Source organism: Nocardia jejuensis NBRC 103114 (genome assembly GCF_001613145.1).
GTDB classification, from domain to species: Bacteria; Actinomycetota; Actinomycetes; order Mycobacteriales; family Mycobacteriaceae; genus Nocardia; species Nocardia jejuensis.
The window spans coordinates 1-56,267 of record NZ_BDBU01000001.1; the positions used below are offsets into that span (position 1 = coordinate 1).

55 protein-coding genes, 1 pseudogene and 1 riboswitch (1 of these 57 running past the window's edge) are annotated in these 56,267 nt (G+C 68.1%); of the genes and pseudogenes, 35 read left to right on the forward strand and 21 right to left on the reverse strand.

Annotation, left to right across the window (positions count from 1 at the left end):
* The first annotated feature begins 272 nt into the window (after positions 1-272).
* From NJ1_RS00005 to NJ1_RS00040, 9 genes and pseudogenes are all read left to right on the forward strand, one after another.
* The gene (locus tag NJ1_RS00005; protein ID WP_067685673.1) at positions 273-1,109 is read left to right on the forward strand and encodes a nitrilase-related carbon-nitrogen hydrolase; all 837 of its coding nucleotides are present in this window, start codon (positions 273-275) and stop codon (positions 1,107-1,109) included.
* Between the two features lie 10 nt (positions 1,110-1,119).
* Complete coding sequence (gene hydA, locus NJ1_RS00010; RefSeq protein WP_067685675.1) at positions 1,120-2,541, forward strand: dihydropyrimidinase; 1,422 nt, start codon at positions 1,120-1,122, stop codon at positions 2,539-2,541.
* A 37-nt stretch (positions 2,542-2,578) separates the two neighbouring features.
* Positions 2,579-3,616: a TIGR03842 family LLM class F420-dependent oxidoreductase gene (locus NJ1_RS00015; protein ID WP_067685677.1), complete on the forward strand. Its 1,038-nt coding sequence runs from the start codon at positions 2,579-2,581 to the stop codon at positions 3,614-3,616.
* A gap of 160 nt (positions 3,617-3,776) precedes the next feature.
* Positions 3,777-4,724 carry an ABC transporter permease gene (locus NJ1_RS00020; RefSeq protein WP_245717147.1) on the forward strand — a complete coding sequence of 316 codons (948 nt, stop codon included), beginning with the start codon at positions 3,777-3,779 and terminating at the stop codon, positions 4,722-4,724.
* Positions 4,725-5,003: 279 nt separating this feature from the next.
* Positions 5,004-5,618: pseudogene (locus NJ1_RS00025) on the forward strand (ABC transporter ATP-binding protein); the annotation flags it as partial.
* A 63-nt stretch (positions 5,619-5,681) separates the two neighbouring features.
* On the forward strand, positions 5,682-5,813 hold the full coding sequence (locus tag NJ1_RS40790) for a hypothetical protein (protein ID WP_281202076.1): 132 nt from the start codon (positions 5,682-5,684) through the stop codon (positions 5,811-5,813).
* Entirely contained in the window at positions 5,810-6,583 is a 774-nt protein-coding gene (locus tag NJ1_RS00030) for an ABC transporter permease (RefSeq protein ID WP_067685679.1), read from the forward strand. The genes NJ1_RS40790 and NJ1_RS00030 overlap by 4 nt, the downstream gene beginning before the upstream one ends.
* Complete coding sequence (locus tag NJ1_RS00035) at positions 6,580-7,722, forward strand: ABC transporter substrate-binding protein (RefSeq protein ID WP_067685684.1); 1,143 nt, start codon at positions 6,580-6,582, stop codon at positions 7,720-7,722. Before NJ1_RS00030 ends, NJ1_RS00035 begins: the two co-directional genes overlap by 4 nt.
* Positions 7,723-7,798: 76 nt before the next feature.
* On the forward strand, positions 7,799-8,479 hold the full coding sequence (locus NJ1_RS00040) for a TIGR00266 family protein (RefSeq protein ID WP_067685686.1): 681 nt from the start codon (positions 7,799-7,801) through the stop codon (positions 8,477-8,479).
* 374 nt (positions 8,480-8,853) lie between these two features.
* Here NJ1_RS00040 and NJ1_RS00045 read toward each other — a convergent pair whose 3' ends face one another.
* Positions 8,854-9,372: an NUDIX hydrolase gene (locus NJ1_RS00045; RefSeq protein ID WP_067685688.1), complete on the reverse strand. Its 519-nt coding sequence runs from the start codon at positions 9,370-9,372 to the stop codon at positions 8,854-8,856.
* A 145-nt stretch (positions 9,373-9,517) separates the two neighbouring features.
* Here NJ1_RS00045 and NJ1_RS00050 point away from each other — a divergent pair, with 145 nt between their 5' ends.
* On the forward strand, positions 9,518-9,898 hold the full coding sequence (locus tag NJ1_RS00050) for a nitroreductase family deazaflavin-dependent oxidoreductase (RefSeq protein ID WP_067685690.1): 381 nt from the start codon (positions 9,518-9,520) through the stop codon (positions 9,896-9,898).
* A 213-nt stretch (positions 9,899-10,111) separates the two neighbouring features.
* The gene (locus NJ1_RS00055; RefSeq protein ID WP_084477582.1) at positions 10,112-11,638 is read left to right on the forward strand and encodes a glycosyltransferase family 39 protein; all 1,527 of its coding nucleotides are present in this window, start codon (positions 10,112-10,114) and stop codon (positions 11,636-11,638) included.
* On the opposite strand, the gene NJ1_RS00060 is transcribed toward NJ1_RS00055, so the two are convergent.
* The 6 genes from NJ1_RS00060 to NJ1_RS00080 form a co-directional block, all read right to left on the reverse strand.
* Complete coding sequence (locus NJ1_RS00060) at positions 11,635-13,113, reverse strand: ABC1 kinase family protein (RefSeq protein WP_067685695.1); 1,479 nt, start codon at positions 13,111-13,113, stop codon at positions 11,635-11,637. The two genes, NJ1_RS00055 and NJ1_RS00060, sit on opposite strands and share 4 nt — an antisense overlap.
* 202 nt (positions 13,114-13,315) lie before the next feature.
* Complete coding sequence (locus NJ1_RS40085) at positions 13,316-13,480, reverse strand: hypothetical protein (RefSeq protein ID WP_218025094.1); 165 nt, start codon at positions 13,478-13,480, stop codon at positions 13,316-13,318.
* 218 nt (positions 13,481-13,698) lie between these two features.
* Positions 13,699-15,747: a CocE/NonD family hydrolase gene (locus NJ1_RS00065; protein WP_067685697.1), complete on the reverse strand. Its 2,049-nt coding sequence runs from the start codon at positions 15,745-15,747 to the stop codon at positions 13,699-13,701.
* Positions 15,748-15,977: 230 nt separating this feature from the next.
* Positions 15,978-17,183 carry a PucR family transcriptional regulator gene (locus tag NJ1_RS00070; RefSeq protein ID WP_067685701.1) on the reverse strand — a complete coding sequence of 402 codons (1,206 nt, stop codon included), beginning with the start codon at positions 17,181-17,183 and terminating at the stop codon, positions 15,978-15,980.
* Positions 17,184-17,196: 13 nt separating this feature from the next.
* Positions 17,197-18,999: an AMP-dependent synthetase/ligase gene (locus NJ1_RS00075; protein ID WP_067685703.1), complete on the reverse strand. Its 1,803-nt coding sequence runs from the start codon at positions 18,997-18,999 to the stop codon at positions 17,197-17,199.
* Positions 19,000-19,238: 239 nt separating this feature from the next.
* Positions 19,239-19,514 (reverse strand): PLD nuclease N-terminal domain-containing protein, encoded by a 276-nt coding sequence (locus NJ1_RS00080; RefSeq protein ID WP_084477583.1) that lies wholly within the window; start codon positions 19,512-19,514, stop codon positions 19,239-19,241.
* A gap of 273 nt (positions 19,515-19,787) precedes the next feature.
* On the opposite strand from NJ1_RS00080, the gene NJ1_RS00085 reads away from it, so the two are divergent.
* Positions 19,788-20,660, forward strand: coding sequence for a patatin-like phospholipase family protein (locus NJ1_RS00085; RefSeq protein ID WP_084477584.1), 873 nt, complete (start codon positions 19,788-19,790; stop codon positions 20,658-20,660).
* 194 nt (positions 20,661-20,854) lie between these two features.
* Here NJ1_RS00085 and NJ1_RS00090 read toward each other — a convergent pair whose 3' ends face one another.
* From NJ1_RS00090 to NJ1_RS00105, 4 genes are all read right to left on the reverse strand, one after another.
* The gene (locus tag NJ1_RS00090) at positions 20,855-22,393 is read right to left on the reverse strand and encodes a DUF6585 family protein (protein WP_157573656.1); all 1,539 of its coding nucleotides are present in this window, start codon (positions 22,391-22,393) and stop codon (positions 20,855-20,857) included.
* A gap of 169 nt (positions 22,394-22,562) precedes the next feature.
* Positions 22,563-22,772, reverse strand: a complete 210-nt coding sequence (locus NJ1_RS00095; protein WP_067685708.1) for a hypothetical protein — start codon at positions 22,770-22,772, stop codon at positions 22,563-22,565.
* A 63-nt stretch (positions 22,773-22,835) separates the two neighbouring features.
* Positions 22,836-23,150: a DMT family transporter gene (locus tag NJ1_RS00100; protein WP_067685710.1), complete on the reverse strand. Its 315-nt coding sequence runs from the start codon at positions 23,148-23,150 to the stop codon at positions 22,836-22,838.
* Positions 23,151-23,165: 15 nt separating this feature from the next.
* Positions 23,166-23,232, reverse strand: a riboswitch (guanidine-III (ykkC-III) riboswitch).
* A 115-nt stretch (positions 23,233-23,347) separates the two neighbouring features.
* A complete protein-coding gene (locus NJ1_RS00105; RefSeq protein ID WP_067685712.1) occupies positions 23,348-23,944 on the reverse strand; it encodes a DUF4126 domain-containing protein in 597 nt (198 codons plus the stop codon).
* Between the two features lie 105 nt (positions 23,945-24,049).
* Here NJ1_RS00105 and NJ1_RS00110 point away from each other — a divergent pair, with 105 nt between their 5' ends.
* The 4 genes from NJ1_RS00110 to NJ1_RS00125 all read left to right on the forward strand — a co-directional run bounded on the left by NJ1_RS00110 (position 24,050) and on the right by NJ1_RS00125 (position 27,705).
* Positions 24,050-25,369, forward strand: a complete 1,320-nt coding sequence (locus NJ1_RS00110) for a hypothetical protein (RefSeq protein WP_067685714.1) — start codon at positions 24,050-24,052, stop codon at positions 25,367-25,369.
* 64 nt (positions 25,370-25,433) lie between these two features.
* On the forward strand, positions 25,434-25,793 hold the full coding sequence (locus NJ1_RS00115) for a nuclear transport factor 2 family protein (RefSeq protein ID WP_067685716.1): 360 nt from the start codon (positions 25,434-25,436) through the stop codon (positions 25,791-25,793).
* Between the two features lie 176 nt (positions 25,794-25,969).
* Positions 25,970-27,322, forward strand: a complete 1,353-nt coding sequence (locus NJ1_RS00120; protein WP_067685718.1) for a hypothetical protein — start codon at positions 25,970-25,972, stop codon at positions 27,320-27,322.
* Positions 27,323-27,336: 14 nt separating this feature from the next.
* Complete coding sequence (locus NJ1_RS00125) at positions 27,337-27,705, forward strand: arsenate reductase family protein (RefSeq protein WP_174557031.1); 369 nt, start codon at positions 27,337-27,339, stop codon at positions 27,703-27,705.
* A gap of 188 nt (positions 27,706-27,893) precedes the next feature.
* On the opposite strand, the gene NJ1_RS00130 is transcribed toward NJ1_RS00125, so the two are convergent.
* The gene (locus NJ1_RS00130; RefSeq protein WP_067685723.1) at positions 27,894-28,349 is read right to left on the reverse strand and encodes a nitroreductase/quinone reductase family protein; all 456 of its coding nucleotides are present in this window, start codon (positions 28,347-28,349) and stop codon (positions 27,894-27,896) included.
* 129 nt (positions 28,350-28,478) lie between these two features.
* Here NJ1_RS00130 and NJ1_RS00135 point away from each other — a divergent pair, with 129 nt between their 5' ends.
* Entirely contained in the window at positions 28,479-29,192 is a 714-nt protein-coding gene (locus tag NJ1_RS00135; RefSeq protein WP_067685725.1) for a TetR/AcrR family transcriptional regulator, read from the forward strand.
* 143 nt (positions 29,193-29,335) lie between these two features.
* Here NJ1_RS00135 and NJ1_RS00140 read toward each other — a convergent pair whose 3' ends face one another.
* Both NJ1_RS00140 and NJ1_RS00145 read right to left on the reverse strand, forming a co-directional pair.
* Positions 29,336-29,683 (reverse strand): DUF4873 domain-containing protein, encoded by a 348-nt coding sequence (locus NJ1_RS00140; protein ID WP_245717149.1) that lies wholly within the window; start codon positions 29,681-29,683, stop codon positions 29,336-29,338.
* Positions 29,680-30,588 (reverse strand): AurF N-oxygenase family protein, encoded by a 909-nt coding sequence (locus NJ1_RS00145; protein ID WP_067685727.1) that lies wholly within the window; start codon positions 30,586-30,588, stop codon positions 29,680-29,682. Before NJ1_RS00145 ends, NJ1_RS00140 begins: the two co-directional genes overlap by 4 nt.
* A 94-nt stretch (positions 30,589-30,682) precedes the next feature.
* Between NJ1_RS00145 and NJ1_RS00150 the strand changes: the two genes are divergently transcribed.
* Positions 30,683-31,399: a TetR/AcrR family transcriptional regulator gene (locus NJ1_RS00150; RefSeq protein WP_245717150.1), complete on the forward strand. Its 717-nt coding sequence runs from the start codon at positions 30,683-30,685 to the stop codon at positions 31,397-31,399.
* A 7-nt stretch (positions 31,400-31,406) separates the two neighbouring features.
* Here the strand turns inward: NJ1_RS00150 and NJ1_RS00155 are convergent, their stop codons facing one another.
* A complete protein-coding gene (locus NJ1_RS00155; RefSeq protein ID WP_067685799.1) occupies positions 31,407-32,585 on the reverse strand; it encodes a DUF418 domain-containing protein in 1,179 nt (392 codons plus the stop codon).
* Between the two features lie 241 nt (positions 32,586-32,826).
* Here NJ1_RS00155 and dop point away from each other — a divergent pair, with 241 nt between their 5' ends.
* From dop to NJ1_RS00220, 13 genes are all read left to right on the forward strand, one after another.
* Positions 32,827-34,326, forward strand: a complete 1,500-nt coding sequence (gene dop / locus NJ1_RS00160; protein WP_067685728.1) for a depupylase/deamidase Dop — start codon at positions 32,827-32,829, stop codon at positions 34,324-34,326.
* 216 nt (positions 34,327-34,542) lie between these two features.
* Positions 34,543-34,737 carry a ubiquitin-like protein Pup gene (locus NJ1_RS00165; protein WP_067685730.1) on the forward strand — a complete coding sequence of 65 codons (195 nt, stop codon included), beginning with the start codon at positions 34,543-34,545 and terminating at the stop codon, positions 34,735-34,737.
* Positions 34,734-35,585, forward strand: a complete 852-nt coding sequence (gene prcB / locus NJ1_RS00170; RefSeq protein WP_067685732.1) for a proteasome subunit beta — start codon at positions 34,734-34,736, stop codon at positions 35,583-35,585. The genes NJ1_RS00165 and prcB overlap by 4 nt, the downstream gene beginning before the upstream one ends.
* Entirely contained in the window at positions 35,582-36,355 is a 774-nt protein-coding gene (prcA, locus tag NJ1_RS00175) for a proteasome subunit alpha (protein WP_067685734.1), read from the forward strand. The genes prcB and prcA overlap by 4 nt, the downstream gene beginning before the upstream one ends.
* A gap of 251 nt (positions 36,356-36,606) precedes the next feature.
* Positions 36,607-37,965 carry a Pup--protein ligase gene (gene pafA / locus NJ1_RS00180; protein WP_218025095.1) on the forward strand — a complete coding sequence of 453 codons (1,359 nt, stop codon included), beginning with the start codon at positions 36,607-36,609 and terminating at the stop codon, positions 37,963-37,965.
* Between the two features lie 126 nt (positions 37,966-38,091).
* Positions 38,092-39,084: a helix-turn-helix transcriptional regulator gene (locus NJ1_RS00185; protein ID WP_174557032.1), complete on the forward strand. Its 993-nt coding sequence runs from the start codon at positions 38,092-38,094 to the stop codon at positions 39,082-39,084.
* A 149-nt stretch (positions 39,085-39,233) separates the two neighbouring features.
* The gene (locus tag NJ1_RS00190; RefSeq protein ID WP_067685803.1) at positions 39,234-40,199 is read left to right on the forward strand and encodes a helix-turn-helix transcriptional regulator; all 966 of its coding nucleotides are present in this window, start codon (positions 39,234-39,236) and stop codon (positions 40,197-40,199) included.
* Positions 40,200-40,228: 29 nt separating this feature from the next.
* Positions 40,229-41,224 (forward strand): 2-dehydropantoate 2-reductase, encoded by a 996-nt coding sequence (locus NJ1_RS00195; protein WP_067685741.1) that lies wholly within the window; start codon positions 40,229-40,231, stop codon positions 41,222-41,224.
* Between the two features lie 31 nt (positions 41,225-41,255).
* Positions 41,256-41,531, forward strand: coding sequence for a Sec-independent protein translocase subunit TatA (tatA, locus tag NJ1_RS00200; RefSeq protein ID WP_067685745.1), 276 nt, complete (start codon positions 41,256-41,258; stop codon positions 41,529-41,531).
* Between the two features lie 92 nt (positions 41,532-41,623).
* Positions 41,624-42,613: a twin-arginine translocase subunit TatC gene (gene tatC, locus NJ1_RS00205; protein ID WP_067685746.1), complete on the forward strand. Its 990-nt coding sequence runs from the start codon at positions 41,624-41,626 to the stop codon at positions 42,611-42,613.
* A 3-nt stretch (positions 42,614-42,616) separates the two neighbouring features.
* The gene (locus tag NJ1_RS00210) at positions 42,617-45,307 is read left to right on the forward strand and encodes a DEAD/DEAH box helicase (RefSeq protein ID WP_067685747.1); all 2,691 of its coding nucleotides are present in this window, start codon (positions 42,617-42,619) and stop codon (positions 45,305-45,307) included.
* Positions 45,308-45,436: 129 nt separating this feature from the next.
* A complete protein-coding gene (locus tag NJ1_RS00215) occupies positions 45,437-46,198 on the forward strand; it encodes a DUF4333 domain-containing protein (protein WP_067685749.1) in 762 nt (253 codons plus the stop codon).
* Positions 46,199-46,274: 76 nt separating this feature from the next.
* Positions 46,275-46,724, forward strand: coding sequence for a hypothetical protein (locus NJ1_RS00220; protein WP_067685751.1), 450 nt, complete (start codon positions 46,275-46,277; stop codon positions 46,722-46,724).
* A 6-nt stretch (positions 46,725-46,730) separates the two neighbouring features.
* On the opposite strand, the gene NJ1_RS00225 is transcribed toward NJ1_RS00220, so the two are convergent.
* On the reverse strand, positions 46,731-47,717 hold the full coding sequence (locus NJ1_RS00225) for a 5'-3' exonuclease (protein ID WP_067685753.1): 987 nt from the start codon (positions 47,715-47,717) through the stop codon (positions 46,731-46,733).
* Between the two features lie 124 nt (positions 47,718-47,841).
* Here NJ1_RS00225 and NJ1_RS00230 point away from each other — a divergent pair, with 124 nt between their 5' ends.
* On the forward strand, positions 47,842-48,969 hold the full coding sequence (locus NJ1_RS00230) for a M24 family metallopeptidase (RefSeq protein ID WP_067685755.1): 1,128 nt from the start codon (positions 47,842-47,844) through the stop codon (positions 48,967-48,969).
* A 76-nt stretch (positions 48,970-49,045) separates the two neighbouring features.
* On the opposite strand, the gene NJ1_RS00235 is transcribed toward NJ1_RS00230, so the two are convergent.
* From NJ1_RS00235 to NJ1_RS00250, 4 genes are all read right to left on the reverse strand, one after another.
* Positions 49,046-50,200, reverse strand: a complete 1,155-nt coding sequence (locus NJ1_RS00235; RefSeq protein ID WP_067685757.1) for a serine hydrolase domain-containing protein — start codon at positions 50,198-50,200, stop codon at positions 49,046-49,048.
* Positions 50,201-50,338: 138 nt separating this feature from the next.
* Entirely contained in the window at positions 50,339-50,686 is a 348-nt protein-coding gene (locus tag NJ1_RS00240) for a hypothetical protein (protein WP_067685759.1), read from the reverse strand.
* On the reverse strand, positions 50,683-50,961 hold the full coding sequence (locus NJ1_RS00245; protein WP_067685761.1) for a hypothetical protein: 279 nt from the start codon (positions 50,959-50,961) through the stop codon (positions 50,683-50,685). Before NJ1_RS00245 ends, NJ1_RS00240 begins: the two co-directional genes overlap by 4 nt.
* Positions 50,962-51,025: 64 nt before the next feature.
* Positions 51,026-51,448: a PPOX class F420-dependent oxidoreductase gene (locus tag NJ1_RS00250; RefSeq protein ID WP_067685763.1), complete on the reverse strand. Its 423-nt coding sequence runs from the start codon at positions 51,446-51,448 to the stop codon at positions 51,026-51,028.
* 44 nt (positions 51,449-51,492) lie between these two features.
* Between NJ1_RS00250 and dprE2 the strand changes: the two genes are divergently transcribed.
* The 3 genes from dprE2 to NJ1_RS00265 all read left to right on the forward strand — a co-directional run bounded on the left by dprE2 (position 51,493) and on the right by NJ1_RS00265 (position 56,104).
* Entirely contained in the window at positions 51,493-52,254 is a 762-nt protein-coding gene (gene dprE2 / locus NJ1_RS00255) for a decaprenylphospho-beta-D-erythro-pentofuranosid-2-ulose 2-reductase (RefSeq protein WP_067685765.1), read from the forward strand.
* Positions 52,255-52,462: 208 nt separating this feature from the next.
* The gene (locus NJ1_RS00260; RefSeq protein ID WP_067685805.1) at positions 52,463-53,716 is read left to right on the forward strand and encodes a bifunctional cobalt-precorrin-7 (C(5))-methyltransferase/cobalt-precorrin-6B (C(15))-methyltransferase; all 1,254 of its coding nucleotides are present in this window, start codon (positions 52,463-52,465) and stop codon (positions 53,714-53,716) included.
* A 318-nt stretch (positions 53,717-54,034) separates the two neighbouring features.
* Positions 54,035-56,104 carry a neutral/alkaline ceramidase gene (locus tag NJ1_RS00265; protein WP_157573657.1) on the forward strand — a complete coding sequence of 690 codons (2,070 nt, stop codon included), beginning with the start codon at positions 54,035-54,037 and terminating at the stop codon, positions 56,102-56,104.
* Positions 56,105-56,117: 13 nt separating this feature from the next.
* On the opposite strand, the gene NJ1_RS00270 is transcribed toward NJ1_RS00265, so the two are convergent.
* Positions 56,118-56,267 carry the final stretch of a cholesterol oxidase substrate-binding domain-containing protein gene (locus NJ1_RS00270; protein WP_218025096.1) on the reverse strand. Its footprint extends 1,587 nt past the window's final position, so only the last 150 of its 1,737 coding nucleotides appear in the window; its start codon lies off the right edge, out of view; it ends in the stop codon at positions 56,118-56,120.

A 56,267-nucleotide genomic window follows, 5' to 3' on the forward strand; every position in this document is an offset into this window, starting at 1 on the left:
CGCGGCGGTGCGATCGTGGACCTCGGCCGCCAGCGCGGCCGCACCCGGGTCCCGGACCGCGACGCCACCGGCGGTATCGCGACCGGCGCGGAGCCCGGCCCCTGCCGCGTCGGGCGAGGTCGGGTCGGGAGGGCCGAGTTCGGTTGTCACCGTTCGATTCTGCGATGGCCGCTGGAGCGCAACCAGCATCGCCCCCAGGATTTACGATTGCGAAACTGTTTCCGCCGATTTGTAACACAAGGTGATGCGTATCGGGTGCAGTATTACAAAGCATGGCAATCGTTCGAGCTGCGCTGGTCCAGACGAACTGGACCGGCGACAAAGAGTCCATGATCACAGCGCACGAGGACTACGCCCGGCAGGCCGCCGCGGCGGGCGCCAAGGTGATCTGCTTCCAGGAGTTGTTCTACGGGCCGTACTTCTGCCAGGTGCAGGACGCCGCGTTCTACGACTACGCCGAATCGGTGCCCGGCCCCACCGTCGACCGGTTCGCGGCGCTGGCTCGGGAACTCGGCCTGGTGATGGTGCTGCCGGTCTACGAGCAGGAAATGCCCGGCATGCTCTACAACACCGCCGCGGTCATCGATGCAGACGGCACCTACCTCGGCAAGTACCGCAAACACCACATCCCGCACATCAACGGCTTCTGGGAGAAGTTCTACTTCCGGCCGGGCAATCTGGGCTGGCCGGTGTTCGACACCGCGGTCGGGCGGATCGGCGTGTACATCTGCTACGACCGGCACTTCCCCGAGGGCTGGCGGGCGCTGGGCCTGGCCGGCGCGGAGATCGTGTTCAACCCCTCGGCGACCTCGCGCGGATTGTCCAACTATCTGTGGAAGCTCGAACAGCCCGCCTCCGCGGTGGCCAACGAGTACTACGTCGGTGCGATCAACCGGGTCGGCATCGAGGAGTACGGCGACGACGATTTCTACGGCACCAGCTACTTCGTCGATCCGGAGGGCAAGTTCGTCGGCGAGGTCGCCTCGGACACCGGTCCGGAACTCGTCGTGCGCGATCTGGACATGGACCTGATCAAGGTGGTGCGCGACCGCTGGGCGTTCTATCGAGACCGCCGTCCGGACGCGTACGGCCCGCTGGTGAACCCGTGAGGACGCGGTCATGACTCGTACCTTCATCCATGGCGGAACCGTGGTGTCCGCCACCGGTTCTCAACTTCTGGACGTGCTCATCGACGGGGAGACCATCGCCGCGGTGTTGCGGCCGGGCACCACCGCGCTGGGCTCGGACCTGGCCGCGACGGCGGACGTCGTCATCGACGCCACCGGGCGATACGTGATTCCCGGCGGTGTGGATCCGCACACCCACATGCAGATGCCCTTCGGCGGCACCGAGGCCTCGGACACCTTCGAGACCGGCACCCGCGCCGCGGCCTGGGGCGGCACGACGACCATCGTCGACTTCGCCATCCAGAAGCCGGGGGAGCGGGTGCAGGACACCCAGGCGCTGTGGCATGCCAAGGCACAGGGCAAGTGCGCGATCGACTACGGATTCCACCAGATCGTCGGCGACGTCAACGACGAATCCCTGAAGGGGATGGCGGAATCGGTGTCGGAGGGCGTCACCAGTTTCAAGTTGTTCATGGCGTATCCCGGCGTCTTCTACTCCGACGACGGGCAGATCCTGCGCGCCATGCAGCGAGCCGGTGATCTCGGTGCGCTGCTGATGATGCACGCGGAGAACGGCATCGCCATCGACGTGCTGGTGGAGCAGTCGATCGCTCGCGGGGACACCGCGCCCTACTTCCACGGCACTTCTCGCCCATGGCAATTGGAGGAGGAGGCCACCCACCGCGCCATCATGCTGGCGCAGGTGACGGGAGCGCCGCTGTACGTGGTGCACGTCTCGGCCAAGCAGGCCCTGGAGCAGATCGCCACCGCGCGCGGACGGGGACAGAACGTCTTCGGCGAGACCTGCCCGCAGTACCTGTACCTCTCGCTCGAAGAACAGTTGGGCGCACCGGGTTTCGAGGGCGCCAAGTGGGTGTGCTCGACCCCGCTGCGATCCCGGGAGGAAGGCCATCAGGACGAGCTGTGGCGGTACATCCGCACCGGCGACGTCACCAGCGTCGCGACGGACCACTGCCCCTTCTGTATGAAGGGCCAGAAGGACATGGGCGTCGGGGATTTCAGCAAGATCCCCAACGGCATCGGCGGGGTCGAGCACCGCATGGACCTGATGTTCCAGGGTGTCGTGGACGGCCGCATCTCGCTCGAGAAATGGGTCGAGGTCTGCTGCACCGCCCCCGCCCGGATGTTCGGCATGTACCCGCGCAAGGGCGTGATCAGCCCCGGTGCGGACGCGGACGTGGTGATCTACGACCCCCGCGGGCACACCAGCATCGGGTTGGGCAAGACGCATCACATGAACATGGACTACTCGGCGTACGAGGGGTTCGAGATCGGCGGGCACGTGGACACCGTGCTCTCGCGCGGCCGGGTGATCGTGAACGACGGGCAGTACCTCGGCAACGCCGGGCACGGCCGATTCATTCGCCGCGCCCTGTCGCAGAACCTGATCTGATCCCGCCCGACCCCTCTAGCGAAACGGAGAGTGCCGCATGGATATCGGCGTGGTGCTGCAATGCACGCCTCCCGCATCACGCGTGGTCGAACTGGCGAGACTGGCCGAGACACACGGGTTTTCGCATGTGTGGACGTTCGACTCGCACCTGCTGTGGCAGGAGCCGTACGTCATCTACAGCCAGATCCTTTCCACGACCCGCAGAGTCGTGGTCGGGCCGATGGTCACCAACCCCTCCACTCGCGACTGGACGGTGACCGCGTCGACCTTCGCCACCCTCAACGACATGTTCGGCAACCGCACCATCTGCGGTATCGGCCGGGGTGATTCGGCCGTGCGCACCCTGGGCGGGCGGCCCGCGAATCTGGCGACGCTGCGCGAATCCGTCGGCGTCATCCGGGAACTGGGCAACGGGCGCAGTGCGAGGGTCGGGGACACGACGGTGCGGTTTCCCTGGGCGTCGGCGTCCCGGCTGCCGGTGTGGGTGGCCGGATACGGTCCACGCGCACTGGATCTCACCGGTGAGGTGGCCGACGGTTTCATCCTGCAACTGGCCGATCCCGATATCGCCGCGTGGACCATCGCCCGGGTCCGGGCCGCTGCCGAACGGGCCGGGCGCGATCCGAAGGACGTGACCATCTGTGTCGCGGCCCCGGCCTACATCACCGACGGCACGGACGCCGGGTTGACGCACGCCCGCGAACAGTGCCGGTGGTTCGGCGGCATGGTCGGCAACCACGTCGCGGACATCGTCGCCAAATACGGTGCCGACAGCGATGTTCCGCCGGCCTTGACCGAGTACATCGCGGGCCGTCAGGGCTACGACTACAACCAGCACGGACGCGCCGGGAACACGCACGCGGATTTCGTGCCCGACGCCATCGTGGACCGCTTCTGCCTGCTCGGCACGCCGCAGGAGCACCTGGCCCGGCTGCACGAACTCGAAGCGCTCGGCGTCGACCAGTTCGCGGTCTACCTGCAACACGACGCCAAGACCTCCACCCTCGAGGCCTACGGCGAATCGGTGCTCCCGCACCTGGGCCGACCGGTCACGGCCACGGAGAGTGCGTCGTGAGAGCACATGTGGCGAACCGGGGCGCCGTCCTCGCGCGCGAGCGGATCGTGCACGCGAGAACCGTTCCGGCCCAGCCTGTCGGGACGAACGTCCCGGCGGCCGAGCGGACCTCGCGTCGAACCGGCGAGTGGCAAGCGGTGAGATCGGGGACGAGAGCACGATGACAGCAGATCTGGCGCGCCCGGCTCCGATCCAGGAGCCGGGCGCGAATTCTCCGTTGCGCGAACCGGATTCGATGCTCGCCCGGGCCTTCGACTTCGGCCTGCGCGGGCGGTCGATGCTCTATCCGATGGCGGCCTTCGGGCTGGTGCTGCTGGCGTGGGAGCTGGTGAAGTGGCTGGTGCCCGCGAACGGGGTGAGCATCGGCGAGCAGCGAATCCTGCCGCGCACCACCGACGGTGCGCTCCCGCACGTCTGGGCGGTGATCGCCGTGCTCGGGGACAAGGACGGCAAGACGACCGTCGGCGCGACCCTGGTGCGCACCGCCGGATTCACGCTCGGATCGGCCTTGCTCGCACTGGTTCTCGGGACCGTGGTCGGCATCGGGCTCGCCGTGCTCATGCAGCGGTTCGCCTGGGTGGAGCGGGGCCTGCTGCCGTATGTGATCGTGTCGCAGACGATTCCGCTCATCGCGCTCGCCCCGCTGGTCGCGGGCTGGGGCGGGAAGATCCATATCGCCGGGCAGCCGTGGCGGCCGTGGATGAGCATCGTGGTGATCGCGGCGTACCTGGTGTTCTTCCCGGTCGCGATCGGCATGCTGCGCGGGCTGCAGTCACCGGCCGAGGCGTCGGTGGAACTGCTGCACAGCTGTGCCGCCGGGTGGTGGGCGACGCTGGTGCATCTGAGGCTGCCCGCCTCGGTGCCCCATCTGCTGCCCGCGCTGCGCCTGGGTGCGGCCGCGGCGGTGATCGGGTCGGTGGTCGCCGAGATCTCCACGGGCACAGCCGGTGGCATCGGCCGCCAGATCATCGTGTTCTCCCAGCAGTCCACCGGCAATGCCGCGCGTCTCTACGCGGCGGTGCTCGCGGCGGCCCTGCTCGGCGTGGTGCTGACCACCCTGGTCGGCCTGGTCGAGTTCGCCCTGCGCCGCTACAACCGTCAGTCCTGAAGGAGATACCCGTTGAGCGTCGAGAGACCCACCACCGACGACCCCGCGAAGGCGCATGACGCGGCCCGTCCCGGCGACACGGGCGAGGTCGGCTCCGGCGACCCGACCCCTCTCGGCGACGCCGGCACGGCAAGGATGAGCTCCTCCGATACAGCGCGGGTCGACGCCGGCGACCCGCCCGCGGCCCGGCTCGGTGACGAGGCGAAATCACACGATGGGGCTACGGCAGCGGCGTCCGGTGATGCTGGGACGCACGCTGATTCGGTTCCGGCTGTCGAACTGCGACAGGTCGGCAAGATCTATGCGTCCGGGGCGGTGACCGCGCTCGAGGACATCACGCTCACCGTCGGGGCCGGGGAGTTCGTATCGCTCATCGGTCCGTCCGGGTGCGGCAAGTCCACCTTGCTGCGCGTGATCGCGGATCTGGCGGAGCCCACCTCGGGAACCGTTGTGGTGCAGGGCAAGACCGCACGCCGGGCGCGGCTGGACCAGGACTACGGGATCGCGTTCCAGCAGGCCGGACTGCTGGACTGGCGCACGGTGCAGGAGAACGTGGAACTACCGCTGCAACTGCACGGCGTGGGCAAGCGCGAACGGCGGGCGCGCAGTGCGGAACTGCTCGGGATGACCGGGCTCACCGATTTCGCGCTCCGCTATCCGGCGGAACTGTCCGGGGGCATGCAGCAGCGCGTCGCCATCGCCCGCGCGCTCGCCCGCAAACCACCGCTGCTGCTCATGGACGAGCCGTTCGGCGCCCTGGACGAGATGACCCGCGAGCGCATGCAGGGCGAGCTGTTGCGCATCGCCGAGGAGACCGGCGCCGCAGTGGTTTTCGTGACCCACTCGATTCCCGAGGCGGTGTTCCTGTCCGACCGCGTGGTGGTCATGTCCCCGTGACCCGGCCGGATCACCGCCATCCTGGCCACCGGCGACTGGGGCCGCGACCTCGACGGTGACGTGCGTTCCAGTGACGCGTTCTTCGCCGCGGTCGCGGCAGTGCGCGCGGCCCTGCACGACGGGCATTACGGCAGTGGCGCGGAATCGACCGGTGCGTCCGCCCAGCGCACCGGCGGACGGGATATGCGATGACGCGGGTGCTCACAACCTGGTTGCCGCCCATGGTTTTCGGCGTCGTGCTGCTGGGCCTGTGGCAGGTGCTGACGGTCGCGGCGGGTGTTCCCGCGTTCCTGCTGCCGTCACCGTCGGCGATCGCGGACGCGTTCGCGACGAACCTGGACGCGATCGTCAAGGCGGCCACGGCGACCGGCGTCAACGCCCTCGTCGGTCTGCTCTGCGGCGCGATCCTCGGCATCGCCGCCGCCGTGCTCGCCGTGCGCTTCCGGGTGGCGGACGGGCTGTTGGGCGCGCTGGCGGCCGGTGCGGCGGCGGTGCCCATCGTCGCGCTCGCCCCGCTGCTGAATTCCATGTACTCCACCACCACCGACACCCCGCGCCGGCTGGTCGCCACCATCGTGGTGTTCTTCCCCGTATTCGTCAGCACCGCGAAGGGTTTGCGTCAGGTACCGCAGGTGCAGGCCGACCTCATGACCGCCTACGCCGCCACCGGCTGGCAGGTCACCCGCACCGTCCGCCTGCCCGCCGCGCTGCCGTACCTGTTCACCGGCCTGCGCATCGCGGCTCCCGGCGCGGTGATCGCGGCCATCATCGCCGAGTACTTCGGCGGCCTGCAACACGGTCTGGGCAGCCGGATCACCTCCGCGGCAGCCAATACCGCCTATCCGCGCGCGTGGGCCTTCGTCACCGCCGCCATGATCCTCGGCCTGCTCTTCCTGGCCGCCGTGCTGTTCCTCGAACAGCTGACCCGACGACCCCGCATCACCCTCTGGAGATCGAAATGAGAAGTACCGCACACAAATACCGATTCCGCGCCTGTCTCGCGGTGGCAGCACTGGGCCTGGCCGCGCTGACCGGGTGCAGCACCTCCGACAGCACCACCACCGCCGACGGCCTGACCAAGGTGAAGTTGCAGCTGCAGTGGTTCAAGCAGGGCCAGTTCGCCGGATACCTCGCGGCCGTCGATCAGGGCTTCTACAAGGAGCAGGGCCTGGACGTCGAAATCCTGGACGGCGGAACCGATATCGTGCCGCAGACGGTCTTGGCTCAGGGTCAGGCCGACTACGCCATCGCCTGGGTGCCCAAGGCGCTCGCGTCGCGGGAGGCCGGGGCCGGTATCACCGACGTGGCGCAGATCTTCGCGCGGTCGGGTACCAAGCAGGTGGCGTTCAAGTCCGCCGGGATCAACGGTCCCGCAGATCTGCGCGGCAAGAAGGTCGGGAACTGGGGATACGGCAATGAATTCGAACTCTTCGCGGGCATGGGCAAGGTCGGCATCGATCCGGCCAGGGATGTGAAACTCGTTCAGCAGCAGTTCGATATGAACGCGTTCCTGGCCCACGATATCGACGCCGCACAGGCCATGTCCTACAACGAGTACGCGCAGCTGCTCGAGACCCGGAATCCGGCGACGGGAAAGCTCTACACCGCAGACGATTTCACCACCATCGACTGGAACGACCAGAACGTGGCGATGCTCCAGGACGCGATCTGGGCCAATACCTCGAAACTGAAGGATTCCGGCTACGCCGACCGGACGGTGAAGTTCATCGCCGCCTCGCTCAAAGGCTGGGCGTTCTGCCGCGACAATGTCGACAAGTGCCGCGATATCACCGTCGCCGCGGGCTCCACTCTCGGAGCGAGTCACCAGCAATGGCAGATCACCGAGGTGAACAAGCTGATCTGGCCCTCGCCCAACGGAATCGGGCTGATGGACGGAGCGGCGTGGGATCGCACCGTCGCCATCGCCAAGACCACCAAGAACGCCGACGGCGCGACCGTGCTCACCAAGGATCCGGACGCGGAGGCGTACACCACCGAATACGCCGCCAAGGCGCTGGATCTGCTGAAATCCCAGGGCGTCGATGTCACCGGAACCGGCTATGCGCCAGTGCCGGTCACGCTTTCCGAGGGCGGAAAGTAGTCGCGCAGCCGAGCGCCGGGTAAACGCTTGCACACCTTCGGCCCGGCGCCGCGTCGGCGCTGTTAGGGTCGCGTTTATGAAGGTAGAGCTGCGGCACAACCCCTCGTCGACCATTGCCCGCTGCTTTCTCGCCGGCGGTGAGCCGATGCGCGTGGAGAGCGGTGCCATGGTCGCCCATTCGGCGGGAGTCACCCTGGCGGCCAAAGCCGAAGGCGGCATCATCGCCGGACTGAAGCGTTCGATGCTGGCGGGCGAATCGTTCTTCGTGTCCACGTTCACCGCTCCCGCGCAGGGCGGTTGGGTGGATGTGGCCCCCGCCCTCCCCGGCGACATGCTGTCCCTGCCGATCTCGCCGGATCGGCCGTACTTCATCAGTCGCGGCGGCTGGATCGCCAATTCGCACGCGGTGACGGTCGAGGCGAAATGGGGTGGCCTGTCGAATCTGTTCGGCGGCGAGGGCGGATTCGGCCTGCGCGCGCACGGGGACGGCGATGTGGTGCTGGGCGTCTTCGGCGCGATCGACGTGATCGACCTGGCTCCGGGCGAGCCGGTGACCATCGATACCGGACACGTGGTCGCATACGACCTGGCTATGAATTTCACGATCCGCCGGGCGGTTTCGGGTCGTTCGCTGCAATCGCTCAAGTCGGGCGAGGGTTTCGTGTTCGACTTCACCGGACCAGGCCGGGTGCTGCTGCAGACTCGTAATCCGGGGGCTTTCGCCGCGTGGGCCGGTTCGGTAGCCTCCTCGGGATAGTGCGTGACATGGAACACAGTCCCGGTCAGTGGGCATAACCACAGTTGGAACACGTTCTATCCGGGATTCTGTGTCGGCCCGGTGGAAACTTTTTCTCCGAAAAGCGCCCCCGCGCGAATGTGAGTCGTGCATGCTTCACATGAACGACATGTCGTTGAACGATGAGGAGAAGTACATGTCCGGATCCGCAGCAGATTTGATCTCTGAAATCCTGATCAAGACCATTCAGGGCTTGTTCACCGGCACCGCCGGCGGTCAGTAAGAGTTTCGAAGACCGGCAGCCCCTCGATCGCGCGGGATCGAGGGGCTGTTCTGTGTCTCGGGCAAGACGGTCTCGGGCAGGGCGGTCTCGCTCGGGAAAACCACCGCACGGCTCAGCGCAGCATGTCCGGAACCAGTTCGCGGGTGTCGGGCACGAAAGGCCACTCCGGATCCGCCAGGTGGGCGCGCAGTTCGTCGTCGGTCCACCACCAACCGTCGGCGATCTCCTCGGGCTGATGCCGGATCGGGCCGTCATAGCGCAATTCGTAGGCGAACAGATGGCAGCGCATCGGGCGCCCCTCCCACTCTCCGTCCCAGGACGCACCCGCCAGCGGAAGCGGACCGTCCTGCCCGGGCGCGATCTCGATGCCGAGCTCCTCGGCCAGTTCGCGGGTGGCCGCCTCGGCCGGATCCTCGCCGGGGGCGAGCACGCCGCCCGCCAGGCAATCGTGCATACCGGCGAACACCGCCTTGGTATCGGTGCGCCTGTGCACGTAGAGGCGAGAGGCGTCACGCGAGCGCACCAGCACTCCCGCCGCCGCGTGCCAGATGCCCCGCGCGTACACCACCGCGCGTTCCTCCGCGCCGATCTGCCGACCGGACCGGTCGTACACCGCGATCAACTCCGACATGCGCTGCGCTCCTTCTCGCGCCGCCACGCGACCCGGCGGACCTTGTCTGCACCCTAGGCGATGGCCCACACGGGTTGCGGGGTCGGCGTAGCCTCACAGGGACGCAATCGCTTTCACACAGCAACGCCGTCGAAGAGGACGAACCATGCCGCTGCCGCAGACGCTGGCCAGGATCAACCGCCGGATCACCAATCCGGCTCTCGGCGTAATGGCCCGGGTCGCACCGGGATTCGGCATCGTGGTGCACGCCGGGCGCAAGTCCGGGCGGGTCTACCGCTCCCCGGTCATGGTGTTCGAACGCGACGGCGGCTACCGCATCGCCCTGACCTACGGCCCGGACGTGGACTGGCTGAAGAACATTCGCGCCGCGGGCACCTTCGCCTTCGAGCACCGCGGCCGCACCATCACCCTCACCGAACCGGTGGTGACACGGGACTCCACGGCCGCCTGGGCTCCGATCGGGGTTCGGCAGGTGCTGAACGGATTGTCGGTGGAGTACTACGTGCAGGCCCGCGAGGCCGTCTGAGCCCCGAGGGCACTCGGCTCGGCACACTCACATCGGGTGCCGGGTGAATCCCACATCCGCGGCGGGGCCTCCCGTCGGCGGTGGTGCCGGCTTGCGCGGTGGTGTTTCGGTTGACGGCGTGGCTTGCGGGACGCTGTAGATTCGCCAGTGTCCGGAGCATTACCCGCCCCCGTGCAGGAGCGCGCGTTGACCGATGTGAGGGATCTATCGGGTATGCCCCGTCCGACGGGGCGTCATGCCAAGGTCGAGGAACGTCCGGCCATGTCGTGGCGGGCCGTGGCGGCGGTCGCGATTCCGGCTGCTGTGGTGTTGCTGCTCTCGGCAACGCGCTACGGATACTTCGGTGACGAGCTGTATTTCCTGGCGGCCGGTCGGCGCCCGTCGTGGGGTTACGCCGATCAGGGGCCGGTGCTGCCGCTGCTGTCGCGGCTGATGGACACCCTCGCCCCCGGGTCGTTCTTCGTCCTGCGGCTGCCCTCGGTGATCCTGACGGTGCTCGCGATCGTGTTGTGCGCCATGCTCGCTCACGAATTCGGCGGCGGGCGCTGGGCCCAGGCGCTGGCGGCGGTGGGCTACGCGACGTCGCCGTTCCTGCTGCTGCAGGGCACCATGCTCACCACCAACGCCGTCGACACCGCGCTGTGGGTGATCATCACCTGGCTGGTGGTGCGCTGGGTGCGGGTGCGGGAGGATCGGCTGCTGCTGGCCGCGGCGCTGGTCACCGCCCTCGACATGCAGGTGAAATGGCTGATCCCGTTCTTCTGGATCGCGGTCGTGATCAGCACGCTCGCGTTCGGGCCCCGTGAGCTGGTGCGGCGTCCGCTGCTGTGGCTGGGTGGGGCGATCGTGGTGGTCGCGACCGTGCCGGAACTGATCTGGCAGGCCCACCACGACTGGCCGCAGCTGGAGATGGGCCGGGTCATCGGCGCGGAGCAGGACATCCTGGGCGGACGGCTGCAATTCGTGCCGATGTCCATCAGCCTCGCCGGATTCCTGGGCGCACTGCTGCTGATGTGGGGGCTGTGGTCGCTGCTGGTGTGGGATGTGTTGCGGCCCTACCGTTTTCTCGGGCTGACGCTGATCCTGCTGTACGCGGCGTTCCTGATCACCGGCGGGCGGATCTACTACGCCGCGGGGATGTACGCGGTCATGATCGCGGCCGGTGCGGTGGGAGTGGTGAGCACGGCCGAACGGCTGATGCCGGGATGGCGGCGGGCGCTGATCGGGTGCACGGTGGCGCTGGCCCTGGCCGCGGCGGTGTTCGTCCTGTTCTCCACGCCGTGGCGCTCGGCCGAGGACATCCACCCGCCCGCGGACGACGCCGAGGCCGCCATCAATATCGGTGTGTACGGGTCGATGGGCTGGCACGAGCTCGCCGACGAGGTGACGCGCGCCTACGACGCGCTCACCCCGCAGGAGCGCGAGCACGCGGTGATCATCACCGATACCTATTGGCAGGCAAGCGCTCTGGACCAGCTCGGCCGCGACCGGCTACCGCCGCTCTACAGCCCGAGTCGCGGTTTCGGATACTTCGGCACTCCGCCCGACGACGCGTCGGTGGTGCTGGCCGTCGGCGGATACGAGGCGGTGCTGCGCACCCAGTTCGAGCACGTGGATCCGGTCGGCAAGATCGACACCCGGCTCGGCTTCCCGGGCAATACCCAGGACGTCGTGATCTGGAAGTGCACCGGACTCCGGAAGCCGTGGGCGCAGGTCTGGCCGAACTGGATGCACCTCTAGCGACGTCGCAGGGGAGTGACCGTCGCGAATCCAGGAGTGGCGGTCGCGAACGGCTCGGCCTCGGCGCGCACCGCGCCCGCGAGCCCCTCGCCGAGGTGGAACCGCTGCACGGCCGCCGCGAGTTCGGGCTGGTGCACCAGCAATTCGTCGCGCACCGCGCCCTGGGTGCCGAGCTGGCACAGCACCCCGGCCGCGGCCAGAATGGTCCGCCCGATCGGGGTGTACTCGGGCCGGGTGGTGAGCTGACGGCTGACATTCGTCAGCCGCGGCGCGGTCACTCGCAGCACCTGCTTGCGCAGCCACGGGGTGGTCAGGTGGAAGGTGTGCTGGGTGAACAGCGTGCGGATCGGCTCGATCAGGGCATCGAAGGCCTCGATGTCGAAATCCCGGTCCGAGTGGACGAATTCGTGTTTGCGCAGAGCCGCTTCGAGTTGGTCGCGGTCGCCGTTGAGTCCCGCGTCGCCGAGATCGCCGGCCACGGTGGTGAAGCCCGCCGGGACCGGTGAGCACGCGCCGTAGTCGACGATGCCGAGCCGTCCGTCGCGCATGATCCGGATGTTTCCGGGGTGCGGATCGGTGTAGAGCAGGCCGGTGCGGTCGAAGCTCGACATCAGGAATCGAATCAGCAGCAGACCGACCCGGCTGCGCTCGGCCGGATCGCCGGAATCGATGACGCGCTGCAGCGGAATCCCGTCGAGCCACTCGCTCACCAGGACATCGCCCTGCTGGTGCACCACGGCCGGGACCACGAAATCCGGGTCGTCGGCGTACGCGACGGCGAAGGCGCGCTGGGTCTCGGCCTCTTTTTCGTAGTCGAGCTCGTCGTCGATGAGATTCGCGAACGCCTCGGCGACCGCGCGCGCGTCGGCGTCGGGCATGAACACCGTCGCCAGCGGGGCGAGGCGGCGGATCTGGGCGAGATCGGATCGGACCGATTCGCGAGCGCCCGGATACATGAGCTTGACCGCGACCGATCGCCCGTCGGCCCATCGCGCCCGGTGCACCTGACCGACCGAGGCGGCGGCGGTGGCACGCGGATCGAAATCGAGGAACAGTTCGCGCCAGTCCGGTCCCAGGCTCGCGGCCATCGCCTTGTCGACGGCGGCCGGAAGCATGGCGGGCGTCGAATCCTGGAGTTGGCTCAGCGCGGCCTGGTACGGCGCGCCGAGCTCCGGCGGCAGCGCGAGCTCGTACAGCGCGAGCATCTGGCCGATCTTGGTGGCGCAGCCTTTGAGCTCACCGAGCACCTCGAACATGTGCTGCGCGGTGCGCGCCTGGATATCGAGCTCCACCTGCCGCGCCGGCTGCCCCATCGCCCGCCTGCGGACTCCACCGGCACGCCGGGCCGCGTAGGCGACGGGCAGCGCCGCGATCTTGGCATTTCGCAGCGTCGTGCTGGTGGGCGGCTGGCCATCCATGGCGGGCGTGGCCCGGCGGCGCAGTCGTCGGAATCCACCCTGGCGCGGTTCGGGCATAGGGACCTCCGAGAATCGAGTGTCTCAGTTTGTCATGTAGTCGATCTCCATGGATAGCCGCGAATGCACAGGATTCGGACGATGGGGAAGTGTAAAGGACCAACCGGGGGCGACTACCGGGCGAGCGGGCCCCTGGACCACAGATTGTCTGAGGCAAACTTCGACCCTGCGCCGAGTCGCACGCCCGGCCGGGTCGGGGCGGTCAGCGGGCCAGGCTCGTTCTGGCGGCGGCGAAGCGCAGGAGGCTGGGTGGGGTGAGGCGGGTGGCGTAGTAGGCGGCCCAGGCTTCGGGGGTGACCGGGACGACGGCTCGATTGTGTTGCACCGCATGCAGGACGGGGTCCTGGGAATCGGTTCGCGGCGACACTGCTGCTGACCTCCATGCGTCGTTCCGAGTGCCCGGCGATACTCGCCGGAGACGTTCGGACCACTCGGTGCCTCCAGCGTGGTCCGCGCGAGAGCCGCTGGCAACGAGTTGTCTGAGACAATAAATCGCGTCGGGTCAACCCGGAACTCCGCGGACGTGAAAAGAGGGAGGCTGGCGGCGGCGACCGGCCATGCTCCCTCTCGTCCCGGCCCCCCGGGTCAGTGGGTGTACGCGCCGGCGGGCGCCAGCGGAACCACCAGGCTCGACGGCCAGGTCGCATTGCGCTGGAGCTGCTGGGAGGTGCCGATCAGCTTCGGCAGATCCGTGGGAATCGGGATCGTGGAGGGGAAGGTGCCGGTGGTGATCCGCAGCCGCAGCGCGTGGCCGGGCTCGAGCCGGTAGAACGTCGGGCGCAGCTTGATCTCCATCTTCACGACGTCACCGGGGGTCAGCGGCTGCTCGGTCTCCTTGCTGACGATGTGCTCGGGCCCGTAGACCGTGCCGTCCGCCGACCGCCAGGTCTTGTCCTCGTCGAGGGTGCGCTGACTCGCCAATTGCGAACCGCCCGTGATGTTCACGACCGAGCCGTCGGGCGCGACATCGTCCAGCCACGCCTGGAACGCCGCGTCGGTGCCGGTCGAGGAGGCGTACAGGCTGACGCTGGAGGGCCCGGCCAGCACGGTCGGCTCACTCACCGGATCCATCGTGTATTTCTGCCCGGCGGTCGGTTCCTGCACCCATTCGGTGCACGGGTTGTAGGCGTTGAACACCCGGAACACGAAGTCCAGCAGACCGCCGGTGTACTGCGCGAGCGTCTGACGGTTGCAGATGTTGTCGATGCCGGTGTAGTCGAGCCGATCCGAGCCCTCGGTCGCGGCCGGCTTCCGCGCGACCAGCCGGTCGCCGTCGAACCAGCGTTCGGTGATGCCCGCGCGATCGAACGGGTATCGCGTCGTATCGGCCGCGTGATTGTTCGCGTCGATGACGTGCAGGGTGGAGTCGGTGTTCTCCACACCGTTCCGAATGTCCTTGAGCCACCGGTCGAACCACGCGAGAATGATCTGATCGGTATCGAGGCGCGAGCCGGGCCCCACCCCGATGCCCACGTGATACCAAGGGCCCATGAGCAATTGGTAGCGCCCGTCGCCCTTCTGATCCGCCGCCATCGGCGCGAACTGATCACGCCCGGCCGAAAGGTTCTGCAGCTGCGAGTAATTGCGCAGCGGCCCCTCCTGATACAGATCCCACAGGCCGCCGACCTGGTACATGGCGATGCCCTTGTCGACCAGGTTCTTCATATCGGTCTCGAAGCGCCGGTCCTGCCACCAGGCGCTGTCGTACGCCAGCGGGCCACCGGCGTAGCCCTCGAGCAGCAGTTTGACCGGGCTGTCGTCGGCGATCACGGCCTGGAGGTGATCCACCAGCGAGGTCACGAAGGTCTGCGGCGACACCACCGCGGTCAGGAACGGTCCCATCAGGCTCAGATACGGGACCAGGAAGCAGATGGCGGTGAGCAGCAGTGGGCTCATCAGGCCGTCGTGATTGAGCACCTCGTTGAAGATGTTGTTCGGCATCGCGATCGGCACGATCGCCTTCAGCGGTGAATCCGGCCCGACCGCCTCGGCGGTGCGCATGGCGTCCAGCGCCGGGAACGAATACCCGAACATGCCGACTTTGCCGTTGGAGCCCGGCAGTTTCGCGGCCCAGTCCACCAGTTCGACGCCGTCCGCACCGTCCTGTGTGGACGCGGGATTCCACGCCCCCGTGGACCCTCCGGTGCCGCGCACGTCCGCGATCACCTCGATGTAGCCGTGCCGCACCAGCATGTCCTGCGCGCTGGTGGCCTGATTGATCACGCGCCGAACATCTTTGAGCTGATCGGGCAGCTGGATGTGCAGATCGTCGATCACGCCGGTGATGGCCGCGGTCAGCGCGCTGGTGACCGCGCCGTAGGTGGTGAAATTGACGACCACCGGGAAGTCGCCGGCCGCCCGCTGACCGGTCGCCGGATCGGTCGGGTATCTGACCTCGGCCTGCAACTGCGTGCCGTCCGAGAGCGGAACCACATGTCCCAGTTCGTAACCGATGCCGTACTGCGCGGGCGTCGGCTGATAGTCGGCGGGCAGGCCGAAGTTCGCCGGAGCGCTCGGCACCGGCCCGGCGGACGGCACGGCGCCGGCGGGGGAGACGCTCGACAGGGCCAGTGCCACGACGGTCAGGCCCGCGGTGGCGAGCGGCGCGAGACGGCAACGGCTCGGCCTGGACATGATTCTCAACGATCTACCTCTGCGGATGGTGGGAAGGCCGCACACGGATGACCGCCGCGCGACCTCATCGTCGATGATCAGCACACCGCACCGTCGCGGGACGCCGCTACCGGCAATCGCCTAGACAATGCGGGTGCTCGATTGTGCACGTGACCAAACCGCGGTCGGTGGCATGCGCTGTGGCCGCTCGCGTTCACGGGTGGGTGTTCGGATCGCGGGTGCGATGCGGATCAGGGTGCGAAGGAAGCGTTTTCGAGACGCCGGGCGATCCGGGCGGCCGAGAGCGTCATGGCATCGGTGGGGCGATGCGGATCGAGTCCGGTCAACTCGTGTACCCGCGCCAGTCGATAGGTGACCGTATTGCGGTGGATGTTCAGCAGGCGCGCGGTCGCCAGTTGATTGAAACCGGTGTCCACGAACACTTCCAAGGTTTCCCCCAGCAGCGGCTGCGCGTCCAGGGGAGCCAGGACCGCGGCCAGTCCGGTGCGTGCGGAACCACCGGCCGCGACCGTGTACTCGAACATCAGGTCCGAGCGGCGGCAGACCAGGTGCGGGCGATCGAGGCAGCGGCCCAGTTCGGCCAGCATCCGGGCCTCGGCGAACACGTCCGGAACCTCCCCGCGCGTGGCCGCGATCGAGACGCCGACCCAGAACGGCGCGGGTGCGGGCGTGCGCTGGGCTGCCGGTTGTGCAGGTTGCCCGGGCAGGCGTGCGGCGAGCGCGGCGATGGTCGCGGTTCCGTCGTCGCCCGCGTGCAGCGGTAGCAGCGCGGTCCAGCCGCCGCTGTCCAGCCGCAGGAAGACTCCCGGAATCGCCTCGATCCGATGGCGCAGTTCGCTGGTGTCCGTGCCCGGGCGGGTGGCGCCGGTGCCGAGCCGGAACACCGCGATGAGGAAGGCGTGCGGCACCGCGATGGCCGGTTCGTCGGCCCATTCGATCGGATCTCCGCCGGTGAGCAGCGCGTCCGCGATGGCCCGGCGGCGCTCGAGCAGTTCCCAGCGTGGATCGTGAATGCGCTGCACGCAGGCCGTCGCGATCCGTGTGGTCAGCAGGGTCACATACTGCAGCAGGGGCAGCGCCGCGTCGGTGAGCAGCGCCCGTTCGGCCTCACCGGCTGCGTCCCGGATATGACACCAGATGTATTCGGCCCCGCTCCGGTAGCGCTCGAGCACCCCTTCGAGCGACTCCCCGTCGCGAACCCGGCCCACCGCGATCTCGACCACCTCGCGGGTGTCGTCCTCGGTGGGAATCGTTCCACTGCGCAGGAAATCGAAGAACAGGTCCACGTTGATCTTGGATCCGCGTTCGAATCCGCCGATCACCAGTGGTTGCGGAAGGTTCCGATAGGGCGGCAGCGTGGCCGGGAATTCCTCCCGCGCCACCACCGCGCGCCGATACAGCTCCTCCAGCGCACGATCCCGGGTTCGCGGTTGCATGGGTGCTCTCCTACTACGCGTACAGCGAGTCGATAGTAGCCGCGTAGGCGGTAGCTATCGGTTTGCGCCTCAGTTTTCCGGTCGCGGTGAGGCACTCGCTGCCCGGCGTCCACACATCCGGCAGCACGATGAACTTCTTGATCTGCTCGACGCGGGAGAGCTTGGCATTGGCCGCGTCGATGCCCTCCTGAACGTTCGCCAGCACCGCCGGATCCTTGGCCAGCGCGGCGATGCTCCGGTCCGAGAGCTGGTGGCGCTCGGCGAAGGCGGCGACCAGATCGGGATCCAGGCAGATCAGGGCGGTGTTGTAGGACTTGGCCTCACCGATCGCCACCACGATGCCCGCGAGCGGGGTGCACTCGGTGATGGTGTTCTCGATATTGGTGGGCGACATGTTCTTTCCCGCCGCGTTGATGATGAGTTCCTTCTTGCGATCCACGATCTTCAAGAAGCCCTCGGCGTCGATCTCGCCGACATCGCCGGTGTGCAACCAGCCGTCGGGATCCACGGTCTCGGCGGTCTTGTCGGGGGCATTGCGGTAGCCGCGCATGACCATCTTGCCGCGCACCAGCACCTCACCGTCCTCGGCGATACGGATCTCCGCGCCGGGCAGCACAGTGCCGACGGTGCCGATCTTCACCCGGCCCGGGCGGCCGACGGTCGCGCCCGCGGTGCACTCGGTCATGCCGTAGCCCTCGCACAGCGGCAGCCCCAGGCCCAGGAAGAACTCGTGGGTGTCGCGCGGGATGGGCGCTGCTCCGGACACGGCGACCCGGACCTTGTCCAGGCCGAGACGTTCCCGGATCGTCCGCAGGACAAGGCGATCGGCCAGCCGGTGCTGGATCGAATCCGCCACGCTCAGCGCCCGGCCGTCGGATTCGGCGCGGGCGCGCTTGCGGCCCACCCGGATCGCCCAATCGACCAGGGCACGGCGCGCGGCGCTCGGCTCGGCGGCGAAGCGCTCGTCCAGTGCCGCTTTGACTTTCACCCATACGCGCGGAACGCCGAGGAACACCGTCGGATGCACCTCGGCCAGGGCCTGCGCCACGATCTTCAGATCCGAGACGGTGGTGATCTGCGCGCCCGTGATCATGGACAGGTAGTGCGCGAACCAGCGATTGGCCGCGTGCGCGTCCGGCAGGTACGAGACCACCTTGTCCTCGGGGCCGCTGCTGCCGAATTCCTCGATGACCCGGGCATTCTCGATGAAATTGGTGTGCGTGAGCTCCACGCCCTTGGGCGGTCCGGTGGTGCCGGAGGTGTACACGATGGTCAGCAGGTTCTCGGGATCCACTGCGCGCCAGGCGGTGTCGAAATCGAAATCCGGATTCGGCGCGGCCTCGACGGACGCCAGCGTGCGCGTCCCCTCGGGTCCGTCGTCGACGCAGATCACGTGATCGACCGTGACGCCCTGGGCCGCGGCCTTCTCCACCGCGGCCAATACCTGCGGAGCGAACTGACTCTCACAGATCATCACCTTGTTACCGGCATTGCCGAACTGATAGGCCAGCAGGTCCACCGGATTGGTGTTGTACACCGAGAACGGCGTCGCGCCGGTGTGCAGGACGGCGGTGTCGCAGAGGTGGAACTCGGGCCGGTTGGTCATCATCAGCGCCACCGTGTCGCCGGGCCCCACGCCCAGCGCGGACAACCCCGCGGCGATCGACCGGACCCGGTCGCCGTACTCGCGCCAGGTGATCGCGACGGACCCGCCGAGCGTGCGCAGCGCGACCTCGTGGGGATACCGCGCCACATTGGCCTGGAACGCCTCGCACAGCGTACGGGGGGCCGCCCCCGCTACCGATGATGAACTCACGACCTACCTCTGGCTCGCTGATGTCGAGACCACCATGGGCCCCGTGTTCCATACAGCAGACCGCACAAAGACGGTTCGAGACCATTGGCAATAACGAAGACCTGAGCAGATCGGTTTGTGCAAAGTGCCTAAAGGGGTGTCGCGCCGGACGAGCGCACGGTCCACATCCTGTGGCAGGACTCGGCACGGTGTCAACGCGCACGCGGATCCCGAGTGGAGTAGTCCACCACCGGCGAGGCCTAGCCCGCGCTCGGCGGATTCGACATCGTGGACTTTCGTCCCCAGACGAACCAGGCCAGCGGCCCCACGAGCGGAAACGCCAACATGGCCAGAACCCATACGGCCTTTCCGCCGGATGCGTAGTTTCCGGAGCGAAGCACGCTCACCACGCCCGCTAAGAACAGCACGGCTCCCGCCAGCGCGAACGCGAGGGCGATCACCACGACAACCACGCTCCCGGTCGTGTCACCCGTGTCGGCCAGCGTCGAACCGGAGGCGAGAGTCAAGGTCGTCATGTCTCGACAGTAGGCGCACCCCGGTGTTTCCTCGGCGAGCAACAGCCCTCGATCGGCGCCATCGCGTCGAGGTCATGAATTCGCCTGGTCCGGTACTGCTGCCCCCTCGGGGTCTGGATCTGTGCGGACTTGCCGAACCGCTGACAACCCGGCACGAAATATGTTCACTTCTATCGTCACCGACTTCTGTTGCCTACCTGTGCATTTCGGGGTGCCCGGGCATGGTTCGAGCGATGCCACGCGGTGCGGTCGCTGAGCCCTTATGATCGCGACATGGGGAGTCCGAGTGTTGGTCGAAGCTCTGGGGGTGCGGTGCGGCGGTCGGTGGTCCTGGGTGGGGGCGGTGTCATCGGCGGGGCGTGGATGGTGGGGTTGGCCGCGCAATTGCGCCGTCGTGGAATCGATTTGGGCGCGGCCGACTCGATGGTGGGAACATCGGCCGGAGCGGTTGTCGGTGCGTCGCTACTGGTCGGTCGGGATCTGGACTCGTTCGCCGACAGTCCCGCACCCCCGGGTAGCCCGGAACCGCCGCCGGTGGTCGTGAGGCGCGAACTGATCGGCGTGGCGTTCGGGGCACTGTTCGATCGGACGGCGGATCGTGACGTGGCGGCCCGCAAGGTGGGTCGCTTCACGGTGACCGAGGAGCCCGCGTGTCCCGCGCACATCGCACCGATGGTGTGGTTGGTCGGCAACGACTGGCCGGGCACCGGGCTGCGGATCGTCGCGGTGGACGCGGTCAGCGGTCAGCGCCAGGTCTGGGACCGCGACGCCGGTGTGCCCTTGGCGACCGCCGTGACCGCGAGCCGTTCCTTCCCGGGCGCGTTCCCACCGGTCGTCGTCGCGGACCGCCATTACATCGACGGCGGCTTCTGGTCGCCGACCAACGCCGACCTCGTCCCGGACTCGGACTTCGTTCTGGTCATCGAACCGATGGCGAACAGATTTCCGGCCGAGCAGGTCGATGCCGAACTCGCCACCGTCGCGACCGATACCGTCGTGCGATTCGGCCCCGACCCCGCCACGATCGACGTCTTCAAGACGTTCGCCACGGATCCGGACGTGCTCACGCACTGGCCGAGAGCGTTCCAAGCGGGTATTCGCCAGGCAGACGACCTGGCGCGGCAATTGATCGACGCGGGCTGGTAGTCGCGGAAGCTCCGCTGCCGACCCGATTCCGGCGACCGAGATCCAGCTTTGGACCGGTACGGCTCGACCGTGGCCGACGGCTCTTCGACGAACTCCCCGCCGACCACATCGAACTCGAACCGATCCGCGCGCTCGAGGCGGCCGAACCGCCGGGAATGGTGACGTTCCGCTGTCTGCCCCGGTACGGATGCATGTCAGGGTGCGGTGAGCTCCGCGAGGGCGAACTGGGCGTACGCGCCGTCCACATCGAGAGTTCCGCCACCGAATACATCCTCGAGGTGGGCTCGCGTGACCGATTGTTCGGCGGCGGCCGACAGCAGCCGCGAGACCGCTTGTCGGACAAGGTCACCGGGTCGATGGTCGACGAGACCGGTGACGACCTCGGAGACGGTGGCGTCGGTCCAGACGCCGGGGATCGCGTTCGCCAGCAGCGGGGCGTCCAGAGACCGACTGCGATACCAGTGGCCGCCGTCCCACCAATAGCAGAAGTTCAGGCGACCGTCGTGGGTTCGGGTGTTCAGGACGGAATTCGTAATCCAATCCGGGACACCGGTCAATGCTTCGGTCGGCCCGTGATCGACTGTGCCACCGGAGAATACGACGCGCTCGCGCGGTAGTCGCCGCAGCGTGGATCCGCTTCCGGTCGCACCTTCGAAGGTCGCGGTGGTGCCGGACGCGATGCGCGGGCCGACCTCCGAGCGAACGGCGACCAATGTCGCTGCGAGCGTTGCCCATCGAGACCACACCACCGGCGGGGCGGGAAACTCGCCGTCAGCGAGTACGGGCTGCGCGGGAGTGACAGGCGCGGGAGTGACAGGCACGGGCGGCGCGGGTATCTGGGGAGCGACGGGCGCGGGCCGCGCGGAGGTTCGGGACGCGACCGGCGTGGGCGCCGCCGAGGTCTGAGCAGTGACAGGCACGAGCGGCGCGGATACCGGGGGAGCGGCCGGTGCGGGAGGAGGAGTCGGCGGCGCAGTGCTGACGGGAGCCGGAACGGGCGCGCGGTCCGATGTGCCACCCGCCGAGGCACTTTCGGGATTCCGCACCGGTGCGGCGACTCGGCCTTGTTTGAGAGCCCTTGCGACAGTGAGGAACAGCGTGGATTCCGGTACCTTCGCGACCGGCACCATCGCGTACGGCCACAGTCGCCGTCCCTTGTTGACCACGATGTATCCGTCGCTCACTTCGAGCTCCCCGACCTCGGGCCACCGCAACGTGCCTTTCGGCGTGTGGATCGCACGGGCGTCGAGGCGAATGGGCCCGAACGTCAACACATCTCCACGCGCAATCGCGCGCAGCGACGATTCGATCTGCCGATGCCAGATGGGTTGGATGCTTTCCCGCAGATACATCGCGTAGCGGGTGTCGTTGTGCTGAGCGTCGGCGAAACTGTGTGCGGGATCGCGGTAGCGATCCTCGAACGAGACGAAACCCCCGTGCTGATTGCGCAGAACTATCCGGAAGGTCGTGCCGTTGTATGCCCGGTTGGTGCTGTGATTCACCCACGTCTGCTCGACCGTGTCGAACTGTTCCCAGCGCATCGCGAACAGCGGCTGCCCGACCATCTTTCGCACCAGCCCGTGCTCGTAGGCATATACGCGATTCCCCACATCGCTGGTCTTGATCAGGCCTTGCTTACGGGCGACGATGAACATGTCGTTCAGCAGCCCCAAGCGGTGCTCTTGGGCCGCCTGCGCTACCTCGGACGGCACAGGCTCGGACAGACGCGACAAAGGGTCCCCTCCCTCGATGATGCGTCCGATTGTAGGGACACGGATCGTTCGCGCCGTTCCGAGTGCACCGAGAGAGCCGAGCGATAGGGGTGGGCGAATTCATGCCCTTCGCGGCAGCCCTGGCCTCTGGCTCGCTGATGCCGAGGCCCCCATGGGTCCGGATCCGGGTCTAGCCGCCGGCCTTGCGGTTGGACCAGATGCGCTGGGCCTGCTCGTTGCTGGTCCGGTTGCTCACCTTCGGGTTGCCGAAACTGTGCTGCTTGGCCTTGCCTTTGCCCTTGGCGGCCCGGCGTTCGGCGCGGTTGGCGAACTGTGGCTCGTCGGTCGAGGCCTCGGCCTGGTCGTCGGCGGGAGTGGACGACTCGGTGGTATCGGACATTGCCGAACGCTAGCACGCGCCGCGCCCCAGCTCGGCGAGCTGGGGCGCGGGCGACGCGCAGATCTAGTGTGCGAGTTTCAATCCGACGACCGCGCCGATCAATACGACGATCAGCCCGAGACGCAGCGGAGAGGCCGCCTCGGTTCCGGTGACCATCGCGTAGAGAACGGTCAGCGCCGCGCCGATCCCCACCCACACCGCGTAGGCCGTGCCCGTGGGCAGGGTGCGCATGGCGTAGGCGAGACCGGCCATCGACGCGAACAACGCGAGCCCGAAGACCACCGTGGCGGGGAGTTTGGTGAAACCTTCCGAACGGCCCAGTGCCGTCGCCCAGACCGCTTCCATGATTCCGGAGAGAACCAATACCAACCAAGCCATGACGAGATACCTCTTTCGGTACCGTCTTGTCGCTGTCCGGGTACGGTTTCGATCGTCCGGCGGGCCGATGTGTCGGCTGCTCTCCCAGGATAGCAAATCTTCAGCATTCGGTCTGCCGTGGGTCGGGGTGCCGTTGTTCACCCCGAGGGACGTCGCCACCGGGTGCACCCGGAGCAGATCCGAGCGCGGCAGGTCGATCAGGAGACTCGTTCGAGCTTGCGCTGCCGGCGCAGCCGTCGCCGCAGGATGTATCGGCGGATACGGCTCGCGAGGAAGTAGACCAGTAGCAGTCCCGAGATCAGAAGTGTTGCGGCACACACGGATGCGAGCACCGGATGGAAGATCGCGAGCGTGACGATGCCCGCCACCGCGCCGTCCTCCGCCAGACTCATGACGATATTGCTCGCGGGCTCGGGTGAGGTGTTGATCGCCATGCGCGTGCCCGCCTTCACCAGATGGCTTGCCAGCGCGGTGGTTCCGCCCACCGCGCCCGCCGCCAGTTGGGGGAGCGAGCCGTCCTGATCGGCCAGCAGCGCCGCCACCACCGCGCCCGAGGCGGGCCGCACCACGGTGTGCATCGCGTCCCAGAACGAGTCGAGATACGGAATCTTGTCCGCCACCGCCTCGATCAGGAACAGCACCGCCGCGGCGATCAGCACATCGGTGCGTTGCAGGGCCGGGGGGACGTCATCGGAAATACCGGTCACACCGAACAGGCCGAGAAGCAGAACAACCGCGTACGCATTGACCCCGCTCGCCCAGCCCGCCGTGAAGATCAGGGGCAGTGCAGTCACGCCGACATCGTATGTGGCGGTACCGACGTGGTTCTCCGCTCGCGCTTGGCGGGGTCGTCGAGTTCTGCCCTAGGATCGGCCATTCGAGCCTTGGGAGGGGACACGATGAGTAGCGATGAGTTCGTCGCGGTGATGCAGGACTCGACTCGATTGCTGCAGAACGGGCGTGCGGGGGAGGCGCTGGCACTGTTGAGCGCGTACGACGACGCGCTGCTCACCCAACCGGAGCCGCGCGACTACGGCTGGATCGTGTTCTACCGCTTCCGGGCCGCGTTCCTGTCCGGGGATTTCGCACAGGCGCTGCGGCTGGCCGAGAACGGTCCCGCGCGCTTCGAAGCCGATGTTCCGGCCGAGAACGCCGGCCACATGTTCTCCATGGCCATCGAGGCGGCCACCGAATCGAACCGCGCGGATTCGGCGGTGCGGATGGCGAATCGATGCCTGGAACTGCGCCGGGCACAAGGACAGCAGGGCGAGACGCTGATGGCGGCCATGACCGCCGGAACCCTGCTCGGGCGGATCGGCAGATTCGATCTCGCGCGCCCCTTCACCCGGATACTGATCGAGGAGTCCGCGGCCTCACCCGCCTTCGACCGATTCCGGGCCTTCGGATATCGCCAACTGTGCGAGGCGGTGTCGGATCGTCCCGACCCGGAACTGCTGGACACCCTGCTCGCGGGCCGAGAGTGGTTGCGCGCCAGCGATGATGACGATGCCCGCGTGGCCCTGGCCTTCATCGAGAGCTCACCGGCACTGCGGGAGCGGGCCGAACGGATCGATACACCCGGCGTGCGGTTCGCCGCCGGAGCCGACCCGAAAGCCGTTGCGGCGCCGGCGCATCCGCCGAGCGAACAGTGCGCGTCCGGTGAGCGGGCCGATGAACTGCTGGCCGCGGGACAGGCCGCGCAGGCGGTGGCCGCCTACGAGGCACTGATCGAGCAGACGGGGCGCACGGGCCGTCCGGACCTGTTCGTCCTCGGCAAATCGGTACTGGGACTGCTGCACGCGCTGCTCTTCGCGGGCCGGACCCGGGACGCGCACGCGGTGTGGACCGGCGAGGGCGGACTGCCCGGCCTCGGCATACTCGCGATCGAGCAGGGACAGCTCTCGCTGCACGATCTGATCGGATACCGCCTGTTCGAGGCCTACATGCACGGAATGTCCACCGGCGACCGGGAATCCGCGGTCGCGGCCGTGGACAAGATCATGGGCAGTTGCCTCGACTACGCGTTCCAGCACGAACCGCAGGTCGCGGCCGCCATGGTGAACAACTGGCGGCGGCATCTGACCGAGGTGTTCGACGACGCCCCGCCCCCGCACGTGTTCGCGGGCGTGCAGGCCGCGGAGCAGCGGCTCGGCCACCCCGTGCCATCGGGTCCGCTGTACTGGTCCAGGCCCTCGCGCTGGGTCATCGACTGGCTGTAACCCCTCGCGGGGCATTACCCGACGCGTAATCGACTCTGCGCACCTGCTCGAACATGCTTGGTGCATGAGCGAATACGAGAACATCGCACAGCGATACATCGACACCTGGAACGAGCAGGACGCGGGCAAGCGCAAGGCGCTGATCGACGAGTTGTACACCGCCCAGGTCTCGTTCACCGATCCACTGGTGCAGCTGACCGGACCCGAGGCCGTCGATCAGATGGTCGCCGGCGCGCAGGAACAGTTCGCCGGACTGCGATTCGGGCTCGGTCCGGTGGACGGTCACCACGACGTCGCCAGGTTCACCTGGACCCTCGGCGCACCCGGTGCGGACGAGCCGCTGGTGATCGGTTTCGACGTGATCACCCTCCAAGACAATCGCATCAGCCGAGTTCAGGGCTTTTTGGACAAGGTCCCGGGCTGATCCGAGTTGCGGGCGGCTGCCTTGTTGCTGTCGAATAAGATTGCGGCGCAAGGTGGTCGGCCGTGCGGGGTGGGTCATAGGGCGGGATTTCAAACTATGACGTTGCCCTCACTGCGCCCGCGACTCGTGCGGTGCGCCATACGATCCGGGCTGATTTTGCGGGAAGGCGAAAAGCCATGGATCGAAATGCGTTCGTCGAAGTGATGAACGAGGCGAGCGGGATGTTGGAGGCCGGCCAGGCGGACGACGCCCTGGCCCGGTTGACGGCGTTCGACGATGGGCTACTCGAGGCGCCTGATCCGAAGGACTACGGCTGGGTGGTGTCCTATCGCTTCCGGGCCGCTTTCGCCGCCGGTGATTTCGAACAGGCTCTGCACATCGCCGAGCGCGGGCCCGCCCGCTTTCCCGCCGACATCCCACCCGGCACGCTCTCGACGATGTACTCCATGGGCGTGGAGGCGGCCACCCAGCTCGACCGCGCCGAGAGTGCGGTCACCATGGCCGATCGCTGCATCGAACTGCGGCGCGGGCACGGCGATCACGGCGAGGTGCTGATGGCCGCCATGACCGCGGCCACCCTGCTCGGGGACATCGATCGGCACGATCTGGCCAGCCGGTACGCCCAACTGCTGGTGGTCGAGGGGGAGGGGCACGACGAGTACCGGGGCTACGGCTATTACGCGCTGTGCGCCGCCATCGAGAACGGCGTCGGTGACCATCTGATCGACACGCTGCGGGCGGGCCGGGAGTGGCTGGTCGCGCACGACAACGAATTCGCTCGCGTCGCACTGGAGTATCTCGACGATTCCCCCGCCGTCGGGAATCCGGCCGCCTCACCGGTACTGGCGGTCTCGGCCGGAGCGGCGACCGAATTGCTGCGGATCGGCGATCCGATCCCCGTCCCCGCGCCCGCTCCCGCGCCCGATCTGCCCGGGCCGCAGCAGCCGCCCGCCGAACAGATCGCCGGGGGTGAGACCGCGGACGCCCTGCTGGACGCCCAGCGTCCCGGGATCGCGGCCGCCGCCTATCGCGCGCTCGCCGAGGACGCCGTCGCCACCGGCAAACCCGATCCGCTGATCATGGGCAAATCCGTGCTCGGACTGCTCATGGCGCTCATCTTCGACAACCGTGTGGGCGAAGCGCATTCGGTGTGGATCGACGAGCAGGGACCCACCTATCTCGGCATCTGGTCACTGGAGAACGGTCAGACCTCGGTCCACGACGCCATCGCCTACAACCTGGTCGCGGCCTTCCTGCACTCGCTCAGCACCGGCGACCGCAACGCCTCCAATCACGCCGTCGATTCCCTGATGGGCCGCAGCCTGGACTGGGCCTACGAGCACGACCCCCAGGCCGTCCCGCCCATGCTCAACACCTGGCGGCGCCACCTGCACGAGATCCACGAGGGCGACCCCACCCCCGAATACCTCTGGAACTTCGAACAGGCCGCCCAACGCTGGAACGGCCCCATCCCCGACGGCGGCCTCTACTGGATGCGCCCCTACCGCTGGGTCGTGGACTGGCTCTGATTTAGGCTGCGGCCATGGTATCGGAACCGATCGAGATCTGGCACAACCCCAAGTGCTCGAAGAGCCGTACGGCCAAATCGGTGCTGGACGAGGGCGGCGCCGACTACGTCGAACGCCGCTACCTCGACAACCCGCCGTCCGTGGCCGAAATCCGGGCCGCGCTGGGCAAACTCGGGCTGGAGCCGTGGGATATCACCCGGACCACGGAGGCCGAGGCGAAGGAACTGGGTGTGGCGGCGTGGGGTCGCACCGCCGCCGAGCGTGATCGCTGGATCGAGGCGCTCGCGACCCATCCGCGACTCATCCAGCGGCCCATCGTGTTCACCGCCGACGGTCGCGCGTTCGTGGCCCGCAGCGATGACGCGCTCGACGAACTGCGCTGAGCGGAACACACATCGTGTGATGCCGCTGGTCTCGGTGAGATCGTCGCCCGGTGCCCGGTGTGACAGAGCAGCGGACCCGGTGACCACCGTTGTTCTGGCTGAGCCGCGAAAGCCGTGACGGTGGCGATCGAATCGTGAATCGCGTGCCGGACCGTGCTGAATCGGATTCCGGCCGCACGCGATTCGGTTCATCGGAGGGCGAAGACCGGGAAACCGGGTGCGATATCGGTCAATTGGGCATCGGTGGCGTTCTTGTCCACGCCCTCGAAGAAGCGGCCGACCTCCCAGCCCCAGCGCGCCAGGTATTCGCGCAGCACGGGCACTTTGTCGGCGTCGGGGAGTTCGGTGGCGGTGAAGGTCTCGGATCTGCGGCCCAGGCGCAGTTCGCCGACCCCGGCCACGCGCAGGTTCTTGACCCACTGGGTGTGCCCGCGCGGTGCGACCAGGTAGCGGCGGCCGTCGTCGGTGGTCAGAACATTGACCATGGTGGTGCGCCATTCACCGCTCGTACGCCCGCGCACCGCCAGCAAACGTGACCCGGCGACGCTGATTCCGAGCTTGGGCAGCATGTTGAAGATCCGGTTCATGATCGGATCCAGGCCGGAGGGGCCGATGTAGCGGTTGGCGGCGGTCTTGGCGTCCATGGCGACTTCCTTCGATCTCTGCGAGAGCGGTGCTCTCTGATGTGATCAGTGTGCGCGAACCGTCGACACCTTGTCAAGAGCAGTGCTCTCGAATTAGTTCACCGATCCGATGCGTGGCACACTGGTCGGATGAACGCTCCTCACCAGGCCCGGACGAACGCGCCTCGCACGGCACGCGAGCGCGCCCGTGCGGAGATCACCCGCGAGATCACCGACGCCGCCCGCCGCCAACTGGCCGAATCGGGCGCGCCCGCCCTGTCGCTGCGCGCCATCGCGCGTGAGCTGGGCATGGTCTCCTCCGCGCTGTACCGCTACTTCCCGAGCCGGGACGACCTGCTCACCGCCCTCATCATCGAGGCCTACGACGCCCTCGGTCACGACGTCGAACACGCCGTCGCCGGCGCGCCCACCCCTCGCGCCCGATGGCGCGCGGTCGCGAACGCGGTCCGCGACTGGGCGACCGCCCGCCCGCACGAATACGCCCTCGTCTACGGCTCCCCGGTCCCCGGCTATCAGGCCCCCGAAGCCACCATCGCCCACGCCTCCCGAATCCCCGTGGCCGCCTTCGGCATAGTCCGGGCAGCGTGGGAATCCGGGTCTCTGACAATCCCCGAGGACGCCCTGTCCCCGGACCTGTCCGCCCAATCCACCGCCATCGCAGCCCAATTGGCCCCCGGCCTCCCTGCCCCCACCGTGGCCCGCCTGGTCGTGGCCTGGACCCAACTGTTCGGCGCGGTGACCTTCGAACTCTTCGGCCAGCTGAAGAACAGCATGGACCCCGCCGACCCCTTCTTCGCCTACTCCGTCGAGGTCATGGCAGATTTCATCGGCCTCACCGAGTGAGCGATAGGGGCGCCCGGCCGTGTGCCCTGCACCGCATAGGTATTGCGATCCGGCAGATACATGGGTGACCGAGTGGCTCGAGGTTGCCGGGGCGGACCGGCTTCCTCGAGGACATCGGGCGGGGGCCGTGGTGGATGGGAGGGTCAGAGGGGGAAGGGTGGGGTGCCGACGCCGACTATGCGCAGGTTGCCCCAGGGGTCGCGTTCCTGGAGGGTGGCGGGGGTGGGGGTGCCGCCGGGGAGGGTGAGGAAGACCTGGCCTCGGCCGGGGTCGGGGAGTTCGATGCCGTCGGCGGCGGAAAGCCTTCCGTGCCAATGGAAATTGCCGTCGATCGGGTCCAGATAGCCGTTGAGTGCCACGGTGACCGGGATTTCCGCTCCGGGTGCGTCGAGCAGTCCTGGGCCCGAGAACTCCGGGGCGGGTTCGGGTTCGGAGAGGTCGTCGGGACTTTTCCACTCGCGGTGGGCGCGCCTGCGGCGCAGGCGGATCACAGCAGGCCCCGGCGTCGCCAGATGCGCTTGCCGATCGGGCCGATCAAGCCCTGTTTGTCCAGGAACGCACCGAGATTCGCCGCGCCCGCCCCGAGTGTGCGCTGGGCGTGCGGATTCTCGCGGGCGACGTGTCGGAGCGCGCGCGGATCATCCAGGCCCGCGCGAACGTACATGTGCCAGTTGGTCATCAGATGTACGAACAGCGGAGCGGCAACGGCCACACACAGTTTCGTGTACGCCAGCTCGGCGTGGGACATGGTCGGGGTGCGCCGGGCCAGCGCGTCGCGGGCGAAGCCGATGTGGCGGGCCTCCTCGGTGACGTGAATACGCATGGCGCGCGCGACGACCGGCTGCAGTTCCGGGTCGTCCAGGGTGCGGCGCTGGATGGCGTCGAAGATCTCCTCGCCGACCAGTGCGCCGACCCAGACCATGGACCCGCGCAGGAAAAGCTGCAGCGAGCTGATCACCAGGCGTTCGTAGCGGTTGGGCCAGTACGGCCGCGCCTCGATGCGATCGAGCAGCTTGCCGAACATCATCATGTGCCGGCATTCGTCGCCCATCTCGGTGAGCGTGTAGTGCGAGTGCCGCGAGGTGGGATCGCCGTTCATCAACTCGCGCAGCAGCAGGCGGTTGAGCAGGTTCTCGAACCAGATGCCGACCGAGAGCACATTCGCCAGTTCCTGGCGCGAGAGTTCGCGGCGCTGTTGCGGCGCCATGGCTTCCCACTGCGGGGTGCCGAAGAGTGAGATCACCTCGGGCGGGAGGAAGAGTTTGTCGGGATCGAGCGGGGCGTTCCAGTCGATATCCACGACCGGGTCGTAGGACTTCTTCGCCGAGCCGGTCAGTAGACGTTGGGCGAAGGATTCGCGGGGGAGTAGTGCGGCATCCACGGCGTCGTTGCGCATGGCGGCTCCTGACTCGATTAGTGCTACAAGCTGTTACACTCAGATTAGTGGTACACACTGTATCGGTCAATGGTCGAGTGGGTATCGTGAGGCGGTGACCGGAATCAGTACTGGCAAACCCACAGCGACGGCAGACGGCCGCAGCACGCGCTGGAACGGTCACAAGGCGCGCCGTCGCGCCGACATGCTCGACGCCGCGCTCGCGGTCATCGAGGAGCACGGCACCGACATCTCGGTACGCCAGATCGCCGATCGGCTCGAGGTCCCGCGCCCGGTGGTGTACCGGCACTTCGCCGGTCGCACCGACCTCGACGACCAGATCCGCCGCCACATTCTGGAATCGCTACTGGCCGAACTGCTTCCGCGCCTGCGCCCGGACGGCACCGTGCGCGATGCGGTGCGCGGTGCGGTCGGCACCTATGTCGGCTGGGTCGAACGCCACCCGAATCTGCACCGCTTCCTCACCGCCGCCGAACCTCCCGGTGAATCCTCCGGCGCGCTGGCCGGCGCCCGCGATCGCATCGGCGGGCAGCTGGCCGATCTGTTCGCCGACACCCTCGCGCGCTTCGGCCTGGACCGCAATCGCGCCCGCCCCATGGCCTTCGGCACGGTCGGGTTCGTCGACGGCGTGGTGAACAGCTGGCGCGCGGACCCGCGCACCACCCTGACCAGCGATCAGGTCGAGGGCATTCTCACCGAATCGGTGCTGGCTCTGCTCGAGGGCAATGCCCGCAGCCTGGACGTGCCGCTGACCCGGGACACCGTGGTCGGGGAACTCATGTCACAGGTGGAAGCCGCACGGGCGCAATGAGTTCGGCTCAGCCGCGCGCGGTGATCGCCCGATAGCTGCTGTTCCACAACCATTCCACCGGCCCGCGCTCGAACCGCCGCAACCACAGGTGCGCGACGCTCAGCATGAGCGCGCACACGATCACGTACACCCCGATCGTGAACGGCACCCGCGAGTTCGGCGAGAACAGTTGCGCCAGACCCAGTCCCCAGCCGTAGCAGATCGCGCCCGCCACCAGATTCTGAAGGATGTAGCAGCTCAACGCCATTCGCCCCACCTCCGTGAAGCGCCGGGCCACGAAACCCGGGGTCCGCCCGCTCGCGTACGCCTGGGCGACCAGCCCGAGAATGCCCAGCGCCACGATCGGCGCGAGCCCGTACCGGGTGAACAGCAGGAAATCGCCGTCGATCGTGCCCAGGATCAGATCCAGCGGCGCGGCCACCGCGAAGCCGACGACCATGAGCCGCTTGCGAATTCGCTCCCCGTCGGCGTCGAAGACACCCGCTCGGTACAGTCGCGCCCCCAGCAGGAACAGCGCGATGGACATCGGGAAGATGAAGAGCGGCTCGAGCCGGAACAGCAGCAGATGATCCCAGCGGAAGACCACCAGATCCCAGAACGACCCGTCCGCATAGGGATTGGGGTCCAGCGGATCGGCGGCGCGCGCACCGTCCCGTGTCGACGGGTCGGCGACGAGCATGCCGAGCGCGATCACCGTGAGCATCGCCACATGCACGCTCGCCGCGATGATCAGCCAGCGCCGTTGCGCCCGCGGGCTCCTGGCCAGGACGAAGGCCACCACCAGCCCGGTGACGGCGTACCCCATCAGCACGTCGAACTCCGCGACCAGGAAGAAATTGATCACGCCGTCCACGAACAGCAGCGCCGCACGCCACGGATACGATCCCGGCCACGCCCGCCCGCCGCGCGCCGCCGAGCGCTGCTGAATGGCAAGCCCGATCCCGAACATGATCGTCAGCAAACCCAGGAACTTGCCCTGCGCCAGCTGCTGCAGGACACGCTCGGCCCACAGCCACGCCCCCGACGGCAGATCCGAGCGCTCCACGTAGCCGACCAGCCCGGCGCTGTCGGTGAAGATCCAGATATTCGTGCCCAGCGTGCCCAGGATGGCGATCCCGCGCAGCACGTCCAGCGCGGGCAATCGCGACGAACGAGACTCGGCGGGAACGGGTTTCGATCCGGTCACGACCTCGTCCCGGCCGCCGGTATCCATCCCGGGAGACGGGACCCCGGCACTCGCCGGAACGATACGGTGCGCGGGTTCGACCATGCGCGACATTCTTCCGTTCGGGCAGGTCCGCGCGGATCGCCCGGGAGGACCATCACGGGTACGCCGCGCGGATGACCCGCCCCCGACAACACCCCCGCACGGCCACGTAAACCCCGGGCGCGCCCGATACGCGGCAACGTCGCCTAGGCTCGACGGCATGCAGCGCATCATCGGAATCGAGGTCGAGTACGGGATTTCGACGCCTTCGGAGCCGTCGGCCAACCCGATTCTCACATCCACCCAGGCGGTGCTCGCCTATGCCGCGGCCGAGGGCGTGCCGCGCGCCAAGCGAACCCGGTGGGATTACGAGGTGGAATCGCCGTTACGCGACGCGCGAGGGTTCGATCTCGGCAGGCTCAACGGGCCCGCCCCGGTGATCGACGCCGACGAGGTCGGCGCCGCCAACATGATCCTGACCAACGGGGCCCGGCTCTACGTCGACCACGCGCATCCGGAGTACTCCGCGCCCGAGGTCACCGACCCGCTGGACGCGGTCATCTGGGACAAGGCCGGCGAACGCGTCATGGAGGCCGCGGGCCGCTATGCCTCCAGCGTGCCGGGCGCACCGCGAATGCAGCTGTACAAGAACAACGTCGACGGCAAGGGCGCCTCCTACGGCACCCACGAGAACTATCTGATGAGCCGCGATACGCCGTTCAACCAGATCATCGTCGGTCTCACCCCGTTCTTCGCCTCACGTCAGGTCATCTGCGGCTCGGGCCGCGTCGGCATCGGCCAGTCCGGGGACACCGCCGGGTTCCAGCTCTCGCAGCGCTCGGACTACATCGAGGTCGAGGTCGGCCTGGAGACCACGCTCAAGCGCGGCATCATCAACACCCGTGACGAACCCCACGCGGACGCGGACAAGTATCGCCGCCTGCACGTCATCATCGGCGACGCCAACCTCGCCGAATGGTCCACCTACCTCAAGGTCGGCACCACCGCCCTGGTGCTGGACCTGATCGAGGCCGGTGAGGACCTCTCGGATCTGCAGCTGGCCCGCCCGGTCACCGCCGTGCACACCATCAGCCACGATCCGACCCTGCGCGCCACCGTCGCGCTGGCCGACGGCCGCGAGCTGACCGGCCTTGCGCTGCAACGGATCTACCTCGACCGCGTCGAGAAGTTCATGTCCCGCACCGGAAACGACGACGCCCGCGTGCAGGACGTCATCGACAAGTGGGCGCACGTGCTGGATCTGCTCGAGCGCGACCCGATGGAATGCGCCGACCTGCTGGACTGGTGCGCCAAACTGCGCCTGCTGGAAGGTATGCGCAACCGTGAGGGCCTCACCTGGGCCGCGCCCAAACTGCACCTGATGGACCTGCAGTACTCCGATGTGCGCCTGGACAAGGGCCTGTACAACCGCCTGGTGGCCCGCGGCTCCATGCAGCGTCTGGTCACCGAGCAGCAGGTCGTGGACGCGATGACCAACCCGCCCACCGACACCCGCGCCTACTTCCGCGGGGAGTGCCTGCGCCGCTTCGGCGCGGACATCGCCGCGGCCAGCTGGGACTCGGTGATCTTCGATCTGGGCGGCGACTCCCTGGTCCGGATTCCGACCCTGGAGCCCCGGCGCGGCACCAAGTCACACGTGGGCGCGCTCCTGGACGGAGTCACCACCGCGGCCGAACTGGTGCGTCAGCTGACCCACTAGGGGGTCGCAACGATCATTCGACAGTGGGCCCGGCGCTTGCCGCGGGCCCACTCTCGTATGCCCGGACCCGCGCGTATGCCAGGCTGCCGGGAGGTCGCGGCGAGGCGTCATTGCGGTTAATCCGGCATGTTCACCCCTGCGCTGGGTACTGTTGGGTGCACGAGCATCGGGTCTAGTCCGGTGCTCGCCGATGATCACAGAGGGAGGTCGGCTGCTATGGCACAAGAGCAGACCAAGCGCGCCGGTGGTGGCGACGAGGACGAGGGGACCGAGGCCGCCGGTGCGGCAGGGCAGGAGCGACGCGAGAAACTCGCCGAGGAGACCGACGACCTGCTCGACGAGATCGACGACGTCCTCGAGGAGAACGCGGAAGACTTCGTCCGCGCGTACGTGCAGAAGGGCGGCCAGTGACCCCAGGTGACCCCTTGCGGCTCCAGACGGGGTTCGCCCTCTCCTCCTTCTCGGAATACCTGCGGATGTACGCACCGGAACTGTTGCCCGGCAACGGTTTCGGTGCGGGCGTCGCACCCGCTTCCAGCGGGTCGCCGGATATCGCCCCGCACGGCACCACCATCGTCGCGGTCAGCTACCGCGGCGGCGTGCTGATCGCGGGCGATCGCCGGGCCACCATGGGCAACCTGCTGGCCAGCCGCGATATGGACAAGGTGTACATCACCGACACCTTCTCGGCGGCCGGCATCGCGGGCACCGCGGGTATGGCCATCGAGATGATCCGCCTGTTCGCGGTGGAGCTCGAGTATTACGAGAAGATCGAGGGTGTTCCCCTCACCTTCGACGGCAAGGCGAACAAGCTCTCGAAGATGGTGCGCGACAACCTCCCCGCGGCCCTGCAGGGCCTGGCGGTGGTGCCGCTGCTGGTCGGTTTCGACCCCGCCCAGCAGGACCCGGACAAGGCCGGGCGCATCGTGTCCTACGACGTGGTCGGCGGGCGCAGCGAGGAACGGTTCGGCTACACGGCCGTCGGTTCCGGTTCGCTGTTCGCCAAGTCGTCCCTGAAGAAGACGCACCGGCGCGGCATCGATCAGGATCGCGCGCTGGCCATCGCGATCGAGGCGCTGTTCGACGCGGCCGACGACGACACCGCCACCGGCGGCCCCGACACCCTGCGGGGCATCTACCCGACGGCGATCGTCATCGATTCCGAAGGCTCCGTGGAGGTGTCGGAGGAACGGCTGTCCGAGATCACCCGCGGCGTGGTGGCCGCGCGGACGGCAGAAGAGGGGAGCGCCTCAGCATGACACTGCCGTATTACGCGTCGGCCGAACAGATCATGCGCGACAAGACCGAGCTCGCGCGCAAGGGCATCGCCCGCGGGCGCTCGGTCATCGTGCTGACCTACGACAAGGGTGTGGTGTTCGTCGCCGAGAACCCTTCGGCCACATTGCACAAGGTGAGTGAGCTGTACGACCGGGTGGGGTTTGCCGCGGTCGGCAAGTACAACGAGTTCGAAAGCCTGCGCCGCGGTGGCATTCTGCAGGCGGATCTGCGTGGGTACCAGTTCGACCGGCGGGATGTCACCGGCCGATTCCTGGCCAACCTGTACGCGCAGAGCCTCGGCACCATCTTCACCGATCAGCTCAAGCCGTTCGAGGTGGAGATCTGTGTCGCCGAGGTCGGTTTCCCGGGTGCGGAACCGAACTCGGTGCTCTACCGGATCAACTTCGACGGATCCATCGTCGATGAACGGGAATTCGTGGTGATGGGCGGCAACACCGAGCCGATCGTCACCGCGCTCAAGGATTCCTACCAGCCGGGCATGGATCTGCGCACCGCCGTCACGGTCGCGATGGCGGCGCTGCAGAAGGCCGTTCCCGAGGGCGAGAAGGACAAGCGGACCGTGGGGGTGTCGTCGCTGGAAGTGGCGACCCTCGAACAGTCCCGCCCCCGCCGCGCCTTCCGCCGCATCGCCGGTGCGGCGCTGTCGGAACTGGTGACCGGCACGACCCCGACCGCCACAGCGGCGGCCGAGGCCGACAAGCCGGGCTCGGGAGACCCCTCCCAGGCGTAAGCACATTCGACGAATCCCCGGTCGTGCCATGCGCGGCCGGGGATTTCGCGTCCGACGGAAAGCGTGTGCTCATTTGCACTCGGGTAGCCCGAGTGTTTGCACTCGGAACAGCAGAGTGCAAAGGGGACTTGCTTTTTGGCAGGTGACGCGCCGTGCAGCGTTGCATCCCGTGCTAAATCGTTGCCAAGACGTTTGCATCGGCTGTCCGACAGCACCCTTATCGGGCACTACATCGCTGTAATGTCGATAGTGTGCAGCGACGAATCATGGGGATCGAAACCGAATTCGGGGTGACGTGCACCTTCCACGGTCACCGTCGGTTGAGTCCTGACGAGGTGGCCCGGTACCTTTTCCGCCGGGTGGTTTCCTGGGGCCGTAGTTCGAACGTGTTCCTCCGCAATGGCGCCCGGCTCTACCTCGATGTCGGTTCCCATCCGGAATACGCGACGGCCGAGTGCGACAGCCTGGTGCAGCTGGTCACTCACGATCGCGCGGGTGAGCGGGTCCTGGAGGACCTGTTGATCGACGCCGAGCAGAGACTGGCCGAAGAGGGGATCGGCGGTGATATCTACCTCTTCAAGAACAACACGGACTCCGCCGGAAACTCCTACGGCTGCCACGAGAATTTCCTCGTGGTGCGCGCCGGGGAGTTCTCCCGAATTTCCGATGTGCTGCTGCCCTTCCTGGTGACCCGCCAGCTCATCTGCGGCGCCGGCAAGGTGCTGCAGACGCCCAAGGCGGCCACGTTCTGCCTCTCGCAGCGCGCGGAGCACATCTGGGAGGGTGTGTCCTCGGCCACCACGCGTTCGCGGCCGATCATCAACACGCGTGACGAGCCGCATGCCGACGCCGAGAAGTACCGGCGTCTGCACGTGATCGTCGGCGACTCCAACATGGCCGAGTCCACCACCATGCTCAAGGTGGGCACCGCGTCCCTGGTGCTGGAGATGATCGAGGCGGGCGTCTCGTTCCGAGACTTCGCTCTGGACAACCCGATTCGCGCGATCCGCGAGGTCTCGCACGATCTCACCGGACGCCGTCCGGTGCGGCTCGCGGGCGGCCGTCAGGCCAGTGCGCTCGACATCCAGCGCGAGTACTACGCCCGCGCGGTCGAGCACCTCAACAACCGCGATCGCGACCCGCAGGTCGACGCCGTGGTGGATCTGTGGGGCCGCACCCTGGACGCGGTCGAAGCGCAGGACTTCGCCAAGGTCGACACCGAGATCGACTGGGTGATCAAGCGCAAGCTGTTCCAGCGCTACCAGGACCGCTACAGCATGGAGCTGTCCGATCCCAAGATCGCCCAGCTGGATCTGGCCTACCACGACATCAAGCGCGGGCGCGGGGTCTTCGACCTGCTCGCCCGCAAGGGTCTGGCCAAGCGGATCACCGAGGACGAGGCGGTCGACGCCGCGGTCACCACGCCGCCGCAGACCACCCGGGCCAAGCTGCGCGGTGATTTCATCACCGCCGCGCAGGAGGCCGGGCGCGACTTCACGGTCGACTGGGTGCACCTGAAGCTGAACGACCAGGCCCAGCGCACCGTGCTGTGCAAAGACCCGTTCCGTTCCGTCGACGAACGAGTGGATCGCCTGATCGCCTCGATGTAGACGCACCAGCGCCGACGGGCCGTGAACCTCCGGGTTCACGGCCCGTTCCGCGTCCCGTTTCGCCACGCGGTGAAATAGACACTGCCGCCAGCGCGCTCGCTCGCCGCGCCTATTACTCTCTATCGGGTGGCGATATCCAAGGTCGAGCGGTTGATGAATCTGGTTATCGCGCTGCTGTCGACCCGCCAATTCCTGACCGCGGAACGTATCCGCGACAGCGTCGCCGGGTACGAGGATTCCGCGAGCGACGAGGCGTTCAGCCGAATGTTCGAGCGGGACAAGAACGAGCTGCGCGACCTGGGCATACCCCTGGAAATCGGTCCGGTGAGCAGGCTTTCGGGCGTCGAGGGCTACCGGATCAATCGGGACGCGTACGAGCTACCCGATATCGATCTGACCAGCGCGGAGTCCGCCGCCGTCGCGGTGGCGGTGCAATTGTGGGAGTCCCCGGAACTGGCCGCGGCCGCGGAGGGCGGTCTGCTCAAGCTGCGCGCGGCGGGCATCCACGTCGAGCCCGACACCGCTGTCTCGGCGGTGCCCGCGGTGCCGGCGCGCACCCGCGGTTCCGAACCCGTGCTGGGCAAGCTGCTCGCGGCCATCGACGCCGGGCGGGCGGTGCGCTTCCAGCATCGGCAGTCGCACGGTGAGCCGGTCGAGCGTGATGTGAACCCGTGGGGTGTGGTCACCCATCACGGCCGCTGGTACCTGGTCGGGCACGACAATGCCCGCAATGCGACCCGAACCTTCCGGATCTCGCGGATCGGCGCGGACGTCACCGCGTACGGCCCGTCGAACGTGGTGCACAAACCCGAGGACGTCGATATCCGCGAGCTGGTCGCGCAGGTCACCGGCCAGGCGCCCATCACCGGTTCGGCCACGGTCTGGGTGGCCGACGGTCGAGGCCAGGAGATCCGCCGGCTCGGCGCGCTCATGGAGCAGCGCACGGTCGCCGGTCGTCCCGGTGCGATCGTGGAGGTGCCGATCCGCTCGCGCGACTGGCTCGCGCGGCTCATCACCGGACTGGGAGCCGATGCGCTGGTGCTGGCCCCACCGGAGTTGCGGGACAATGTGATCGCCCGGCTCGAGTCGGTTCTGAAGCGTACGGAGGTGTCGGCGTGAGCGACGGGGACGAAGGCGCCCGGAACAACGCGGGCTCTCGCGAGCGCCGTGGCGCGCAGAGCGCGACCGCGCGCGCGTCCGATGGACGCCGGTCGAGTGCCGCGGCGGCCGGGAGCCGGTTGTCGGTGCGGCTGGCGCGACTGCTGAACATGGTGCCGTACTTCCAGGCCAACCCGGGTATCAGCGCCGCGGAGGCCGCGTCCGAACTGGGCGTGACCACCAAACAGCTGATGACCGACCTGAATCAGCTCTGGATGTGCGGTCTGCCCGGCTACGGCCCCGGCGATCTGATCGATCTGTCGTTCTCCGAGGAGAGCATCGAGGTCACCTTCTCCGCCGGTATCGATCGCCCGCTGCGGCTCACCTCGCTCGAGGCCACGGCCCTGCTGGTGGCGCTGCGCTCGATCGCGGATCTGCCCGGCATGGTCGATCCCAGCGCCGCGCACTCGGCCATCGCCAAGTTCGAATCCGCCATCGCCGGACGGGTGTTCCAGGGTCCGGTACTGCCGGTGCCGGTACAGGCGCCCGCGGTGGCGACGGTCCGCTCGGCACTCGAGCACGAGCACGCCCTGCACCTGGTCTACTACTCCGCCAGCCGTGACGTGGTATCCGCCCGGACGGTCGATCCGATTCGAATCATGCTGGTGGACAACAACAGCTACCTGCAGGCGTGGTGCCGCCGGTCCGAGGGCGTGCGCCTGTTCCGCCTCGACCGCATCGAGGAGGCCACCGAACTCGACGAGCCCGCTCGCCCGCCGCTGGACGCCACCGACGAGACCACCGCCCTGGACCTGTTCGTCGACGATCCGGCGGTTCCGCTGGCGCGCTTGCTGATTCACCCCGATTTCGCCTGGGTGCTCGAGCAGTACCCGATGCACCGCGTCACCGTGCACGCCGACGGCGGAATCGAGGCGACCATGCGGTTCGCCACGCTGGACTGGATGGCGCGCCTGCTGCTCGGTTTCGGCGCGGCGGTCACCGTGCTGGGCCCGCCGGAGCTGGTCACCGCGGTCCGGGATCGCTCGGGTGCGGCTCTGAACGCGTATTCGGCTCTGGCGCAAGACGATTCACAGGCGCTCACACCCAGCGGCCTGGAGGGGGTAGGTCCGGCTTGACCGTTCCCTTGTCCACGGCCCAGCGGGTGATGGTGCTCGGCGCCGGCAGCATCGGTGTCTTCGTCGGCGGCAAGCTGGCGGCGGCGGGCGCCGAGGTCACCTTCGTCGGCCGCCCGCGGATGCTCGGTGAACTCGAGGCACACGGCCTGCGCCTGACCGACCTGGACGGCGGCGACGAGCGAGTCGATCCCACCGCATTCCATACCGCCACCGAACCCTCGGACGCGGCGGATCTGGTGCTGATCTGCGTGAAATCAGCCGATACCGCCAGCGCCGCCCACCAGCTCTCGAAGCTGCTGAAGCCCGGCACGGTGGTGATCAGCCTGCAGAACGGCATCGGCAACGACGCGGTGATCCGGGAGATCCTGCCGACGTGCGTGGTGCTGGCCGGAATGGTCATGTTCAACGTCGTGCACAACCAGGACGGCCGGTTCCATCGCGGCACCGCCGGCGGCGTCGCGATCGCCGATGACGCGGTGCTCAATCGGTTCGCGCCGGTGCTGAGCAAATCCGGGCTCGGCGTGAAGCGCTACGCGGACCTGCTGCCCATCCAGTGGGCGAAACTGCTGCTGAACCTCAACAATCCCATCAATGCCCTGTCCGGCCGCCCGCTGCGCGAGGAGTTGGGCAACCGCGATTACCGTCGCTGCCTGGCCCTGGCCCAGCAGGAGGCGGTGACGGCCATGGCCAAGGCGCGCATTCGCCCGGCCCGGCTCACCGCGTTGCCGCCGGAGGTGATGGTGCGCCTGCTCACTGTGCCGGACGGACTGTTCCGCCGGGTCGCGGGCAAGGTGCTGGCTATCGATCCGGTGGCGCGTTCCTCGATGGCCGATGACCTCGCGGCCGGGCGCAAGACCGAAATAGCCTGGCTGTGCGGTGAAATCGTGAGTCTCGGCGCTATGGTCGGATTGCCGACCCCGGTGAACCGGCGGCTGATCGAACTCGTGAACGCCGCGGAGAACGGTGACAAACGCACCTGGTCCGGCGCCGAACTGCTCACCGAGCTGCGGAACGCGGCAGGGTAGCATCGAGGCACCACAATATTGGAGGAAGTCGATGGGTTCACTGAGCGCGACGCACTGGATCATCATTGCGCTGCTGTTCCTGGTCCTGTTCGGAGCCAAGCGGCTTCCGGACACCGCCCGGGGTCTCGGACGCTCGCTGCGTATTTTCAAGAGCGAGATGAACGAGATGCACAACGACGGAGACAAGGCCGCCCCCGCCGCGCAGGCTCCTGCCGCGCAGCCCGCCGCCACACCCGAGCTCCCCGCCGCGCAGCCGGTCGCCGCTGACCCTGTACAGCCGGCGAAGTCCGACCTGAACAAGGCGTAATCGCTACACGTTCGTTCCCGGGATGAGCGGATTCGTCCCGGGATGAGTCTTGTCCAGGTCCGGCGCCAGGCGATCAGCGAGGCAATACAGTCATGCGCATTCCGTTCGACCCCCGGCGCAGTCGGCGTAGAACGAATCCCGACGGCACCATGTCGTTGGTCGATCATCTCGCGGAGCTGCGCAAACGGCTGCTCATCGCGATCGCGGCGATCGCGCTCACCACGCTGCTGGGCTTCTTCTGGTACACCGATTCCTTCTTCGGCATCTCGAGCCTCGGCGATGTGCTGACCGGACCGTATTGCGAGCTGCCCGCCTCCGCGCGCGCGAATCTGAGCCCCGACGGGGCGTGTCGATTGCTGGCGACCGCGCCGTTCGAGCAGTTCATGCTGCGTCTGAAGGTCGCGGTGACCGCGGGCGTGGTGATGGCGTGCCCGATCTGGCTCTATCAGATCTGGGCGTTCATCACCCCGGGTCTGTACGCCAAGGAGCGCAAGTACGCGATCTCGTTCGTCACTTCCGGTGCGGTGCTCTTCGTGACCGGTGCGGTGCTGGCCTACTGGGTGGTCGCGCACGCGCTGAGCTTCCTGATGACGATCGGCAACAACGTCCAGATCACCGCGCTCAGCGGTTCGCAATACTTCAGCTTCATCATTCAGCTGCTGATCATCTTCGGGGTGAGCTTCGAAACTCCTTTGCTGATCGTGGGATTGAACTTCCTGGGCGTGCTCACCTACGAGCGCCTGGTGAAGTGGCGGCGCGGCCTGATCTTCGGCCTGTTCGTGTTCGCCGCGGTGGTCACCCCGCAGGATCCGATCTCGATGCTGGCGCTGGCGCTGGCGCTGACCGTGCTGTTCGAGGTCGCGGTGCAGATCGCGCGGATCAACGACAAGCGCAAGGCGCGCAATGCGCAGGCCTGGAACAACCTGTCCGACGACGAGGCCTCCCCGCTCGCGGACGCACCCGGTTCGGTGGGCACGGCCGATCCGGTCGAACGGCCCGAACCGGTCGGCGCGAGTGCGCCGGTCACGGCGACACCGGAAAAAACCACCCGAGCCGTGTCGGATTACTCCGATACCCTCTGACATGTGACATCAAGGTCGCTTACTGGCGAACTGGCGGCATTCTCCGCCGAGTTGAAATTCGAGCTCGATCCGTTCCAGCTGGAGTCGTGCGTGGCGCTCGAGGGCGGGCACAGTGTGCTCGTCTGCGCGCCCACCGGCGCCGGTAAAACCGTGGTCGGCGAGTTCGCGGTGCATCTGGCATTGGCCTCGGGCGGTAAATGCTTCTACACGACGCCCATCAAGGCGCTGTCGAACCAGAAGTTCGCCGACCTCACCGCCCGGTACGGGCGTGAGCGGGTCGGGCTGCTGACCGGGGATCAGTCGATCAACCCGAACGCCTCGGTCGTGGTGATGACCACCGAGGTGCTGCGGAACATGCTGTACGCGGGTTCCGATGCGCTGCACGGGCTTTCGTACGTGGTCATGGACGAGGTGCACTACCTCGCCGACCGGTTCCGCGGCGCGGTGTGGGAGGAGGTCATCCTGCATCTGCCGCCGGAGGTGCGCCTGGCGAGCCTCTCGGCCACGGTCAGCAACGCCGAGGAGTTCGGCGCGTGGATGGAGACCGTGCGCGGCGACACCGCGGTGATCGTGGACGAAGTGCGCCCGATTCCGCTCTCGCAGCACGTCATGGTCGGTCGGCGGATGTTCGATCTGTTCGATTCCAAGTCCAGCGATCAGCGGGTGGTCGTGGACCAGGACCTGGTGCGATATATCAAGCATCGCGAGACCCAGGATCGGATGGACGGCTTCGGCGTGCCGGGGCGGCGCGGCGGACCGCGCCGCAATTTCCGCCCGACCCCGCGCCCGGAGATGATCTCCCGGCTCGACGAGGCGGGCCTGCTGCCGGCCATCACCTTCATCTTCAGCCGGGCCGGCTGCGACGGCGCGCTCGCGCAGTGCGTGCGCTCGCGCCTGGATCTCTCGCGCGAGCAGGATCGCGCGCAGGTCGACGAGATCATCGAGCGGCACACCGGTGATCTGCCGCGCAGCGACCTCGAGGTGCTGGGCTACTGGGAATGGCGCGAGGCGCTGCACCGCGGGTTCGCGGCGCATCACGCCGGCATGCTGCCCGCGTTCCGGCACACCGTCGAGGATCTGTTCGTGCGCGGGCTGGTGCGAGCCGTATTCGCCACCGAGACACTGGCTCTGGGCATCAACATGCCCGCGCGCACGGTCGTGCTCGAACGGCTGGTGAAGTTCAACGGCGAGACCCACGCCGAGCTCACCCCGGGTGAGTACACCCAGCTCACCGGCCGAGCCGGGCGGCGCGGCATCGACGTCGAGGGTCACGCGGTGGTCATGTGGCAGCCCGAGGTGGACACCAGCGCGGTCGCCGGTCTGGCCTCCACGCGCACCTATCCGCTGCGCAGTTCGTTCCGGCCGGGCTACAACATGTCGATCAATCTCGTCGATCGAATGGGCGCGGTCGATTCGCGGGCACTGCTGGAGCGCTCCTTCGCCCAGTTCCAGGCGGACCGCTCGGTGGTGGGCCTGGTCCGCGGGATCGAGCGCAACGAATCCCAGCTGCGCAAGCTGCGCTCCCAGCTGGGTGACGACGATTTCCTCGAGTACTTCCAACTGCGCGAACGCATTCGGGAGCGGGAACGGAGTCTGGAGCGGCAGGGCCGTTCGGACCGCCGGTCCGAGGCGGTGGCCGCGCTGATCGCGCTGCGGCGCGGGGATGTGGTGGCGATCCCGTCGGGTCGCAGGCAGGGTTTGGCCGTCATCCTGGAACCCGATGCGACACCGGGTGATCCGCGTCCGCTGGTGCTCACCGAGGACAAGTGGGCCGGGCGGGTCTCCGCGGCTGACTTCCCGACGCCCGCGCACTCGCTGGGTCATCTGCGCCTGCCTCGGCACGTGGATCACCGCACCGCACGGGTGCGCAAGGATCTGGCGTCCTCGCTGCGCAACATCGGCATCACGCCGCCGGGCCGCGGACGGCGCGGACCGCGGGCCAAGGCCGCGGACGATCGCGAATTGCAGACGCTGCGTACCGCTTTGCGCAATCATCCCGCGCATGCGCGGCGGGATCGGGAACAGTTGGCGCGCGTCGGTGAACGCTACAACCGGGTGGAACGCGAAACCGAGTCCATGCGTGAGCAGGTGGCGGCGACCACCAACTCGCTGGCGCGGACCTTCGATCGGATTCTGGCGCTGCTGGCCGAGCGCGGCTATGTCGCCGACGGTGAGGTGACCGCGGACGGCCGTCGTCTGGCCCGCATCTACGCCGAAACCGATCTGGTGGTGGCCGAGAGTCTGCGTCAGGGGTTGTGGCGTGGACTGGGTCCGGCCGAACTGGCCGCGGCGGTGTCGATCCTGGTGTTCGAATCACGCCAGGAGGGCGGCTATCTCGGCGCGTCGGGGCCGACGGAGCCGATTCGCCGGGCGGTGGACGCCACCATCGGCGTGTGGGCGCAGTTGCGCACCGACGAATCGCGCCATCGGCTCCCACCCACCCGCGAACCGGACCTGGGTTTCCTGTCCGGCATGTACACCTGGGCGCGCGGCGACGACCTCGCCGATGCCCTGCTCGCCAGTGGTGATCGCGGAAACTCGCTGTCCGCGGGCGATTTCGTGCGCTGGTGCCGTCAGGTGATCGACCTGCTGGACCAGATTCACAACACCGCGGACGACACCGAGGTGGCTGCCACCGCGTCCAAGGCGGTCCGCGCGATCCGACGGGGTGTCGTGGCGGTGGACGCGGCATAGCAGAAGTGACTGTGCTTGTATTCAGTGAGCATGCTTTGATTCTTTGACACCGACCGCAGTGGGTTCACGAGCGTGCACCTGCTCGGGGGGCTAGCGTGTGTAGGACGGATTGCGAGTGGAGGCAAGCAAATGAGCGGCCCGTACGGACCGAACGACGCCCCTGGAGCAGGGGATGGGCGCAACGATCCGACGCAGCATTGGGGCGGCGGTCAGCCCGCGCCCGGCAGCGCCGATCCGACTCAGCAGTGGGGTGGGCAGCAGCCCGGCCAGCAGGCCGGCCAGTGGAACGACCCCACTCAGCAGCAACAGCCGCCGCAGCAGTGGGGGCAGAGCCAGCCGCAGCAGCCGCAGCAGAATTGGGGCCAGAGTCAGCCGCAGTGGCCGCAGCCGGGTCAGCCCCAGCCGGGCCAGCCGCAGCCGGGTCAGCCCGAATGGGGCCAGCAGCCGCAGACCGGTCAGCAGCCGTGGGGGCAGCAGAGCCAGCCGCAGTGGCAGCAGCCGGGTCAGACCGGTCCGCAGGACTGGAATCAGCAGGGCCAGCCGCAGCCGGGTCAGCCCTGGCCCGGGCAGCCGGCTCCCAAGAAGAAGACCGGCCTGATCATCGGTCTCGCGATCGGCGCGGTGGTCGTGATCGGCGCGATCATCGCCGGCGTGGTCTTCCTGACCGCCAAGGATCAACTGGACGACAAGTCGGTCGCGACCGGTGTCCAGAAGGTGCTCAAGGATTCCTACGGCATCGAGGATGTCCAGGACGTGAGCTGCCCGTCGGGCCAGAAGGTCGAGGTCGACAAGACCTTCGACTGCACCCTCAAGGTGGGTGGCGAGGCCAAGAAGGTCACCATCAAGATCACCAAGGATGACGGGACCTACGAGGTCGGTCGCCCCAGCTAGGCGACGTCCGCATCGAACATCGGATGGGCGTCCGCACACGGCGAGCGCCCGCTCCGTTCTCTTTTCGGGGGAAGCGATGTCGAAGAATACTGCCCGCCGGACGATCTGGGCTCTGGCGGCCACCACGCTGTTTCTCACCGCGGGCTGCTCGCAGTCCACCACCGGTGCGGCGGAATCGAATTCGGTGAAGCCCGCCACCACGACCGCCGCGTCCCCACCGGCGCCCGTCGTGAACGACTGTGTCGCGAACAATCCGGTCGTGAAGCCCGCCCGCATGCTGCTGGCCTGCGGCGACGGCGGCCTGAGCGTCCAGAACATCACCTGGACCAGTTGGGGCCCCGACACCGCCGAGGGCGACGGGACCCAGTTCCGCCGCGTCTGCGTGCCCAACTGCGCCTCCGGCTCGGAAAAACAAGCCCCGACGCACATCACGCTGCGCACGCTGGTCGGCAACTACTTCACCGAGGCCGCGATCACGGACCCGGAGGGCAAGCCCGAAACCTGGCCCGTCGGTCCGCGGCGCTGAGCGCCCTCAGCGCTTGGACATGGCCGACAGCAGCCGTTTGACCGGGCTTTCGGCGTTGTAGGCCACCGCGAGTTCGGCCAGCCGGTCCGGGTCCGCCGGGGTACGGGGGAGCACGTCGGAACCGGACAGGTCCACCTCGGCATCCTGGACGACCCGCACGACCGGAGCCGCGGCCTTCAGATAGTCCTCGGCGGCAACGAGTTTGGCGCGCATGCCCTTGGCCATATCGGAATCGGGATCGGCGGCGGCCGCGCGCAGCGCCTCGACCGAGCCGAACTTGCTGATCAGCTGGGCGGCGGATTTGTCGCCGATGCCCGCGACGCCGGGCAGGCCGTCGGAGGCGTCCCCGCGCAGAGCGGCCATATCGGCGTAGGCGGGGCCCGCGTTCTCTTCCGGCACACCGTATTTGGCGGACACCTCGGCCGGTCCCCAGAGTTCGGCCTTGGACAGACCGCGCCCGACGTAGAACACCTGCACGCGCGGCGCGGGGGTGTCGCGCACCAGCTGCAGCAGGTCGCGATCCCCGCTCACGACGATGACCTCGTCGGTGCACTCGCGAGTGGCGAGGGTGCCGATCACGTCGTCGGCCTCGAGCCCGACCGCGCCGGCGGTGGCGATTCCGGCCGCGGCGAGCACCTCCATGATCATGTCGACCTGCGGGGTGAGGGTGTCGGGCACCTCCTCGGCCTCGACCTCGGTGGCGGCCCGGTCGCCCGTGGGTGCGGCGTCGACGGTTTCCGCGACCCGGTGCGCCTTGTACGAGGGGATCAGATCGACCCGGAACTGCGGGCGCCAATCCAGATCCAGGCACACCACGAGCCGACTGGGGGAGTGCTGCTTGGTCAGCGCCGCGACCATGTCGGTGAAGCCGCGCAGCGCGTTCACCGGACGCCCGTCGGGCGCGGTGATCTTCTCCGGAATGGCGTAGAAGGCGCGGAACCAGAGACTGGCTCCGTCGAGCAGCAGCAGCGGACCGGCGGCAGGGGTGCTCATGACCCGTGACGGTACCGGGAACCGCCGACAGGATGTCGGATAGGCCCGCCGTCGAACCTGGCCGAGGGGGAATCCGGCCCGGTTCGGTGGAAGGCGATATGTCCGAACGGGTAGCGTCGGAGCAATGAGCTCTCATGACGAGTCACGGTTCGCGGCGGAGGTCTACGGGGCCCGGTTGGAGCGGGCGGCGGAGTTGGCGCGCACTTCGCATCTGGACGCGCTGCTCATCACTCCCGGCCCCGACCTGCGGTATCTCATCGGTTCCCGGGCGCAATCGTTCGAGCGGCTGACCTGCCTGGTGATCCCGGCGAGCGGTGAGACGCCCTCGGTGGTGATCCCGAAGATGGAGCTGGCCTCGCTGAAGGAGTCCGCGGCGGGCGAACTCGGTCTGGCCGTGCAGGATTGGGTCGACGGCGTCGATCCGTACCGGATCGTGAAGTCCGTGCTCAACGCCGGCGCGCGCACCGCCGTCGACGACGCAATGCCCGCCCTGCACCTGCTGCCCATCGCCGAGCAGTTCGGCACGGTGCCGGTCTCGGCCACCCCGGTGCTGCGCCAGTTGCGAATGTTCAAGGACGCCAGCGAGATCGACGCGCTGCGCCGAGCCGGAGCCGCCATCGACCGGGTGCACGCGCGCATGGGCGAGTGGTTGCGCGCCGGGCGCACCGAGGCCGAGGTGGCGGCCGACATCTCCGCCGCGATCATCGAAGAGGGCCACACCGCAGCGGCTTTCGTCATCGTGGGCAGCGGCCCGCACGGCGCGGACCCGCACCACGAGGTGTCCCAGCGTGTCATCCAGGACGGTGACGTGGTGGTCGTGGACATCGGCGGACCCGTCGAGCCCGGCTACTACTCCGATTCCACCCGCACCTACGTGCTGGGCGATCCGGACGAGGAGATCGCCGCGCAGTTCGCGGAACTCGAACGGGCACAAGCGGCTTCGGTCGCGGCCGTGCGTCCGGGCGTGACCGCGCAGTCCGTCGACGCGGCCGGTCGCGACGTGCTCACCGCCGCCGGGATCGGTCAGTACTTCGTGCACCGCACCGGCCACGGCATCGGCCTGTCCGTGCACGAGGAGCCGTACATCGTTGCGGGAAACGACCTGATTCTCGAGGCCGGTATGGCCTTCAGCATCGAACCCGGCGTGTACTTCCCCGGTTACTGGGGTGCGCGCATCGAGGACATCGTCGTGGTCACCGAGGACGGCTGCGAGTCCATGAACAAGCGCCCCCACGGCTTGACCCGGTTGTAGCGGAGTAGCCGGTCGCGCCGCTCGCACGGCCGCGTGCCGGAATCCGGTTCGCGCATCGCCTGATACCGCCGCAGAGTCATGCGCGCGTGAAAGTGGCCGTGTAGCTCCAGAAGTCCCGGATCCACGGATCCGGGACGGGGCTGTCCATGCCGACCTGGGTCAGCAGGATCGCGATCGATCCGGTGGAGGGCACGATGTGCGCGGAGGTTCCGGTGCCGCCGACCCAGCCGTAGCGGCCGGGGATGTTCCAGGGCTCGAGCGTGGCGATGTCGACCGATCCGCCGCATCCCCAGCCCTGGCCTTCCAGGAACAGCTCGCCCAAGGCGCGGCTCTCGGGTGTGGTGTGGTCGGTGGTCATCAGCGTCACCGACTCCGGCGACAGCACCGCACGCTGGTTCTCCGCGACTCCGTCCGCGAGCAGCATGCGCGCGAATCGCAGCCAGTCCCCGGCGGTTCCGGTCAGCCCGCCCGAGCCGAGTGGGAACGCCGGCGGGGTGCTCCACTGCCCGTCGGGTGCGTCGGCGAGTTCGAGACCGTGCTCGCCGTGCCGGTAGTAGCTGGTGAAGCGGTGCCGCTGGGCGGCGGGCACGGTGAAGGCGGTATCGACCATGCCCAGCGGTTCGAAGAGGCGCTCGGCCAGGAAATCCGGGAGCGAACTGCCCGAAGCGCGCGCGATCAGCACGCCCTGCACCGCGGAACAGGTGTCGTACAGCCAGGTCGTGCCCGGTTGTCCGAGCAGCGGAACCCGCCCGAGCGCGGCCATCCATTCGTCCGGCGGCGGGAAGCTCTGCGGTTCGCGGCCGTCCCGCTGGACCTCGAACAGCGGTTGCGCGGCGGGCAGCGTGAAATCGGAGGCGAACCCGAATCCGGCCTGGGAGGTGAGCAGATCGAACACCGTGATCGGGCGGTCGGCGGGGACGACATCGTCGATCGGGCCGGCGGGTGTGCGTACGACGAGTGGATTCGCGAGTTCGGGCAGCAGGTCGTCGACCGGGTCGTGGAGTCCGAGCCGGCCGTCCTGGACCAGCAGCAGCAGTGCCGCGGCGGTGATCGGCTTGGTGAGGGAGGCGATCCGGAAGATCGAATCGGGGGTCATCGGATGGGTGCCGTCGGAGTGTGCGGACCCGGCCGCGGCGATTTCGATCCGGTCGTGGTCCGCGACCAGCGCGACCGCACCCGGCAGCGCGCCGCTGTCGATGTGAGATTCCAGGACGTGCTGAAGCGCGGTCATACCCTCTACCTTCTCTCCGAGAATCGATTCGGGAGGGTAGACGGTGCGAGCGGCCGAAACTGATCAGGTCGTGCCGGTATCACCCGGTGAGGTGCGTCCGGGGTCCCGACCCGAGGCTCACTCGACGTTCGAGCGGTGTCAGGCGGTGCGGCGCAGGCCCGCGAGCATGCGCTTGATGTCGGCCGCGGAGACCGAGTAGTCCTGATCTTCCTCGGCGATGCCCTCGTCCACCCAGCTGCGGATGAGCGAGGCCAGATCGGTGCCGCGGTCGGCCGCGATCTCCTCGGCTCGGCGGCGCTGGCGCACGGTGAGCCGGACGGTGGTCACCACGAGGGTGTCGTCCGCGGTCTCGCGCACGGCGATTCGGGACGGCAGTACGGCGTCGGCGTCCAGGGTGTCGCCGAAGACCAGTTCTCCCGCGGCGGCGGCAGCGGCGAGGTCCTCCGCGTCCGCGAGCCCACGGAAGTCGTTGTCTTTCGTGCTCATTGGTTCGCCTCCCATTCTTCGAAAGCGGTCACCTGGTTGGCTGTCATCGGCGCGGCGTGCACGATCTGGTGATCGAACCCGCCCAGTGGTCGCAGGACCACCAGGATCGGTGTGCCGTCCAGGGTGCGCGTCCACACCGCCAGTCCGGGGGCACCCGTTTTGGTGGAGACCGACTGCACCCAGCGCCGTCGCGTATCGGAAAGCGCTCCGATCACCGCTTCAGCCGTCAAACCGTCATTCAGGTTGGTTGCCGATGACAACCATTCGTAACCCATTCTTAGAGAATACAGAGAGCATCTCCGCATGTCACCGCCCCGCCGCAATGTTCCCTCGACGGGGTCAGTGGGCGGTCGCGCTCGGCTTGAGGGTGCCGCTGCACAGCACTCGCCGCACGGTGATGGCGATGACCACGCGGGTCGGGTTCTCGCGCGGCTCGCGGTACCGGCCGGCGTAGCGGACCTCGGCCTCGGTGACCGAGACCGGGTCCTGAAGAATCGTGGCGGGCCCCTCGAGCGTGAGCCAGCGCGGGCCCTCGACCTGGCTGACGGCGGCGTATCCGGAGCGCCGCACGTTGGCGACCTTGACCGAACCCCCGTCGGTGATGATCCGGGCGATCCCCGCCTCGGCATCCCAGGTGAACCCGACCGCGACGACATGCGGGGTGCCGTCGGCGCGCAGAGTGGACAGCGTGGCGAGATGACGATCGGTCACGAATTGGGCCGCGGCGGGAGACAGCACGGGACTCGTCGAGGTACTCGGCATGATCTCGACGATAGCGATCGGGTGTGGATGGCAGACTGTCGGCCATGGCATTCGGATCGCGGGACGTCGATGCAGGCGTCGTGCTCTTGCTCGGCGGACGCAGTGAGATCGGACTCGAGGTGGCGCGCAGGCTCTCGCCCGGCCGGGTGGTGATCCTGGCCGCGCGCCGCAGCGAGGAACTGCGGGAACAGCGGCGAGAACTCGGGCAGGCTGGCGCCGCCGAGGTGCACTGCGTGGAATTCGACGCCGACGATCTGACGAGCCACGCCCCGTTACTGGACAAGATCATCGCCGAGCACGGGCGGATCGGCGTCGCGGTGCTGGCGTTCGGCATACTCGGGGATCAGGCTCTCGCGGAAGAGGATCCGGCGCACGCGGTCGCGGTGGTGCAGACCGACTTCGTGGCGCAGGTCAATGTGCTCACCACCCTGTCGAATCTCTTTCGCGCACAGGGCGATGGACAGATCGTGGTCTTCAGCTCCATCGCGGGCGTGCGTGTGCGGCGCGCCAACTACGTCTACGGCGCGGCCAAGGCCGGCCTGGACGGCTTCACCTCCGGATTGCAGGATGCCTTGCACGGCAGCGGAGTTCACCTGCTGCTGGTGCGTTCGGGCTTCGTCATCGGCCGCATGACCGCGGGCATGAAGCCCGCACCCCTGGCCAGCACCCCCGACCAGGTCGCCGACGGCGTGATCGCGGGCCTGTACCGCCGCGCCGAGATCGTCGTGGTGCCGCGCCGCCTGCGCCTGGTGTTCACCGCCATGCGCTACACCCCTCGCGCGATCTGGCGCAAAGCGCCGCGATGAACGAGCGTCGCGCAGCATCACTCCCGCGTTCCCACGGCGAGAAGCCCGGTGCGGGAACGCTCGTGGGCGGAACCGTCGCGTTGTGGGGCGAGCCGAACCGCGGGGTGATCGACGAGGTGAGGTGCGGAGCGCGCGGTGACTCGGCCTCGGTGGCGAGTGGCGGCGTGGTTCTCGCGACCTCGTGGTGTGGAACGGGACGGGGCAGGTGATGGCGCCGCAGCCGCACGAATACCGTTGGGCCGGGGCGCATCCGATCGCCGTGGTGGGGATCGGAGCGGACGGCTGGGACGGGTTGGGTGGTTCGGCGCGGCGCGAGATCGCGGCGGCGGAGGTGCTGTTCGGGTCCGATCGCCAACTCGCGCTGATTCCGGACGGCGCCGGTGCGGCTCACCGGGTGGTGTGGCCCTCGCCCCTGGTCCCGGCGCTGCCCGGACTGCTCGATGGTGCCGCTGGACGACGGCTGTGCGTGCTCGCCAGCGGTGATCCGATGTTCTTCGGGATCGGCGTGACCCTGACTCGCCTGGTGGGATCGGCTGCGCTGCGGGTGATTCCGCAGCCGTCGTCGGCCTCGCTGGCGTGCGCCCGGCTCGGGTGGGCGCTGGCCGAGACCCCCGTGGTGAGCGCGGTGGGCCGCCGCCTCGAGACGGTGCTGCCCGAACTGGCCGACAGGCGACGGATTCTGGTGCTCAGCTCCGACGAGCACACGCCGTCGCAACTGGCGGACCTGCTGGCCCGCAACGGTTTCGGCGCGTCCACGCTCACCGTGCTGGAACAACTCGGTGGCCCGGACGAGCGGATCGAGGTGGCGGTGGCGGCCGGATGGGACCGTCCGCCGGGCGATCCGCTGAACATCCTCGCCCTCGAATGCGTCGCGGATCCGCACGCCCCGAGGCTCACCCGGCTCCCCGGTCTGCCCGATGCCGTCTACGGCGGCGACGGTCAGCTCACCAAGTCCGAGGTTCGCACCCTCACCGTGGCCGCCCTCGCCCCCGCTCCGGGTGAATTGCTGTGGGACGTCGGCGGCGGCTCGGGCACCATCGCCATCGAATGGTGCCGCACCCAGTCCAGCTGCCGCGCAGTCACTTTCGAACGCCTCGAAAGTCGCCGCAAGCAGATCGCGGAGAACGCCGCGGCCCTGGGCGTTCCCCGGGTCGAGGTCCGTGCGGGCGCTCCCGAATCCTTCGGCGATCTTCCCGCCCCCGATGCGATCTTCCTCGGCGGCGGCCTCACCCAGGACGGCATGTTCGAGTCCTGCTGGCAGCGCCTGCGCCCGGGCGGTCGCCTGGTCGCGAACGCGGTGACCGCCGAATCGGAAGCCCTGCTCACCACCCTCGCCGCCCGCTACGGCGGCACCCAGCGCCGCGTCCAGATCTACCGCGCCGAACCTCTCGGCGGCTTCACCTCCTGGCGTCCGCAACTCCCGGTCACCCAGTGGTCGGTGATCAAGGGGGCAGCCGAGTAGAGATCGCGGGCGGTGGCTCGGGCCATGCCGAATCGACCGGGGTCGACCGAGTGACGCGATCTCTCACCGTGGAACTACCGGCAGGAAAGTGCGCCGGATCGTCGGCGCGGTTCGGTGGCATTTTCCCCGCGTGGCGCGCTGGTGTGCCGTAGGTTCCGGCGGTTGCGGCGCATACACTTCCGGCGAGTTTTGCCGCTCGGGTAGTCAAATGGTCAATTGACCAATACGCTTCGCTGATCACCGAACGCGTCCGCGAGCGCTCGAGCCGCTCGCGGCCGTCGCGGTCGACCCGGTGTCCAAGGATCGAAGGAGCATGTGGTGGCGTTTTCTCGGCGATCGATGCTGGTCGGCAGTGCGGGCGTGGCGCTGGCGGGAGGCGTCGCCGCGGCGGCATCGGCTGTGGCGCAACCGCTGCGGCGCGAGGCGGACGGACAGGACTACCTGGTCGGCGCGGGCATCGCCGACTGCACCGGCGCGGTCGCCGGTCAGGGCATGATGGGCTACTCCGAACTCGACCAGGTCGCCTCCGGACTGCTCATGCGCACCTGGGCGCGCGCCTACATCATCGTGGACCGGGTCACCGGCGATCGGGTCGCGTTCGTGACCGCCGATATCGCGTGCCTGTTCCAGTCCGTGCATCTGGCGGTGCTGGCGCGGCTGGCCCAGCGCTTCGGTGATCTGTACACCGAGCGCAACGTCAATCTCAACGCCACCCACAATCACAATTCCTGCGGCGGCACCGCGCGCGAATACGCGTACTCGCTGGCCGCCAGCGGTTTTCAGCAGAACTCGCACGATGCCGAGGTCGACGGCATCGTCAATGCCATTGCCGCCGCGCACGATCGGCTCGCTCCGGGCAGTCTCCTGTTGGGTCGCGGTGAACTGCACGACGCCAGCGCCAACCGCTCCCGGGTGGCATACGATCTGAACCCGCCCGAGGACAAGGCCGCCTTCCCGGACACCGCCATCGACCCGATGCTGACCGTGCTGCGACTTCGCCAGGGCGGCAAGGACATCGGCGCGATCACCTGGTTCGCCACCCACGGCACCTCGCTGACCGACCACAACACCCTCATCGCCGCGGACAACAAGGGCTACGCCAGCTACCGCTGGGAACACGACGAGATGGGCGTGCGCTACCTCGACGGTCAGCCCGGCTTCGTGGCGGCCTTCGCGCAGACCAACGCCGGTGACATGACGCCGAACCTGAACATCAGCCCCTGGTATCCGTCGGGGCCGACCGAGGACAACCGGCTCAACTGCTCTCTCATCGCCGAGCGCCAATTCCTGGCGGCGCGTACGGCTTTCGGCTCGGCGCAGGCCATGCGCAGCGGCGGCGTGGACGCGGTGGTGCACTACGTGAACATGGGCGATGTCGCCATCGACGGCGCGTACACCCCCGACGGCAAGCCCGCGCGCACCGCACCGGCCATGATGGGCGCCGCCGCCGCGGCCACCAGTTCCGAGGACAACTGGAAGACCCAGCTGCCGTTCCTGCAGGAGGGCGACACCAATCCCCTGGTGGCCGCCCTCGGCGGACTCGACGCGCCGATCGAGCAGTGGATGCGAGATGCGCAGTCGCCCAAGCTGATCGTCGCCCCGCTCGGCATCCTGCCGCCGCGACCGTGGGCGCCGCTGACCGTGGCGATCCAGATCATGCGCCTGGGAGATCTGGTGCTTGCCTCGGGACCGGCCGAATACACCATCGTGTCGGGTCTGCGGATCCGGCGCGTGGTCGCCCGCGCGCTCGGGGTGCCCGTGGAGAACGTACTGCTGCAGGGATACGCGAACGGCTACAACGGCTACGTCACCACGCCGGAAGAGTATGTCTCGCAACAGTACGAGGGCGGTGAGACCCTGTACGGCCGCTGGACGCTCTCGGCGTACATGCAGGAATTCGACCGCCTCGCCAAGGCGCTGGCCGCCCGCATCGACCTGGGTCGTGGACCCGCCCCGCTGGACTGGACCTCGGGTCTGCAGCCGAACCTGCTGGCCGGCGTCCCCGCCGACGTTCCCGCCGCCGGGCACGCCTTCGGGGACGTGATCACCGCGCCCGATGCGGCCTACGCGTCCGGCGCGACCGCGGCGGTGGAGTTCGCGGGTGCGCACCCGAACAACGATCTGCACACCGGCGGAACCTATTTCGAGGTGCAGCGCGCGTCGGGCTCGGCGTGGAGCCGGGTCTTCGACGACAACGACTGGTGCACCGAACTGCACTGGTCCCGCCCCGACGGTCAGGACGCCGCCTCGATCATCCGCATCCAGTGGACGATCCCCGAAGGCACTGCATCGGGTCGTTACCGCATCGAGTACACCGGTGACAGCCGCGACGCCGGGGGAGCGCTCTCGCGCTTCACGGGCACCTCCCCGGAGTTCACCGTCGGCTGATCCCGGCGGCCGGTCATCGGCGCAGCAGCGTGTCGAGGAAGTCGTTGGAGAAGACGCGGTGCGGGTCGTACCGCTCGAACAGGGACACCGCGGTGTCCCACGAGTTTCCGGCGGGCAGACCGTCTCGATACCGGGCGGGGACGACCTCCCCGACCACCACGGG

Bases quoted from the DNA above. Each gene is read 5' to 3' on its own strand.
- NJ1_RS00030 (WP_067685679.1), top strand. From the start codon at position 5,810: ATGACGCGGGTGCTCACAACCTGGTTGCCGCCCATGGTTTTCGGCGTC.
- NJ1_RS00005 (WP_067685673.1), top strand. From the start codon at position 273: ATGGCAATCGTTCGAGCTGCGCTGGTCCAGACGAACTGGACCGGCGAC.
- NJ1_RS00020 (WP_245717147.1), top strand. From the start codon at position 3,777: ATGACAGCAGATCTGGCGCGCCCGGCTCCGATCCAGGAGCCGGGCGCG.
- NJ1_RS00100 (WP_067685710.1), bottom strand. From the start codon at position 23,150: ATGGCTTGGTTGGTATTGGTTCTCTCCGGAATCATGGAAGCGGTCTGG.
- NJ1_RS00240 (WP_067685759.1), bottom strand. From the start codon at position 50,686: ATGAGCACGAAAGACAACGACTTCCGTGGGCTCGCGGACGCGGAGGAC.
- NJ1_RS00060 (WP_067685695.1), bottom strand. From the start codon at position 13,113: ATGCCCGAACCGCGCCAGGGTGGATTCCGACGACTGCGCCGCCGGGCC.
- dop (WP_067685728.1), top strand. From the start codon at position 32,827: ATGCAGCGCATCATCGGAATCGAGGTCGAGTACGGGATTTCGACGCCT.
- NJ1_RS00235 (WP_067685757.1), bottom strand. From the start codon at position 50,200: ATGACCGCGCTTCAGCACGTCCTGGAATCTCACATCGACAGCGGCGCG.
- NJ1_RS00135 (WP_067685725.1), top strand. From the start codon at position 28,479: ATGAACGCTCCTCACCAGGCCCGGACGAACGCGCCTCGCACGGCACGC.
- NJ1_RS00130 (WP_067685723.1), bottom strand. From the start codon at position 28,349: ATGGACGCCAAGACCGCCGCCAACCGCTACATCGGCCCCTCCGGCCTG.
- NJ1_RS00250 (WP_067685763.1), bottom strand. From the start codon at position 51,448: ATGCCGAGTACCTCGACGAGTCCCGTGCTGTCTCCCGCCGCGGCCCAA.
- NJ1_RS00195 (WP_067685741.1), top strand. From the start codon at position 40,229: ATGGTGCTCGGCGCCGGCAGCATCGGTGTCTTCGTCGGCGGCAAGCTG.
- NJ1_RS00120 (WP_067685718.1), top strand. From the start codon at position 25,970: ATGGATCGAAATGCGTTCGTCGAAGTGATGAACGAGGCGAGCGGGATG.
- NJ1_RS00080 (WP_084477583.1), bottom strand. From the start codon at position 19,514: ATGACGACCTTGACTCTCGCCTCCGGTTCGACGCTGGCCGACACGGGT.
- NJ1_RS00065 (WP_067685697.1), bottom strand. From the start codon at position 15,747: ATGTCCAGGCCGAGCCGTTGCCGTCTCGCGCCGCTCGCCACCGCGGGC.
- NJ1_RS00190 (WP_067685803.1), top strand. From the start codon at position 39,234: ATGGTGCCGTACTTCCAGGCCAACCCGGGTATCAGCGCCGCGGAGGCC.
- NJ1_RS00220 (WP_067685751.1), top strand. From the start codon at position 46,275: ATGTCGAAGAATACTGCCCGCCGGACGATCTGGGCTCTGGCGGCCACC.
- NJ1_RS00125 (WP_174557031.1), top strand. From the start codon at position 27,337: ATGGTATCGGAACCGATCGAGATCTGGCACAACCCCAAGTGCTCGAAG.
- NJ1_RS00095 (WP_067685708.1), bottom strand. From the start codon at position 22,772: ATGTCCGATACCACCGAGTCGTCCACTCCCGCCGACGACCAGGCCGAG.
- NJ1_RS00115 (WP_067685716.1), top strand. From the start codon at position 25,434: ATGAGCGAATACGAGAACATCGCACAGCGATACATCGACACCTGGAAC.
- NJ1_RS00050 (WP_067685690.1), top strand. From the start codon at position 9,518: ATGCCGCTGCCGCAGACGCTGGCCAGGATCAACCGCCGGATCACCAAT.
- NJ1_RS00045 (WP_067685688.1), bottom strand. From the start codon at position 9,372: ATGTCGGAGTTGATCGCGGTGTACGACCGGTCCGGTCGGCAGATCGGC.
- dprE2 (WP_067685765.1), top strand. From the start codon at position 51,493: ATGGCATTCGGATCGCGGGACGTCGATGCAGGCGTCGTGCTCTTGCTC.
- prcA (WP_067685734.1), top strand. From the start codon at position 35,582: ATGACACTGCCGTATTACGCGTCGGCCGAACAGATCATGCGCGACAAG.
- NJ1_RS00035 (WP_067685684.1), top strand. From the start codon at position 6,580: ATGAGAAGTACCGCACACAAATACCGATTCCGCGCCTGTCTCGCGGTG.
- NJ1_RS00225 (WP_067685753.1), bottom strand. From the start codon at position 47,717: ATGAGCACCCCTGCCGCCGGTCCGCTGCTGCTGCTCGACGGAGCCAGT.
- NJ1_RS00165 (WP_067685730.1), top strand. From the start codon at position 34,543: ATGGCACAAGAGCAGACCAAGCGCGCCGGTGGTGGCGACGAGGACGAG.
- tatC (WP_067685746.1), top strand. From the start codon at position 41,624: ATGCGCATTCCGTTCGACCCCCGGCGCAGTCGGCGTAGAACGAATCCC.
- NJ1_RS00245 (WP_067685761.1), bottom strand. From the start codon at position 50,961: ATGGGTTACGAATGGTTGTCATCGGCAACCAACCTGAATGACGGTTTG.
- NJ1_RS00040 (WP_067685686.1), top strand. From the start codon at position 7,799: ATGAAGGTAGAGCTGCGGCACAACCCCTCGTCGACCATTGCCCGCTGC.
- tatA (WP_067685745.1), top strand. From the start codon at position 41,256: ATGGGTTCACTGAGCGCGACGCACTGGATCATCATTGCGCTGCTGTTC.
- NJ1_RS00215 (WP_067685749.1), top strand. From the start codon at position 45,437: ATGAGCGGCCCGTACGGACCGAACGACGCCCCTGGAGCAGGGGATGGG.
- NJ1_RS00015 (WP_067685677.1), top strand. From the start codon at position 2,579: ATGGATATCGGCGTGGTGCTGCAATGCACGCCTCCCGCATCACGCGTG.
- NJ1_RS00230 (WP_067685755.1), top strand. From the start codon at position 47,842: ATGAGCTCTCATGACGAGTCACGGTTCGCGGCGGAGGTCTACGGGGCC.
- NJ1_RS00055 (WP_084477582.1), top strand. From the start codon at position 10,112: ATGCCCCGTCCGACGGGGCGTCATGCCAAGGTCGAGGAACGTCCGGCC.
- NJ1_RS00110 (WP_067685714.1), top strand. From the start codon at position 24,050: ATGAGTAGCGATGAGTTCGTCGCGGTGATGCAGGACTCGACTCGATTG.
- hydA (WP_067685675.1), top strand. From the start codon at position 1,120: ATGACTCGTACCTTCATCCATGGCGGAACCGTGGTGTCCGCCACCGGT.
- NJ1_RS00145 (WP_067685727.1), bottom strand. From the start codon at position 30,588: ATGCGCAACGACGCCGTGGATGCCGCACTACTCCCCCGCGAATCCTTC.
- NJ1_RS00070 (WP_067685701.1), bottom strand. From the start codon at position 17,183: ATGCAACCGCGAACCCGGGATCGTGCGCTGGAGGAGCTGTATCGGCGC.
- NJ1_RS00085 (WP_084477584.1), top strand. From the start codon at position 19,788: ATGGGGAGTCCGAGTGTTGGTCGAAGCTCTGGGGGTGCGGTGCGGCGG.
- NJ1_RS00260 (WP_067685805.1), top strand. From the start codon at position 52,463: ATGGCGCCGCAGCCGCACGAATACCGTTGGGCCGGGGCGCATCCGATC.